This is a genomic window from Lactobacillus agrestimuris (assembly GCF_943193025.1).
In the GTDB taxonomy this organism is placed as follows: Bacteria; Bacillota; Bacilli; order Lactobacillales; family Lactobacillaceae; genus Lactobacillus; species Lactobacillus agrestimuris.
Genome location: NZ_CALPCQ010000012.1, coordinates 1 through 57671, shown reverse-complemented (window position 1 = coordinate 57671; position 57671 = coordinate 1). Strand labels below are relative to the sequence as shown.

The window sequence follows — 57671 nt, the reverse complement described above, 5'->3', positions numbered from 1 at the left end:
CAACGACACCACAAGTTATTGCAATAAAAGTACTGGCCAAGAAAGCATAACGCATAAATTCATATTGAAACATTATTCGTAATCCCCCTTAAAGTCACTCATTTTCCCCTGTTCAATCGTTTGATGATTAAGATATAAATATTCATCCATGTATTTTTTAGCTAGAGGTACATCGTGGGTTACAAATAAAACCGTCATTCCATGTTCTCGATTAAGGTGCTTGATTAACTTCATTAGCTCTTCTTTAGCAACTGGATCAAGACTAGCAGTCGCTTCATCTAAAATAATCATATTTGGTTCATCAAGCAATGCTTGAGCTAAATATGCACGTTGTTTTTGTCCGCCTGATGCTTCACCCATTCTAGTATTTTGAATCTCAAGTAAATTAGTTTCTTCAAGTTCGTGATCGATATGTTGCTTAACTTTGCTAGTTTTAATCAAAGGAGCATTTAAACCGACAAAAGCCTTGATAGACAACGGATATTCAGCATCAATATTTCTAAATTGTGGTACATAACCCAATTTAACATTGTCACTAAATTTGAAGCTACCACTTGTTGGAGGCATTAATTTCATCAAAATATTAATTAAAGTAGTCTTACCTGTTCCGTTAGGTCCAAGTAAAGCTGTCATTGAACCTTTCTTTAGGTCAAAATTCAAATCCTTAAAAACTACTTTATTATCAAATTTCATACTGAGATTTTTTACATTTAAAATCAATTTCCCACCTCTACTCTCATCTCTACATTCAACACATTTTATTTTTTGCTAACGTCAATTAGCTTTTGATAATTTGACTTCATCCAGCCTAAGTAACTTGTATGGTTAGGAATTGTTTCTCTAACACTTATAACTGGAATCTTATTTTCCTTGGCAATTTTAACGAAGTTCTCAACTGTTGAACTACTTGCTTGGATATTATTTACAAAGAAAGCAATCTTTTTAGCTTTGATTGCATTAGTCATTTGATCAATCATTTGAGGACTTGGATCTGTTCCATTTTCAATAGCCTTTTCAAAGCCGCGATCACCAATTCGATAATCTGCTTCCTCTAGAGCATAGTCAAAAACTGGTTCACTAACATAAACTGGCTTTTGATGTTTACCATCGATCTTTTTAACTTCAGCCTTAAGCTTATTAATCTTAGCTAAATATTCTTGACCATTTTTCTTAAAATAAGATGCATGCTTTTTATCCAGCTTTGACAAACGCTCAACCAAGTAGTCAACATACTTAACTGGCATATTTAAATTGTACCAAATATGTGGATTATCGCCTTTTTTTAATTTCATTAAGTCTTCACCAACTAAGACGGCTTTTTTATTAGATGAATCAGCTAAATTATTCATCCATGAATCATAACCAAGGCCATTAGCTACAACAATATTTGCATCAGCAACCTTTTTTGCATCATTAGTTGTTGGTTCAAAATCGTGTGGATCAGTTGTGGAATTAGTAATAATTGCATCTGCGCTACCATATTTCCCAACAATGTTTTGAGCAATATTAGCATAAACATTAGTAGTTGTAACAATCTTAATTTTTCCATTGCTATTTTCAGCTTTATTCGAACATGCAGAAAGTAAAACGAATACTGTTCCAAGCATTCCAAACAAAGCTAATAGTTTTTTTAGTTTCATTAATTTATCCCTTCAAAATTACTTTTTCTTTTAAATGTTTAATTACTTATTATCTTTAATTAATTTAGAAAATTTATTCAATTTTCTAAATTATATCAGAGTATGCTTTTTCTTACTAATTGTCAACGAAAAACCAAAGATAATAAAATTACAGGCAACAAAAAACGTCACCTTTCGGTGACGCAAAACATAACAGAGTGTCTTGATTTAAGTAGAGATTATCAAGATATTTATATAATACCCCCACTAGCACTCGATGTAAAGTGTTTTCAACAATAACAAAAGTTATTAAAATTTAGTTTTAGGATAACATTTGTTATCGTATTTTTTTTGCTTTTATATAACTTTATTTCTTATTTACAGGTTTCTTCCAGAAGCCTAAAACCACACCTGCGATAATTGATCCGATAATAGTTGCTAAGAAGTAAAGCAAAATGTGGTTAGCAAGTGGTGATACCCAAAGACCACCGTGAGGAGCTGGAACTTGAATATGCCAGAATCCTACTAATAAACCACCAATTGCAGAACCAAGAACACATGATGGAATAACGTGACCTGGGTCAGCTGCAGCAAATGGAATGGCACCTTCAGTAATGAAGGAGAATCCTAAAATCCAGTTTGATACACCAGCACGTCTTTCTTGTTCTGGGAACTTGTTCTTGAAGAATGCTGTGGCAATCGCAGTAGCAAATGGTGGAATCATACCTCCAACCATAACAGCAGCCATCATTACAGCAGCAGTAGCTGAATGAGGATCGTTAGCGAACGCACCTGATGCGAAAACATAAGCAGCCTTGTTGAAAGGACCACCCATATCAATAGCCATCATACCTGCTAAAATGGTAGTAAGTACAACCAAGTTACCAGTACCCATACCGTTCAAGAAGTGAGTAATAGCAAAGTTAATACTACTGAAGATTGGGTTGATGATGTAGAACATGATCAAAGCAATCAAGAGTAGACCTAAAATTGGATATAGAAGCATTGGCTTCATACCTTCAACTGATTTAGGAAGCTTGGCAAATAACTTCTTAAGACCAAGCATTAAGTAACCAGCAATGAAACCGGCAGCCATACCACCTAAGAATCCAGCTGGTGAAGTTGCATGTGCTTGAACGTTAACTTGAAGTCCATTAGTTCCGTTAACAATAGCGGCCATATAACCACCAACAAGACCTGGCATAAGAGCTGGTAAATCACCAATTGATTCAGCGATGTAAGCTGACAAGATTGGAACCATGAAGGCAAAGGCCAAGTTACCTGCTGAGTTCAAGAAGATAAAGGCAGGATTCTTAGCACCACCAGCCATGTAGTTTTCCACGATAAAGGAAATGGCCATTAAGATACCACCACCGATAACGAATGGAAGCATGTGGCTAACACCACTCATAAGGTTACGGTAAATACTACTCCATACACCGCCACCTGATTTAGCTGAAGAATCAGCTTCTTTATCAGCACTAGATGCATGGTAAACAGGAGCCTTGTCATCCATGATGATATCGATTAATTCATCAGGCTTGTTGATACCGTCAACAACTGGGTGTTCAGTTAATTCCTTACCATCAAAACGTGGCATATCAACTTTCTTATCAGAAGCGATAATTACACCCTTAGCACGTTTAATTTCATCAGGAGTAAGTTCATGCTTAACACCTTCTGAACCGTTAGTTTCAATTCTAACTTCTATTCCGCGCTTTTTACCTGCATCAATCAAAGCTTGCTCAGCCATGTAAGTATGGGCAATACCATTGATACATGCGGTAACACCGACGATTAAAGGCTTATCATTATCGTTATCTTTTGCTTCTGCCTTTTTAGCAGCTTCGGCCTTACGCTTTTCTTCATCGGCCTTATCTTGAGCATCTTTAGCAGCTTCAGCATCAGTGAAGAGTTTGATAACTTCATCCGGAGTTTGAGCGTTCTTCAACTTTTCAACTAATTCTGGGTTAACTAAAAGGCCAGAAAGCTTAGCCAAAGCTTGAAGGTGAGTATTGTCTGCACCATCTGGAGCAGTAATCATAAAGAATAAGTGAACAGGTTGACCATCTAATGAATTGTAGTCAATTCCATTCTTGCTCTTAGCAAATAATACTCTTGCCTTGTTAATGTATTTATTACGAGCGTGAGGCATAGCGATTCCACCACCGATACCGGTAGTTGATTCGTTCTCACGAGCCCAAATCGACTTAATAAACTCATCTTCGTTATTAACAATCCCTGTAGCAACTTCAAGATCGGCCATTTCTTTGATAGCATCTTCTTTATTAGTTGCCTTAAGGTCCATGATCATGGATTCGGGACTTAATATATCCTTGATTCTCATTAATCTATATCCCTTCTATTAAGAAATTTGTTCTACCTTAATTTGTGGAAGTACTGCATCGATTTGGCTCTTTACAGCAATATCCTTAGTAAACGCAGTTGCTGCACCACAAGCCATACCCATACGGAAGCTTTCTGCAGCATCACCAGTTTTAACATAAGTACCAACAAATCCAGCAATCATTGAGTCGCCAGCACCAACTGAGTTGATAGCAGTACCGACTGCACCCTTTGCGTGGTAAACGTGATCCTTAGTTAAGAGGTAACCACCATCACCGGCCATTGAAACCATTACATTTTGTGCACCCATAGCTAAAAGCTTTTGAGCGTATTCAAGCATGATATCACTTGAGTCAAAAGTAACATTGAATAAATCAGCCAATTCATGGTGATTTGGCTTAATAACAAGTGGCTTGTATTCCAAAGTATCAAGAAGAGCTTGGCCTGTTGTATCTACAACAAAGTCTGCACCAGCATCCTTAATAGTTGGAAGCAACTTTTGGTAAAAATCTTGTCCTAAACTTGGGGTAAGTGAGCCACTCATTACCACAACATCGCCTTCTTTAAGATCACTTAAGCGTGACTTAAAAGCAGTAATCTCTTGTTCAGTAATTTGTGGACCAGCTGCATTAATTTCAGTTTCTTTTTGACCGTGGATCTTAACGTTTACACGAGTATCATCTGAAATAGTCACAAAATCACTAATAATGCGCTTTTGGTTCAATTGACGAATTAATTCCTTACCAGTAAAGCCACCAACAAATCCCCAAGCTGTGTTATCAACATCTAATTGATTCAAGATTTGAGAAACGTTGATTCCTTTACCTCCTGCTAAAAATGAATAATTATCGGTTCTGTTAACTTCACCAGCATTAACTTTTTCTAATTGAAGAACATAGTCAAGTGCTGGATTCACAGTAACTGTATAAATCATTTAGTTGCCTCCTCTATTTTTAAATCGACAGGTAATGCCGCTTTTTGACTTGAATTAAGCTGATTAGTAATCAACAAAACATCCTTGGCCTTAGCAAAAACTGAAAAACTTCTTTCACCGATCTTGGATGAATCAGCTAAGATAAAAGCCCTTCTGGTTTGGGCAATTTCTGCTTGTTTAATTGCAGCTTCTTCGGGATCTGGCGTAGTTAAATTACCATTTTTTTCAATTCCGTTAACTCCAATAAAGCAAGCAGAGAAATTCATTGCCTTAATTTGCTTTAAGGCTGCTAGCCCGACTGCTGCATGAGTATCATCTTTAACCTTTCCACCAATTAGAATTGTTTCAATTCCATGGTTGAGACTGCTTAAGGCTGTTTCAACACCATTGGTAATAATTTTTATATTAGGAATATTAGCTAAAAAATTCACCATTTCGTAAGTAGTTGTTCCAGCATCAATAAAGACGTTGTCACCACTTTTTACAAAATGTTCAGCAGCATAGCGCGCGATTTCAGTCTTATGATCATGGTTTAGACTGAAGCGGACATTTTGCGAAACATCACGGGCAAAATTTTTTACTGATTGGGCTCCGCCGTGGACTCGCTTAAGTCGTCCATCTTCTTCCATTTGAATCAAATCACGTCGAATAGTTGATTCAGATGTTGTTGTTAATTTGCAAAGTTCTGCTACTCGACACAATTCGTGCTCGTTAACATAGTTTTCAATTAAACTTTGGCGTTCCTGTGTCAGCATCCTTTTTTCACCTCAGTAACATTGTATACGCTTTCTAAATCAAAATCAATCACTTTCAGTCAAAAACATTCATTAAAATTCATATTTGTTCAAAATCTATCAAAAAAAGCAGCCCATAAACAGGCTGCTTCATTATTATTCAAAATTATTCGAAAATATCTGATAACTTTGTCGGAATATGATTATTTTTGGCAAAAGCTTCCTTAAAGCCTAAATTTTCATCACTTCGTGCATCTAAATATGCCCAAAAAGCCGTGACGCCCATATCAACACCCAGAATAATTAAAAGTCCAACCAAAATGTGAACTAGATACACCATAATACTCCTCCAAATTTTAATCACTTGATTTTATTCTAAACAATAAACAGTAATCCCAAAGATACCATATTTACCAAGGTACTGTCTAGCATTGGCTTGAACTTCTCCATTTTTCACTTTATTACACTCAATCAAAATAAAAACGCTCTCCACATAGAGGGCGTTTTATGTTACCGAAAATTATTCAGATAAAAAAGCAATTCAGCAATAAATAGACCGTTCAGATTGTTTGTGTTCTGTAGAATTCTTAAAATCATTTTGCTGCTTCACTTTAAATTTCAGTATATTGTTTAAGCAGGGCCTGAAGCTTCTTCACACTTTCGGGAGCCTTGAACTTTGTCTTCACAAGAAAGCCTGAAAGCTCATCATCAAGTTCTCTCGCAATTTCGTCACGAGGTTCATTCTTGGATGCTTTAAATAAAGCAAGTTCAACGAACTTCATAATGTCTGCATCCCCAAGCAAGTTCGGATCGCTGTTGACCATTTCTCTAACTTTAATCATAAAATCATTATTTTCTGGGCTTACATCATCGTGCATCCCTACACCCATCATTGGATCTTTCATAGCTCTATTCCTCCCATCGAATATTTACCTATATTTTACTACAAGAAAAAGGCTACGGAAATTTCCGCGACTTATTGTAAAAAGAATTATTTATCTTCTTTTGTCTTTCAGATCAAAAACTCCAGCAGCAAAATACGCTACTGGAGTTTATTTTTATTCATATAAATACTTGCTGCAAGCTTCTTTCGGATCCATCCCTTTGCGAATTTTCAATGCTAATTCGATTGACACATCTGCAATAATCGACTGTGGATCAATCACATTATAAGGATGATCTGGTGCCTTCTCTTGTGCAAGAGATAGCTCAGTACATCCCAAAAGAATCACATTGCAACCATAATCATCATGCATCTTCTTCAAAATACGATGATATAACTCGCCATCAACTACTCCTTTTTCCTTAATGTTGGAATAGATAAGTTCGTTAACCATTGGCTGAATCTCACTACCACCAAGTTCTACTTCACGACCAACTTCGTGAATTTCATCAGCATACAAGTGGTCATAAATTGAACCTTCAGTGGCAATCAATCCAATTTTCTTCTCATCAGGATAATCTTCTACAAACTTATGCACGGCAATTCGCATCATATGTAAGAACGGAATATCTGTTAAAGCTGCTAAATCATCGTAGAAGTAATGGGCCGTGTTACATGGCATTACGAAGAAGTCTGGATGAAGTTGGGCTTGACCTAATACATCATCTTTCAAATCATAAAAGAAGTTTGGCTTCTCATGATCCATAATGTAAGCTGTCCGGTCGGGAACTTGTGCATCATTTACCAAAATATAGTTTAAATAATCTTGGTCACGTTTAATCTTAACTCGATGGTTAATCAAGCGAACGTAACTTTCTGTTGCGATCGTTCCCATCCCACCAATAATACTAAAAAAATGCTTCATATCAGTCACTCTAACTAAAGTGTTCGCTTTCGCCTTCTAATTCGTTAATTACCTTTTGAGCGACTACGATATCAGATGGATATGGTGTGTCCACTCCGCGGATCTTTTGGAAGGCATCTGCACCCTTACCACAAATTAAAACAACATCATCTTTTCCAGCCATGGCAATTGCATCATGGATAGCCTTTTCACGATCAAGTTCGATCGTCACATCAACTCTTGAGTGGTCGATACCTGAATCGATTTCTTCTGCAATTGACATTGGATCTTCGAATCCTGGATCATCAGTAGTTAAGAAGGCCTTATCTGCGTACGCACTTAAACTTTCACTAAAGCCTGGTCGACGAGAAACCCCCTTATCACCAGGTGCACCAACAACTACAATAATCTTAGGATCATTGAAGTTTTTTCTCATGAAGCCCATAAGTGCCATCATCGAAGCCTTGTTGTGAGCGTAGTCAACAACAACCATTCCGTGATCACGAGTCATTTCAGTTTGCATTCTACCAGGAATAGTTACGTGGCGAATACCTTTAGCAGCGCGATCATGATCTTCACCAGCAAGACCAGCACCAATAATGGCTGCAGTAGCGTTAATTTCATTGAAGCTACCAATCATTTGCAAAGTGTAATCACCGTTGATTGGAAGTTGCTTAGCTTTATCACTAGCGCAATATAACTTGAAGCGAGTTTCACGCATGTCAGTTTCTTGTGATGCATATCTAAAGTCAATTGGCACCTTCAAATCCGGATTTTCAAAGTTATCACTTGCAAATAAGAAAATACTATCTGGATTAGTAGTTGTAGTTGCAGCTGCATAAACATCGTTAAAGCGATCAGTTTCTGCATTAATAATACACTTACGTGAGTTAACAAGTAACTGCAACTTACAGTGAAGGTAATCTTCGAAATTAGGATGTTCATTTGGTCCAATATGGTCAGGACTAATGTTCAAAAAGAAGCCCAAATCGTAAGTTAGACCAAAGACACGGTTCTTCTTGTAAGCTTGACTTGAAACTTCCATTACTAAGTGAGTCATACCATTATCAACTGCACGGCGCATATCACGGAATAAATCAAGTGATTCTGGTGTGGTCAAGCTTGACTTAAAACTATCCTCTGGCTTAGTACCAACGATATCGTTAACTGATGAAATAAGAGCAGTATGACCACCATTCATTTCATCAAGCATCCCCTTAAGGAAGTATGCTGAAGTAGTCTTTCCCTTAGTACCGGTGAACGCTACAACGTAGAGATCATCTTGTGGAAAACGGAAAAAGGCAGCTGAAAGAAGTGCCATTGCCTTTGATACGTCACGAACTATCAAAGCGTGCATTCCCTTACCTTCTGGATAAGGTTGTTCAGCAACATAACAATTAGCACCATTTTGTTTAGCCATTGAAAGATAAGTTGGTCTGAAACCTGCACCTTTACAGAAGAAAAGTGTGTTGGTTTCGATGTCACGTGAATCATATGACACATAATCCATCTTAGTGGCAACTGTATCTTGTACAGCGCTTGACTTAAGTAAATGATGTTCTTTTAAAATTAATATACAGGTATTTAAAGAAATACTCATGTTATACCCCTCAAATAGATATTATTGTATTGTTTTTCATTGAAAATTATAACACAGCTAAGCCGTGCTTTTTTCTTCGTTTGGATCTAAAGGTAACCGAATAATAAAACTTGTCCAGTTATCATCTGAAACAGCTCGAATTGTTCCGTGATGAAGATCAACTACTCCTTTGACAATTGATAGTCCCAATCCTGAACCACCGGTCTTAACATTTCTAGAACCCTCGACACGGTAAAAACGTTCAAAGATTTTCTTGAGTGATGCTTCCGGAATCTTAGCACCATTATTTTCTACTCGAAGTTCAACTTGTTTCTTATTAACCAAGTTAGCAACGAGCTTAATAGTAGTCGCACCAGTTCCGTATTTGAAGGCATTGTTAATCAAATTATTATAAACTCGCACAAGTTTTTCTGGATCAGCTAAAATAGTCAAATCCTTAGGTCTTGCTTCAATTTTGAACTTAATGCCCTTCTTTTCAGCTTCTAATTCAAAGCCGGCTTCCACTTGTTCCAGCATTGAATAGATATGAAGCGGAGCCAAATTAAGTTTAGTAGTATTTGACTTCAAGGTCGTATATTCAAGCAAATCATTAGCCAGGGACTTCATTTGCTCAGCTTTGGTATATGCAATTTCGATATACTTTTTCTGATCATCGGCTGTTACATTACCCGTTTTAAGCAGACCCAGATAACCAATAATTGATGTCAACGGTGTTCGAATATCGTGAGATACATTAGTAATTAACTCATCCTTTGACTTTTCGATTGCCTTTTCTTCATTAATTGAATTCACTGTACTATCAACCAAAGAGTTGATTGAATCAATTACTCGCTGAAGATCGGTTCTAACCGCAAATGAGATGCGATGATCAAAGTGACCATTGGCAATATAATGCAATTCCGAAATAACGTGTCTAAGCTGCATCTGGTGATATCGACGAATCAAACGCCAATAGAGAATAATCAAATCGGCAATTCCCATAATAATGAGAAAAGTCTGTTGCCATGACCAAAGATGCTTACCGGAAAATGCAATATTTTGCTTCAAAAAATAGATTCCATTAACTAAGTTTTGATCTTGCAAAATTGCCAAGTGAATCACGATAATAATCGATAAATTAAGTAAAAGCAGTAATACGATAGTTACTACTGCTTCTGCGATTAATTCACTTTTTTCTGTAGCTGTAAGTTTTACACGCTCTTTTTTCATTAACTAAGCCTCAACCTTGTAGCCTACACCCCAAACAGTTTGAATGACATCTTCACCGCCTGTAGCTTTTTGAATCTTATCACGTAAGTGTGAAACGTGAACCATAACTGTCTTAGCCGAAACAACAGATTCTTGTTGCCATACTCTTTCAAAAATTTCGTCAGCTGAGAACACACGATTAGGATGACTAGCAAGCAGATACAAGATACCGAATTCCAAGGCGGTAAGTGAAATTTCAGTTCCATCAATGGTCTTCACATCATGAGAATCATGATTAATGATAAGAGGACCAACTTCAAGAATATCTGGTTCTTCTTCCTTAACTTGCTTTTGACTTCTTCTAAGAAGTGAACGGACACGAGCCATAACTTCAAGTGGGTTAAATGGTTTGGAAACATAATCATCCGCACCAGTAATAAGACCTTGAATCTTATCCATATCTCCAGTCTTAGCAGAAACGATGATGATTGGAATATCAGAATCTTTTCTAACTTCCTTAATTACATCAATTCCACTCATGTTAGGCATCATCACATCTAAGATCATTAATCCAATGTCTGGAGTAGTAGTTAATTTTGTAATAGCTTCTTTACCGCTGTAAGCAGCAACCGGCTCATAGCCTTCATTTTTAAGATAAATGCTCAATAATTCTACGATTTCTTTATCATCGTCAACAACTAAGATTTTCAAGAAGAAAACTCCTCTCCTTCGTCTAATAACTATATATATCTACATCTAGTTTAGCAGATTATTGTCTATTATTTTACTCAAAATCGACAACTTAGCCACTATGATGCCTATCTTTTAATGAAAAAATAAAAGATTCCAAAGTAGACAAGAGACCTACTTTGGAATCTTAATTTAACACTTTTTTGTTAATTGGCATGTTTATCATCAAATAATTTGATTTCTACAAAAATGCAAACAATCATCAACAATGCAAACACGCAAACTTTTGCAATCGAAGTGTAGTCTAACATGCTAGCGAAGCCAAAAAGAATTCCATCTGGAATTACCCACCAGCCACCGATCCAACGATTGAATCCTTCACTAAAGGTAGCAATAATCGCAATAATAAGTGTTAAAGCAATCAAAATTGAGGTGAACGACATTGCTGGAAGTCCAAAGTCGGTGAAATTATGATCCCAATAAATTAATAATCCAATAATAACTAAAGCAGCAGTGCAAAGCCATAAACTTGTTCTTTTCATAATACTCCCCTTCTCTCTACATTTTATCTTAGCATATTGCACGAAAAATAAGGTGAATAACGGCTTGTAATATAGTGGAAATTTGGAGACGAAAAAGCACTTATCAAAGTAATCCTTTAATAAGCGCTTTTCAAAATTATTCGATTTCTTTTTTACCAGTGTAAAGTTCGTAGTAGTAACCCTTCTGCTTGATAAGTTCATCATGATTACCATGTTCAATGATATGACCATGATCAAGAACTAAAATCAAATCAGAGTTAACAATTGTGGACAATCTGTGGGCAATTACGAAACTTGTTCTACCGGCTAAAAGATTATCCATTCCGGCTTGAACCATCTTTTCAGTTCGAGTATCAATACTTGAAGTTGCCTCATCAAGAATCATAACTGGTTCATCCGCAATCATCGCACGAGCAATACTGAGAAGTTGCATTTGACCTTGTGAAAGATCGCCGCCGTCCCCATCAATAACAGTTTCATAACCATCATCAAGTTCATGAATAAATTCATCTGCATGAGCAAGACGAGCTGCTTGGTATACATCATCGTCACTAGCATCAGGATTACCGAAGCGGATATTTTCCATAATGGTGCCTGAGAAGAGGTGGGTTTCCTGTAAAACAATTGAAAGTGATCTTCTTAAATCATCCTTCTTAATATGCTTAATTGGAATACCGTCATAAGTGATTGTACCTGAATCAATTTCGTAGAAGCGATTAAGCATGTTAGAGATAGTAGTCTTACCCGCACCGGTTTCACCAACTAAAGCTACCTTCATACCAGGCTTAGCATTAATCGAAATATCATGTAAGATTTGCTTCTCTGGAACATATGAGAAGTTTACGTGATCAAAGATAATGTGACCACGAACCGGAACTTTCTTGTTAGCTCCCTTTTCAGGAACGATCCAATCCCATGAACCTTCAACATTGCTATCCTTAGCAATAGTAACTGTACCATTATCTTCTTCAGAAGATTCATCTTGCAATTGGAAAATTCGCTTAGCACCAGCCAAGGCCATAACAATTGAATTCAATTGTTGAGAAATTTGAGAAATTGGCATTGAGAACTGTTTTGAAAGTTGCAAGAATGAAGCAATTGCACCAAGTGAAAGTGGTGCCCAGCCATTAATTGCGGCTGCCCCACCGACGAAGGCAATCAATACATAAAGCAAGTTACCCATGTTACCCATAATTGGGAACAAGATAGTTGCATAAGTATTGGCATTACCGGATGCCTTACGAAGTTCTTCGTTATATTTTTCAAAGCCCTTCTTAACTTCATCCTCGTGAGAGAAGACCTTAATAACTTTTAAACCATTCAACATTTCTTCGTTGTAACCATTAATTTGACCAAGTTTCTTCTGTTGAATTTGGAAGTTTTTACTTGATTGCTTAGTAAGGTAACGAACTATTCCGAATGATAAAGCAAAGATGATGAATGAGAATACTGTCAATTGCCAGCTCAAACTGAACATGGCAACAATAACGAATAGTAACATCAAAGCCGAGTTAACAAACTGCGGAATTGATTGTGAGATCATCTGCATCAAGGTATCAATATCGTTAGTGTAACGAGACATGATATCTCCGAAGTCATTCTGGTCAAAGTAAGCAATTGGTAAAGTTTCCATGTGCTTAAACATATCTTCACGCACACGGAATTGAACTTTTTGAGCCAAAACTGACATCAGCATAGTGAAAAGGTAGTTTGAAATAAATCCAATTGTATAAATACCCAACATTACCGCAATGGCATATTCAAGTGGGCCATAATTTGGTGTTTGTCCATGTTGAACCTGTTTAACAAGAGGAACAATGTAATTATTAATTAGTCGTTCAATAAATAGAGTACCAATAACGTTGGATGCAGCTGCTAAAATAATGGTAATTGTTGAAACAATCAACATCCATGGGCTAGTAGTAAGGACTAATTTCAATAAACGAGCTAAAGTCTGGGAACGATTTCCCTTCATTTTATCTTTTTGATTAATTGCTTGATCCAAAATTAGTCACCTACTTTCCGTTTTCTTCTTGGAACTTAGCAATTGAACTGTAAAGTTCATTACGCTTGACTAATTCATCATGAGTTCCAATATCTTCAATCTTACCGTGATTCATGACGATAATTCTGTCAGCATCCTTAATTGAAACGATTCTTTGAGAAATAATAATCTTAGTAGTTTCTGGCATATCATTTGCAAGAGACTGACGAATTTCACGTTCAGTTGTAGTATCAACAGCTGAAGTTGAGTCATCCAAAATCAAAATCTTTGGATTCTTAAGAAGTGCTCTAGCAATAGTAATACGTTGTTTTTGACCACCAGATACGTTGGTACCACCTTGTTCAACCATAGTGTCATAACCATCTGGCATTTCACGAATAAAACCATCTGCGTGAGCAATCTTTGCGGCAGCGATTACTTCTTCATCAGTCGCATTTTCGTTACCCCACTTGAGGTTTTCCTTAATTGTGCCTGAGAAGAGCAAGTTCTTTTGTAAAACCATGGCTACATTATCACGCAAAGTCTTAAGATCATATGACTTAACATTATGACCTGCAACACGAACCGCACCAACTGTTACATCATATAGACGTGGAATCATTGAAACTAAAGTTGACTTGGATGACCCTGTTTCACCAATAATCCCAATTGTCTCTCCCGGATGAATCCGCAAATTAATATCATCAAGAGCCCAGGCCTTATCATCTGATGAGTACTTGAAGCCAACATGATCAAAGAGAATTTCACCATTAGTCAAAGTCTTAAGTGGCTTTCTTGGATTTTCAATCGCTGGCTTTTCAGTGATTACGTTAGCAATACGGCGACCACTAGCACCTGAAATAATCAATTGAGTAGTAATCATTGCCAAAATGTTCAAACTGAAAAGAATTGAGTTTGAGTATGAGAACATTGAAACAAGTTGACCTGTTTGAAGAGTGCCTCCAACAATTTCCTTAGCACCAAACCAGCAAATTGCCAATGTCGCAATGTTAAGCACAGCAGCGACTACTAAAGCGTTCAAAGAAATAATTTTTTGAGCAGTAGTAAATAGTTTGTAAATGAAGCCTGATGCTTTTTCAAATTTGGCAATTTGAGGCTTTTCTTGAACATAAGTCTTAACTTCACGAATACCACGAACATTTTCACGAACTACTTGATTCATACGGTCATATCCCTTAAAGATCTTAGGGAAGTATGGGTATGCAGCCTTTATAATTAAACCTAAAAGGATCACAAAGATTGGTGCCATAACCAAGAAGATAAGTGACAAACGAGGACTGATAATGATTGACATTACCACACCTGTAATCAACATCATTGGTGCACGAACCGCAATTCTGATGATAATTTGATATGCCGTCTGCACATTAGTTACATCAGTTGTCAAACGTGTAACTAAACTCGCACTTGAAAATTTATCAATATTTTCAAAGGCGTAATCCTGCATGTGATCAAACATATCTTTACGCAAATTAGCCGCAAAACCTGCAGCAGCGTGAGCAGCAACATAACTCGCAGCCGCACCTAAAACCAAGGAAACAATTGTTAGCACAAGCAAAATCAAACCATAGCGTTGAATGTAACCCATGTTTCCTTTCATAATTCCGTTATCAATCAAAATACCAACCAAATAAGGTATCAGCATTTCGATGATAACTTCGCCGATCACAAATAATGGTGATAAAATCGACAGCATTTTATATTGTCTGATCGATTTTCTCAATGTTTTGATCATTAAAAGCCCCCCTCTTTAAATATCTACTTTATCAACTTTAAAAAAGGATAAATGAGTAAAACTCATTTATCCTTCAAGCACATAATACTATCTAGTTTATACTTATTTCAGAAAAAGTCCACTTTATTTTCGTCTTGGGTTCGGATTTGGCGCAAAAGTTGAACCAACAATGTGGTATTGCTTTCTGAATAAGTAACGAACTCCGAAAGAAATTGCAGCGATAATCAAGTAAACAATTCCTGGTAAGACTGGATTAAGAACCTTCAATGCTGGAAGTGCTAATAGGGCAGTTAATGCAACCACTATTATAATAAAACCTGCACTAATCAAGATTCCCTTAAGAAGTTTAGGACGCTTATTAGTCTTTGGATTTGGCATCAACAATTCGTTGAACTTAATCATGAACAAGCCCATTACCACTGAAATAATAATGATACTTGTTACACCGTAACCTGATTGATCTTGAATCTGCTTTTGATTACTGAAAGCAGAAAGCAAACCATACATCCCCATGAAAATTGCCAACATCAACAAGATACTATCAACAGCTCTTTGCCAAAATGGCATATCCATAATAGTCTTTGGTTTTTGAACCGGATGCAAAAGTTGATCCGCTTTAATTGATGGTGAAGCTGCAAATAAGTTATTGGCAGTTACACCGCGACGCTGTGCTGTAACCATTTCTGGTAAAAGTGCATCAACTTTAGCCTTAGCATCCTCAGATGATAAGTTACCTTGCTTTTCTAATTCTTTTTGTAAGCGGAAAACGTAGTCAGAGTTTTTATTGCTAAGAGATTTTCTTAATTCTTCGCTAGATTGACTCTTAACTGCTTCTTCTTTTTCTGCATTTTCAGCTTTAGCTTTTAATTTAGCCTGCTTATTTTCGTTAATCTTAGCAGTGTTTTCTTTTTTCTCTTCAGCCATTCTTATCTCCTAGACATTGAATCTAAATTCAATAATGTCACCGTCTTGAACTACGTAATCCTTACCTTCAAGACGAAGTCGACCAGCTTCTTTAACCTTTTGCATAGTTTCAAGCTTATCCAAGTCATCAAATGAAACAACTTCAGCACGGATAAATCCACGTTCAAAGTCTGAGTGAATAACACCGGCAACTTGAGGAGCCTTCATACCATCGTGGAAGGTCCAAGCACGGGTTTCCTTACCACCAGCAGTGAAGAAAGTTCTAAGACCTAAGATATGGTAAGCGGCCTTGATTAAGCGGTCCAAACCAGATTCTTCAACGCCTTCCATTTCAAGGAATTCTTTTCTTTCATCTTCATCCATTGAAGCAATTTCTTCCTCAGTTGCAGCAGAAATACCAAGAGCTTCCGCATTTTCACGATCAGCATGAGCCTTAACAATTTGGAAATATTTATCACTTTCTGGATCAGCCATTGAGCTTTCAGCAATGTTAGCAACATAAATAATTGGCTTAGAAGTTAAAAGGAACAAGCCCTTAACAATCTTTTGTTCATCTTCGTTGAAGTCAATTGAACGAGCAGCATTTCCTTCTTCAAGAACTGGTTGAAGCTTTTCAAGAACTGCCATTTCGGCTTTAGCTTCCTTATCGCCTTGTTGGGCAACCTTCTTAACTTTGTTGATACGGCGGTTAACTGCATCAAGGTCAGCAATTGCAAGCTCTAGGTTAATAGTGTTGATATCTTCTTCAGGATCAACCTTACCAGTAACTGAAGTAATGTTGTCATCATCAAAGGCGCGAACAACGTGAACAATCGCATCAGTTTGACGGATGTTTTCAAGGAACTTGTTACCAAGCCCTTCACCTTTTGATGCACCCTTAACAAGTCCAGCGATATCAGTAAATTCAAAAGTTGTATGAACAACCTTCTTAGCAGGAATCAATTCTTGAATTCTTGCAAGACGTGAATCAGGAACTTCAACCATACCAACATTTGGTTCAATGGTTGCGAATGGGTAGTTAGCCATTTCAGCTCCAGCTTTTGTAATTGCGTTAAACAAAGTTGACTTACCAACATTTGGCAAACCAACGATACCAGCAGTTAATGCCATAATCTTCCTCTTTTTCTTTAAAACTAAATATATTTTACTTTATCTTACCTTATTATTTTAGCCGAGATTTGGTCGTGCAATCTTATCTTTGGGCAAATAATGCTCTTTTTTCTTATTAACTGGATCATTTGCCTTAGTTAAAACCTTCTTCATCTTACGGTTAAACTCAGATCTTGGAAGCATAATCATTCGTCCGCAGCCCATACACTTTAACTTAATATCGGCACCCAGACGCATGATTTCCCAATCATTAACCTGACAAGCATGTGGTTTTTTCATTTGCACAGTATCAGCTAAATCATATGCATCATTTTTAATCATCGAGATCAACGCCTAAAATATCTAAAATTCGATTTAATTCTTCAGTTGAAGCAAAGTCAATTGACAAGTGCCCCTTACCTTTTTTACCTTCAGAAATATTTACGGCTGAGCCAAACTTATTGGCAAGTTGACTTTCACTTGCACGGATGAAAGCTGACTTCTGAACGGTCTTTTTGCGCGGTTTTTTAGAATTAAGTTGAGCAACCAAAGCTTCAACTTTTCTAACCGGCATTCCTTCTTTAACCACGCGTCTTGCTACATCATCAATCTTATCCTTATCCTTAAGCCCAAGAAGTGTTCTAGCTTGACCCATTGAAAGCTCGCCTCGTTGCAAAAGACGTTTAGTCTTATTAGGTAAGGTAAGAAGTCTAAGATAGTTAGCGATATATGGGCGAGACTTGCCCATTCGCTTAGAAACCTCTTCTTGAGTTAAGCCCAAATTCTTTTGCAACATTTCATAAGCTTGGGCTTCTTCAAGTGGAGTTAAATCCTCACGTTGAAGGTTTTCAAGAACTGCAACTTCCATCATTTGACTTTCATCAAATTGACGAACAATTGCTGGAACTGTTGTCCTTTTAGCAAGTTTAGAAGCTCTAAAACGTCTTTCACCAGCAATGATTTCGTAGCCATTCACTGACTTACGGACAATGATAGGTTGGAAAACGCCATTTTCTTTTATTGAATCAGATAATTCCTTTAAACTTTTATCATCAAAATTCTTTCTTGGTTGATAAGGATTAGGACGAATTTCGTCTAAAGAAATATCTTGAACTTCTTCCTCAACTTCAGTTTCTTCTACTTGAGGTTCATCCCCGAATAAAGCCTCAATTCCGCGGCCCAAACCACCTTTTCTTTTAGCCTCTTTATTTTTTGAGTCTCTTGTCATGAGCTTTAAGCACCTCTTTTGCTAAATCATCGTACACTTTTGCACCGCGAGAATTTGGCGCATATTCGGTAATTGCTTGTCCATAACTTGGCGCTTCTGCCAACTTAGTAATTCTTGGAATAATTGTTTTATAAACCTTATCACTGAAGTATGATTGGACTTCTTTGACAACTTCGGCTCCAAGATTAGTTCTGGCATCAAGCATAGTAAGAAGTACCCCTTCAACACCTAAATCCTTGTTGAAGTGCTTTTGAACCAATCTAATAGTGTTAAGAAGCTGACTTAAACCTTCCATTGCGTAGTATTCACTTTGAACTGGAATCAAAATTGAATCTGATGCTGTGAAGGCATTAATTGAAAGTTGACCAAGTGATGGCGGACAATCAATAAAAATAAAGTCATAATCTTCACTAACTGTATCAAGAGCTGACTTAAGTCGAGTTTCACGAGCCATCATACTAATTAATTCGGTTTCTGCACCAGATAAATTAATAGTCGCTGGTGCAATATCTAATTTCTTAGTTGAAGTATGGTGGATAGTATCAGTTAATGGGATTTCATCAATTAAAACGTTGTAAATGTCCTGGTTGATTTCTGATTTTTCAATTCCTAAACCAGAAGTCGCGTTACCTTGAGGATCAATATCCACAATTAAAACGCGGTAACCACGGTCGGCAATTGAGGCTGCTAAGTTAATGGTGGTAGTGGTTTTACCAACTCCACCTTTTTGGTTAGCAACCGAAATTACATTTACCATAATTTTTCCTATCCTCTACTTTCTCTTTAATTCAATCGTAATCTTATAGTCATCTGGGTCCTTGTTTTCACTAACCTTGACTTTAATTCCAGAATCTTTTGCAAGTTTAACTGCTTGCTTAATGGTATTAATTTGCACCTTAAGATCCTTCGGAATTCGATTAACGACACGTCTTTTTTCCTCGGTCTTTTCCTTTTCTTTCTTAGTAAAATAACCATCAACATCGCGAGCAATAGCTTCTGTATCCTTAACATTCAAATTATTCTTAAGGATTTCATCAACTACACGTCCTTGATCTTTTTCGCTCAAGTTAAGTAAGGCACGGCCATGTCGAGCAGTGATTTCACCGCTAACTAAATAACTTTGCACCTTAGGAGTTAACTTCAATAGACGTAATTTATTAGCTACATATGATTGAGACTTACCCATATTCTTAGCTAATTCTGTTTGACTTAAATTATTAAGCTTCATCAAATTAGTGTAAGCATGAGCTTCATCAATTGGATTTAAATTCTCGCGTTGTAAGTTCTCGATCAAAGCAAGTGATGCAGCTTGGTCGTCATCCATATTATTTACAATAGCTGGAATTTTATCCCAATGTAAGCTCTTAGCCGCGCGAAAACGTCTTTCACCAGCGATAATTTCGTACTTATCACCTTCGTCAACTTCACGAATGACGATTGGTTGAAGCAAGCCTTCCTTATCGAGAGTTTGAGCTAATTCATTAATTGAATCTTCTGAAAATTGGCGACGCGGTTGGAATTGACTTGGGCTAATCTTGCTCAATTCAATATCTTGAATTTGTTTGTTTTTAGGAATTTCATCTTGATGACGATTAAATGAAAAAAGTGCCATTTTACGTCCCTCCCATTATTTTATTGGTTTTCGACGAGGCGTCCCCGCTTGTCGTGGATATTTGTTAGGTGTTTTTTTGATTTTTTGCACCAAAAGTAAAGTTCTTTGATCATCAGTACCAGGTAAAATTAATTCCTTAGTCTCAATTAACTTTCCACCTAAGACTTGCAAAGCCACTTTACTTTCATCAAGTTCTTCAGAACTCTTGGGTCCCTTCAAGGCAAGGAAATATCCGCCTTCTTTAACAAGTGGCAAGCAATATTCACTTAGCACAGTCATATTAGCAACTGCACGAGCTGTCACTAGCTCAAATTTTTCACGATAAAGCTTGTTTTGACCAACATCTTCTGCTCGGCCATGAACTAAATCTACATCGCTCAATTCAAGCTTAGCAATCAAGTCTTTTAAGAAAGAAAGTCGCTTGGCAAGTGAATCAACGATGGTAACCTTTAAGCTTGGCATCAATATCTTAAGAGGAATTGATGGAAAGCCCGCACCAGCTCCAACGTCACAAAGCGTAATTCCTTCTTTAAAAGTATCCTTAAAAGTAAAAAGCGGTGTAACACTATCGAAGAAGTGCTTTAAGTAAACTTCATCTTCTTCAGTAATTCTAGTTAGGTTAACATGCTCATTAGCTGCAACTAATTCTTTAAAATATGTTTTAAATTGCTGCTTTTGTTTATCTGATAATGTAATATTATGTTTTATTAACTCTTGATCGAATTGTTCAGGATTCATATTTCCCCCGTGAAACTCTGTTCCACACTCTATCAATTTAACGACAAAATCACCGTTTAGTAAAGCTAAACTATCCCTACAATTATGAAGTATTTTCCGTCAATCGTCAAAGCCAAACGACATTATATTGGCTTTTTAGCGTATAATATTTTCCAAAGGAGATAAAATATTATGATTGTAACATTAATTGTGCTGGCTTACCTTGCCTGGCAAGCCTATCATGGCTATCAAACCGGCTTCACACGCTACATTATTAACTTAGTATTTGGTGCGATTGTTTTTATCACCGCAATTTTTTTACAAAACCCATTCGGTAACTGGATTTACACACAAGTTACTGGTCATCAAATCCAAACCAACTTAACAGTTGAGACAAATTTGATGTTGTTTAGATTCTTAGCCTTCTTTATCATCCTATTTATTGGAAGACAAGTAGTAAAACTTTTCAAGAGTTGGATACCGGCTAAAAATCCGCACGGAACTAATCTTGGCGGAATCTTGGACAGCGTTTTAGGTGCAGCCGCATCATTTATTGCAGGTTACTTCTTCGTTTATGTAATCTTGTCAATGCTTAACGCTCTTCAAATTCAATGGTTCATGCAGCAAACGATTGACTCAAGTCTTTTACGTTTCATTATCTATAATACTCCCGGACTTTCTAACGGAATGTTTAATAGCATCTTCAGTATTGGTAAGGCTGTGGGATAGAAAAAAGTTCTAACGTTTGTTAGAACTTTTTCTTTTACTCATCAAAATTATCGTAAACAACGCGTTCATCATTGTAAACAAAAACAGCTCCGATTCGATCTGGATTGTCATGCCAGCCTTCAATTGGTTTACCAGCAAAGAATAATCTCTTACATTCAAGTTCTGCTTCAACTGAAGTCTTAGTAAAGGTAGTTACCCCAGCAATATCTGTTTGCACTGGATAACCAGTTCTAGGATCGATAATGTGGTGATATTTTTTACCATCGACCACCAAATATCTTTCATAAGTCCCACTTGTTACTGCAGAACATTGAGATACCATGACTGTTGTAATATTATCACCGCGCGGTTCTTTTGGATCCTGAACACCAATAGCCCATTTTCCACTAATTCTCTTGGGAGAATCACCAACAAGTAAAATATTACCACCCAAATTAATAATTCCAGCCAAAGCACCGTAAGCGAGCCAGAGATCACGAATTCTGTCCGCAATCCAGCCCTTAGCGATTCCACCTAAATCAAGCTCCATTCCAGGCTTGGTTAAATATACTGTTTGGTTGTCATCATCTAAAACAACATCATTTGGATCGATCAACTTCATTTTTTCCTTGATTTGATCATCCGTTGGCACATGAGCGCCTTTAAAGCCTATATGCCATAACTTGACCACTGGTCCAATTAAAGCATTAAAGCCGTAATTTTTGCGACTTTCTTCAACCGCTAGCTTAATCAAACTATACGTCCCACTGGAAACTTGAACTGGATTTTTACCAGCTGCGTGGTTAACATCCATTACTTCAGATTCATCGCGGTTGACTGTCAAAAGATCTTCATAATGATCAATCAACTTAAATGATTTTTGAATAAGTGAATCATCTTGAGTTCCAAATATTTGTAAGGTAATAGATGTACCAAGAGCATGGTGATGTCCAACAGCTTGTTCTAATGCTAAATCTTTTACAATTTCTTTCATAAATTATTTCTTTTCTAAATAAAGTTCTCGCAATGCCTCTTGCATTTCTGAGCTAATTTTAAGTTGCTTCTCAATATAATTATCTAATCCGCCATATTCTTCTTCAATGGTGATTAAGGCGGTATCTAAAAAAGCATCCTGAACCGAGCCTAAAATTCGCATATTGGCTCTAAATTTTAAATTCTCACCATTTTCTTTGAAGTATTTATCACGTCTAGCGCGATAATCATCTAACATTCCATTTGAGAACAAGTAATCTTGACGAATAGTTTCTAAATCTACTCCTAAAATATATAAAATAATCATCGTCACAATACCAGTACGGTCTTTTCCTTCAGAACAATGATATAAAACCGCGCCTTCTTTGGTATTGAGTAAAACTTCTAAGATATCATGAATTGTCTTTTGAGCATGTGGCTTAGTAACGTGAGCATAGTATCTCTTGCACATCATTGAAAAACCAGCATATTGATCTTCACGATAGCGTTCAAAATTCTTCTTATAGTCACCGCCACCCTTAGTATTATCTTCACAAGAAAGTGGCATTTGTAAGTGCTCTACGCCCTCAATTTTTCTATCAGGGCATTTTTCAACTTCATGATGTGAGCGAAGATCAATAATTTTTTTTAAACCATAAGAGTGTAATCTTTCAGCGTCTTCTTCAGAAATTTTACTGATATTGCCAGTTCTAAATAAGCGATTTGGTAAAACCTTGCGACCATCAGCGCCGATATATCCTCCCAAATCACGTGGATTTCTTACTGTTTTTAACGGTAAAATAACTGGTTTACCCATAAAATCTCCTCCCAAGATGAAAAAATAAAGCCTAAGAGTATTAGTCTCAGGCTTTATTTTACAACGCTAAACAATATTCTGCCAAAATTATTTATTTGCTTGATTTACAAAGTTAATAAAGTTTTCCATTGCAGCATCTAATTGCTTAATGTAGTTTTCATTGGTTAAGTCGCCAGTTTCCTTGTCAAAACTGTTTGCGGCACCACCAATTAAAACCTCGTTACCAGGTAACACATTGGCGCCCATATCTGGTGAAAGTAAAATTTCACGGGCTTCTTCTTGAGCACGGCTTGAACCTTGAATACCGTATGAAGCACCAACTACCATAGCTGGCTTCATCTTCATTACGTTAGGTCCAGCATGTGAACCAAGCCATTCAAGCGCACTCTTAAGTGCAGCAGGAATTGCGTGATCATATTCAGGAGTAGCTAAGATAATACCATCTGCATTCTTAACGTCTTCAATCCACTTCTTAGTAACTTCATCAGCTTCTTTAGTTCTGCAAAATGGCTTAATTTCATCAATTTCTTTGACTTCAATATCAGCTTTATCACCGTAGCGCTTAGCAATGTATTGAGCCAAAAAGCGGTTAAATGCAAATGGCGCATTTGTACCAACAACTGCTAATAATTTCATCGTCTAACCTCCTTATTTAGTAACTTGTTCGTACCATTCATCAACTTCGTCGAAGAAGTGACCTAAGAACTTGATAGTTCCTTCATTTACCAAGTCACCATTTTCATCGAATTGACTAGGTGCCAATCCCATCATAAATTCATCACCGTTAAAGAGCTTTACACCGAATCCTGGTGAAATTAAGATAGTCTTCAAACGTAATTGTGAACGTGATGCACCTTGAGGCATTGGAGAAGTTGAAACAACAACTACTGGCTTGCCATGGAAAGGATGAATAGCACTAGAAAGCCATTCAAGTGCACTCTTCAAGCTACTTGGAACTGAGTGTTGTTGTTCTGGTGAAGCAATCAATACCAAGTCAGCGTTTTGAATTTTTTTACCTAAAGCCAAAACTTCAGCAGGAGCATCTTCGCCTTCCTTAAACATAGGTAAGCCCTTAACTGAAGTCACTTCAAAATCATATCTGTCGGCAAAATGCTTAGCGATAAATTTTAATAAAGCCAAATTATAAGAATTATCTGCATTTGAGCCTGATAATGCGAGAATTTTCATAGAAACCACCTTTCAAATACTTCCATATTTTTCATTATATCTTACTTAGTGAATTTTGTTTAAATATATATTACTTTATTATAAAAAAAGACCGGAATATAATTCCGGTCTTTCCAAGCTTTTAAAACACAGCTTCAATTTAGCTGATTAAGCTAAATTGCTCTTTAAAGATGCATCTTGATCTGCAGCAAACATTGGGTTTTCTTGTGTGTCAATGTCGAGACGATCGTTAAGCATAGCGTCATGAAGTTGTGCGTTCAATACATTCACAATTTGATCTTGATTGAATTTAGCAACTTGGTTAACTACTAAAGCAGCCATACCAGTTGTTGAAATCCAGTTAGCGATTACGATATCGTTAATCTTTTCATCACTGTAGTCAACATCTCCAAATTGTTCTTTAAACTTATCAGTTCCTAAGCCCATTAATGTATCAGAAATGATTTGACTACCAAACTTACCGTCAACAAACATTGCGCTGAAAAGTTTAGTGTGGTTTTGAGCAAAGTCAATGTATGCCAAATCTAAATCGATTAAAGCATCACCAGTATATTCCTTTTGCAAAGTACTGGTTTTCAATTCATCAGAAATTCTCTTTAAAACTTCTGCACGAATTTCTTGCATACCACCAAATTCTAAATACAAAGGTTGAGTTGAGAAGTTACCTGCCTTCGCAATACTACGAGCAGTCATTCCATCTAACCCATCAGTAACTGCCATCTTATAAGCAACATCGAGAATTTTCTCTCTGCTTATTTCTTTCTTTCTTGCCATTTTAATACACCTCTACCGTTTAACTGTGCTTTTAAATTACGTAAGTTATTTTTATCTTCGTTAACTATAATATAACTATTAAATAACAAATTCAAGCTTTAAATCAAAAAAATTTTCAAACATTTTATAACCGCTTGAACAGAGATGATTCATCTCCTTTAGTAAATTGATCATAATTTGTATTGACCATTTCAATAACTTCTTGTTTATCAAGGCCTTGGGCCGCACAGTAAGAGAAAAACGATGCTGCCAAAATATAACCTCGTTCACGATTATCTGTTAAATTTTCTGAGAATTTAATGTCAACACTTTGGTTAGCATAGTCAGTATTTATTTGAATTGATTTGTTTTCTGGTTGATCGTTCATCTAATATCCCTCGCTTTAAAATATAAAAAAGAACGCAAAATATCTAATTTAGGATAAAATAATTATAATCCTAATAACAGAAAGAGTGAAATATATATATGCAAACATTTACAGGACGTTCATCATGCACTTCTATTTTGATTGGAAAAAATGCAAGTATTAATGGTAGTGTTGTAATTGGTCGTAATGAAGATGCTAAGACTGCCTGGCCAAAACACTTAGCTTTTAACAAACATGAAACTGTCACAAACAATCACTTCAAATCTAAAGATAATAAATTCGAAATGGATTTACCAGAAGAAAAATTTGCCTACTCATCCACTCCAGAATGGACAGATAAGTATGGCTTATTTGAAGAAGATGGAATTAATGAATATCACGTTGCAATGAGTGCTACAGAAAGTGCCTATTCTAACGATCGCGTTTTAGCGGCTGATCCCTTTGATACTAAAAAAGGGATCTTAGAAGAAGCAATGATTACCGTTGTTCTACCTTATATTAAGACTGCTCGTGAAGGAGTAAAAAGATTAGGTGAAATTGTTGAAAAATACGGTGCAGCTGAAGCCGACGGAATTTTATTTGGTGATCGTGATGAGGCCTGGTATTTAGAAATTGGTTCCGGCCACCACTGGGTTGCCCAAAGAATTCCTGACGACTCATATGCAGTAGTTGCTAATCAATTAGCCATTCAAGAAATTGATTTTAATAGCAGTGATTTCATGTATTCAGAAGGTATCCAAGACTTCGTCTACGAAAATAATCTCTGGCCAAAGGACAAACCATTTATTTTTCGAGAAATCTTTGGCACTCACGATGATAGCGACCTTCATTACAATACTCCACGTGTTTGGATCGGGCAAAAACTTCTTTCTCCATCAATTGAACAAGAAGCTCAAAGTTTTGACCTACCATTTATTCAAAAACCTGATAAACCAATTTCAATTCAAGATGCTCAAGCAGTTCTCAGTAACCATTATCAAAATACTCCCTATGACTTAACCAATAAGAAGAATAAAGATAATGCAACTTTCCGTCCAATTTCTGTTGCTACAACTCAAGAATCACATTTACTCGAATTAAATGGTGAATCAATGACGCAATGGCTTGCAATGGGCGTGGCCGCACAAAGCGTTTATGTTCCATTCTATCCACAAGGCACTAAAGTTCCTACAATGTATAAATATGGTAAGGAAACATATTCATCAAACTCAGCTTACTGGGTATTCAAACTTGCCAGCACCTTAGTCGATCGTGATTGGGCAAAATATAGCAGCGATCTTAGCAATGCGCAAAAGGCTGCTAACGAAAAAGTAACTCGTATCCGTTACAAGGCCGATCAAGAATTGGCTAAAGAAACAAATCACAAGCAACAAATTGAAATTGTTGATAAGGCTAATAATGACATGGCCAAGGCCGCAATTAAGATTTTCCAAGAATTAAATGCGACATTAATTACTAAACAAACAGCAGATTCACCTTTACGCTTTAAGATGGATCCAAATTTATAAAAATAGTCAAAAAATAAAGACAGCCCAAATTGGGCTGTCTTTTTAACATAAATCACTTCTTCTGAGTCATACGACCATCCATCATTTCATAAATATGATCCGCATATTTTTCCAAACGAGGATCGTGAGTAACCAAAATACTTGCCTTATCTCGTTCTTTTGCAAGACGCTTGAATAACTTACCTACCTCTTCAACATTTGCAGTATCAAGTGAAGCAGTTGGTTCATCTGCAAGTAGAATTTCAGGATTAGCATAAAGTGCACGAGCAATCGCTACACGTTGTTGTTGACCACCTGATAATTGATTTGGATACTTCTTAGTAAGCTCGGAAATACCAAGCTCATCAAATAATTTATTTAAATCTTCTTTTGATAAATTATTGTGCTTTTTAATCTTATCAACTAAAACAAATTGTTCTCTAACAGTTAAAAACGGAACAAGATTGTAAGCCTGCAAGATAAAGCCGATTTCGTTTAAGCGAAGCTTACCACTTTGCTTAGATGAAAACTCGCTGGCATCTTTTCCATTAATTAAGACTTCACCTGAAGTTGGCTTTTGAAGAGTTCCAGCAATAGTCAAGAAAGTACTTTTACCAGCACCAGATGGCCCCATGATTAAGACAACTTCACCCTTATTAGCTTCAAAGTTGATCCCTTTCAAAGCCTCAACTTTAGCCAAACCTTTACCATAAACTTTTTTGATATCTTTTAATTCAATTACAGCCATAATTATTCTCCAATCGCCTTTGCAGGATCAACCTTTAATATTTGTCTAATTGGAATCAAACTACCAATAATACCCATTAAGAGCATACCGACAGTACCAACAATCATAATTGCAGGAGTGAGTAAGATTGGAACTGAAGCAGGAAGTGCTATTACAGTAATCCAAATAGCGATTAAAGCAACAATTACACCGGCTGCAACTAAAATAATTGATTGACTAATAGTTGAGTTAACCAAAGTCTTTGAAGGAACACCTTGTGCACGCATAACAGCGAAGTTGTGCATCTTTTGCATAGTTAAAATGTATAAGAAAACTGCAATAATGATCAATGAAATTACGAATAAGAATCCGATCATCATTTCAAAAGTTACGTTTTGTGCGGTGTAACCAGGTAACTTATTGATGAAAGTTGCTACAGTATAAGTTTTAGCAGAATTCTTATCATACTTGTAGTTTGAATCTTGAGAAATAATTGCGGAAGCTTCAATGTTAGGCATCGCATCGTGTAAGGTCCTCCAAGTTGATAATGGACCATAAACAATCGGAGCAATATTAATCTTGGCATTCTTAACAAATCCAACAATCTTATATTTCTTCTTTGAATCATTCAAGCTAATCTTGTCACCTAATTTATAATCCTTTTGCTTGAAACTTTGATCAACGGTAACTTCATTGTTCTTAGTTGCCTTACGGCCGGCTACTAATTGTTGATCTTTATAAATAAATTGTGAATTCTTAATTCCTAAAAATTGTGCAGACAAACTTGCCTTACCCTTGGCTTTAGCAACAATGGGGGCTTCACCAACTAAAGCTTCCTTTTTACCAATCTTGGCGTCTTTCAAGTCTTCTGTAGTTAAGATTGATTGACTCATACTGATATTGGCATTTTTATTCAAAACTACTTTTTCAGTATTCCATGATTTGATTGCTTGAGTATTTTCATCACTTAGACCGATAGCTAATGAGGACAACATAAAAATTAAGTAGCTAATCAAAAAAATCATCAAGATGATCAAACCATATCTTAATTTTTCATGTTTGATTTCTTTAAATGCTAAAAACATTATTCTTTGCTCCCTCTATCAATTGAATACAAACTTTCTTTATATCTAGCTAAATTTTGCTTTTCATGAATAGGATCAGCGAAAACAGAATTAATTACTTCATGACTTAAAACCATTGCTGCCCACATCTCAGGAGTCATGTGAAGAAGTTGTTCCGAGTTGGTCTTCATTCCATCAGGAAGTGCTGCTTCATTGTGGAGCATATGCTGCTTCATAAGAGCTTCATACTTTCCATGTTGAGTCTCATCAATGAATTTAACCACTTGCTCATAGAAAAAGTCTGGATCGAATTTATCACCCGGATTCATATTTGTATGAATTTCTTGAACCGCAATTTCATACAAGTATGTATATGCGTCTGTTAAGTCATCAAAGTACTTATAAAATGCACCTCGAGCAATATTGGCCTCCTTAACAATTCGTGCAACTTGAGCATCTGGCAATGAATGATCACTAAATTCATGCAGTAAGGCCGCCGTAATTCGCTGCTTTTTTTCTTCTGGTAAATTTTTAAAAGTCGACTTAACCATTGAGTAATCCCTTCCTTTATTGACATTCTGTCACATTAGTTATGATATATGATATGCCTATGGTGACAATATGTCAATTTGCCTGCAATAAAAAAACTGAGATTTACTCTCAGTTTATGCAAGAATTCGATTATAATAATACATTCTAGCAGCATTTTTGCTAATACCAAATTTAGCTAGTCCGCAGTTATTCATAGTGTTGAAATTGTCCATTTTTCCATCTGCGATAAGGTGAGCAGCCATCATTCTGATTAAACGGCCATGAGCAACTACTAGGATCTTTTTATCTGGATACTTTTGATACATTTCATTCAAAAAGTCTGCACAACGCTTTTCAAAGTTTTCATAAGTCTCACCACTAGGTGCATACTTTACATAATCTTTATTTACAGTCCCCCAAGGATCGATTACTTCAGGATGTTCTTTAGCAATTTCATCCATTTTCTTGCCATCCCATTCACCGAAGTCGAATTCAAGTAGACGCTTATCACGATTTAATTCTTTTTGGTCCTTAGTAAAAATTTCGGCAGTTTCAACCGCACGCTTTAACGGGCTGACATAAACAGCATCAAATTCATTGGGATCGAAGTTTTCTGCAGACTTTCTTGCAAATTCACGGCCGACCTCATTAAGTTCTGCATCAACTTTAGCTCCTTGCAAGCGATTATCTTTGTTAACATTGGTTTGACCATGTCGAATGAACACGATTTCCATTGCAAAAACACCTCACATCAATAAATAATTCTAATTTGCTTATAAATTATCTTTTCAAATTCTTAATAGATTTTCAATTGAAACTTAGTTTGTTAAGTCGTAAAGAAGTATACAATATAGATATATAGAAATAAAGGAGTAATGATTATGGCACGCATTACAATTCAAAGAGATGGACTTACTCTTGTCGGTGACCGTGAAGAACCATTTGGTGAAATTTATGATATGGCAATCTTGATGCATGGTTTCACTGCCAACCGAAATACTGATTTACTTAAACAAATCGCCGATAGTTTACGTGATGAAAATGTCGCTAGTGTTCGCTTCGACTTTAATGGTCATGGCGAAAGTGATGGCAAGTTCGAAGATATGACTGTTGTCAATGAGATAGAAGATGCTAAAGCAATTCTTGACTACGTTCGCACCGATCCCCATGTTCGTGATATTTTTTTAATTGGACATTCTCAAGGTGGAGTCGTAGCTTCAATGTTAGCGGGACTTTATCCCGATTTAATCAAAAAAGTTATCTTACTTGCTCCTGCAGCCCAATTAAAAGATGATGCTTTGAAAGGTAATACTCAAGGAGCTGTTTATAATCCCGATCATATTCCAACCACTGTACCACTAGTTGGCGAAAAGATGGGCCTTAAACTTGGCGGCTTTTATATTAGAACTGCACAAGTTCTCCCTATTTATGAAGTTTCTAAACGCTACACTGGACCAGTTTCAATTATTGTTGGTTCAAATGATCAAGTTGTCGATCCTAAATATAGTAAGAAATATAATGAAGTATATGCCAATAGCCAACTACACACTATTGAAAATGCGGATCACCGCTTCTCTGGTGAATTCCAAAATGAGGCAGTAAAACTCACTAGCGACTTTGTTATGCCGCTTTTCTAGCGGCGCTTAAAATCAAAGTCTGTCCGAAAGACATAATGATCATCTGTACTTACCTCAGGTGTATATTGAAAATCAAAATCATGAAAATCTTGCAACTCTGCAGGATTTTTTATTTGTCTTTCGGCCATAAAGCGCACCATTTCACCTCTGGCCATCTTGGCATGGGTTGCAATTGTCCGCCACTTTTCATTTTTCCTTTCTTGAAAATCAACAGTAATCATTTTTCTATCCTCTGATAAATATGGTGCAATCGCTCTTGAATATTCTTTAGAAGCCAAATTAATAACCAAATCATCATCTTTGAAGATTTCATTTGCAAGATCTTCGCCCCAGAAATGGTACAAACTATAATCTTTGAAGCCCACCATTTGAGTTTTCATTTCAAGGCGATATGGACTAATTCCATCAAACGGTCTTAAACTTCCATAAAAACCAGAAAGAATGCGCAAATTATCCTGAATATAGTCAAGTGCAGGTTGAGTAAATAAATCCGGTGCCATATATTGATATTGAATTCCTGAAAAGGCGATGATTGCTGGAGTCAGATGATTTTCTAGGTTCATTTCTTTTAGCTGGAGCTTGCTTTTTTGAATAACCTGATCACTTGCTTGCCATAAAAGTTTAAGTTGGTCATCACTTCTTGACTGCAAGAATTCTGCTAAGACTTTAGTTTTCTCTAAAAACATCGGTCTACTTTGAACTGGAAAGCTATCAAGATCTCGTTTAATCTTTTTAGCTGGTGCAATAATTATCTTCATCTTTTCTATTTCCTTCCTAATAAGTTACAATTAATAAGAATTATATAGAGGAGTGTTGTTATGAATCCCGATTTCGCAATTATTTTAAATTTTAAACTAGCTGATCCAAATAACATTGATCCAGATCAATTAGTTAGAACCGCTCGCAATATTGGCATTCGTGCAATTAATGCCAACGACCTTTTTAAGACGGCTAGTGAAAAATATACTATTAAGTTAATTGATACTAGTGACGGTCAAGATTTAACTGCAGATAATGTCATTGATACCATTGTTTCTAACCGTAAAAATAATCAAGCAACTATCATTAATGTAAATGTTAATGAAGATGGTCAAATTGATGAAGCGTCTGCTAAGCTTTTGGATGCAATTAATAATTGGATGCACATGTTTGGTCATGCTTTAAACGAGGGAACTAAATCCGATTTAACGGTTGATGATGAAACAGCTTTTGTTTTAGAAAATCGTCATGCGGCATACCAAAAGTATGTCTTTATTAAGGAACAAATTCCAGCACAAATTATAGTTTCAGGTTTAAGCCAGGAACCTAACCGTGTAGAATGGATTGAACATCGTGAAACTTTAGAATTTAATTTTAAAGATAATGAATTGAAAATTAAATTATCTAAGCCAATTGAAGAATTTGAATGGAATGTCCTTCGAATTCAAGCTCATCGTCCTGAAGATGATATCGCTGAAACTAAGTTTTAAGAAAAAGAGGAGCAAACTGCCCCTCTTTTTTATATCTTTGAGCCATTATCATAAAACTTTCTGAATCTGCTAGCTTCCATTTTTAAGGTTTCATCATCATTAACTTGGGATAATTTATAACCAACAAAATATGGTGGCGCATTGAAACGGGTAATTAATTTAGCACAAATTCCACCATCTTCACGTGGATAGAAGAAAAGATTGTAAGAATCGCAACGACCATCATACATAATATTTAGCATATATTTAACGCCGCTTTGAATCCAATCTGCCCATAAATTCAAATTTTGTCTTTTTAAAGTATTGATATTTAGCTCGGTATAACCCTGCATGGGATGGGTTGCAATGTTAACTTCAACATCCCCATCCTCAAATACCTTAATCCCTTCAAAGTTATTCTTATGGGTATATTTGTAGGCATTTTCTTTTTCAAAGCCAACAATTTGCATATGAGGATGAATTAAAGAACCACCAGAATTCGGACCGAAATTTTTATACCAAACAACTGATTGATACCTGCTATCTTGCCGCATCTCTTCAAAACAATCTAGAGCGAACTTCATCACTTCGCGATTATGCTCCTTACTATAGCTAGCAATATCACCATGATGATCATTCGATTCGATCAAAACAGTCTGAACTGTATCCACTAATGTTGGGAATTTATTATGAAGCCAAATTATATCTCCATCACGTTTATAAATATCAGTTAAATTCTCCACATCACAAAAAGGACAACCTTTCTTCGGCTTGTCCTTTCGATAGGACTGTGGTTTATCTTTAGCAATATTCATCTGAAAGATAATTGGATCATTTAACACAAAAATTCCCCCTTTAATCTCAATATAATGCATTATAATGGAATTATTAGCTTACATGTAAAAAAATATCTGCTTTACTTAAATAAGTAATGATGATAAACTTTTATGCAAACATTTATTCGTAAAATAAAATTGGACTGACAAAATGGAATCGAGAAAAAATTTAAGAAAAAGAACTAATCGAAACAACATCTATTTAATCATCGCTGGAATTATCATTGTCCTAGGTGTCATATTTGGAATTGTGATCCACAATAATCGCGTAGCTAGTGAAGCAAAAGCCAGAAAATTTGCAACTAGCCACTTCAATCCGAATGTAACAATCTACGGAGTGAAAGTTGGTAACCTTACCGTTAATAAGGCAACTGAGAAGATTAATGAAAAAGCCAACAATACCGTTAACTTAGTTAATGATAAGGTTATTTTGAAGCGAAATCCACAAATCCAAACTATTACTACAAATGAAGTTAAGGATTACTTTAATAAGCAACATACTGATACACCAAATAATAAATCCTATAACTATAGTTGGAAAGAATTAGATACCGCACAAAATAGACTTAAGAAAATAAATTCGGCTGTTGTAAATTACAAACTTGACGGCAAAAACTACAAACTTAAAGCTGATGACTTAATTGATGAAGCTAGTTATCAAGACGGTAAGTACAAATTTGAAAATGTTGATAAATTAACTAAAAAGTTAGACCAAATCGACAAAGAAGTTTCTACGCTTCACAAGAGCTATAAGTTCAAAGTTCCAGACGGTAAAACAATTACAGTCAAGAACGAAAGTTACGGTTGGGGCGTTAATGTAAAAAAGGCTCAAGCTGCAATTGAGAAAGCCTTCATGGATGGTACTAAGGAAATTGATGGTAAAGACTACATTTACGGTTTAGGTTACAGTACTTACGCTCATGGCTATGACAAGAGTAACAATGGTATTGGCAAAAACTATGTTGTAGTTTCAATTAAGAAGCAAGCAATGTGGGTGGTAAGAAATGGTAAAACTGTGGTCCACCTAAACGATGTTGTAACTGGCACTTATAACGGTGGTAAGGGCAATAGAACTCCTATTGGTGTTTGGTACATTCAATATAAAGAATCACCAAGTACTTTGCGCGGAACCAATGATGATGGTTCAAGCTATGCATCTAAGGTTCAATACTGGATGCCATTTACCCTTTCAGGCTGTGGTTTCCACGATGCAAGTTGGAGAAGCGATTGGAGTAAAACTGCCTACCTCAAAGGTGGCTCACACGGATGTGTAAACATTCGTCCAAGCGAAGTTCACAGCGTTTGGAGCAATGTAATCAAGGATGAAGCAGTAATCGTTTATAACTAGAGTAAAAAATATAAATACACTTATAACTGGTTTAACAAAAATGTCTAGGAAAATTTTCCTAGGCATTTTTCTTTACAAGATTTTCACATGATTTATTTCTTCCAGATCAATTATCTGATCTGAAATCACAATTAATTGATCATCGTGATAACCATTGACAAAGCCAACGATATCATCAAGATAATCGGTTTCATCACTTAAAGTATTCAGTTGCACGCTGACTTGCTTATGCTGACTAAAGGCTTCAAACAAAATCTGCCCGATTTCGTCTTGAGTCATTTCTGACTTTTTTGGATTATATTTTACCCGCTCACGGTTTCTCTGGTTAATCTTGGCCACATGGTCACTTAAGTAAAAACCCATCCATTTAACCATTCCACGGTCTTGATAATTTTTGAAAAATTCCGTCACTTCTCGATCAAAATCCTTACTCATAGCTATTTCCTCCATTATGTCCGCCAACTAACTTACTTCGTTGAATGGCCGTTGCCCCTTTTGCCAAACTTGATGCTTTAACTAAGCTAGTAAAACCATATTTTTTACGAATATCATCGATAACACTATCTAATTTGTGCCTTTTAAGCTGCAATTCTACTGGTTCTAGCATCGACAACTGCATACTTTTATCTTCACCAAGCCTGCTCAAACTAACTGAAATAGTTCTAACCGCTTCTTTTTCCCAATTATTTCGAAAAAGATTGAGTAAAATCTTAACTATATCATGGCTAATATTAGTTGGTGTGATCTTCTTTTGAGCACTAAAACCTTTGCGCTTTCCTTCATCTAAAGCATATCCAATTGACAAACTAACTTGTCCGGCCTGCAAACCTCGAAATCTAATTCTCGCAGCAACCTGTTCACCAATTTCTCGAATAACGATTTCAATTTCGCGTTGATTATAATAATTTCGTGGTAATACTTGTGCATTCCCATAACTTTTGGATTTCGGATGATAGCGTTGACTAATAATACTACGATCGACACCCCAGCTTTCAGCAAAAAGTTGTTCGCCAATCACACCAAATTCATCTCTTAATATCTTGGGACTAGTATGAGCTAAATCATACATGGTATTAATTTTTAACTTTCTCAACCTTCTAGCAGTTCTCTTATTAATTCCCCACGCATCCTCTAGTTCCTTAATTTTCCAAACTGTATCGGGAACGTCAAGATAATGCCAATAAGCAATCATTGAACTGCGATGTTTAGCTTCAATATCCATTGCAAGTTTAGCAAGCAGTGGATTTTCTCCAATTCCACAAGTTGTATATAAACCTAGCTTATCGTGAATCTCCTTCTGTATCTTTCTTGCAACATAATAAGGATCGCTACCGAATAATTTCCATGACTTAGTCATATCAATCATCCCTTCATCGATCGAATACATATGGACATCTTCATCGGCCGCATACTTTTGAAAGATTCCCATTACTTCAATGCTTCGCTTAATATATAAATTCATATGTGGTGGGGTAAGAATCAGATCTGGCGCTTCTTCTCTTGAAGGAAGATCTCTTACTCGCATAACATTTGATAAGCCATACTTTTTCTTAGCCAAAGGAGAAGCAGCCATAATCAACCCACTATCGTAATTGGCTCCTGGTTGATGAGAAACAACTGCTAAACAGACTTCCATTGGATTTTTTCCAAGGCGAATCGCTTCACAACTTGCAAAGAAAGATTTGTTATCAATCATAAAAATCACATTATGTGGCTCATACCGATAGTCATACATTTTTATCCCACCTAAACGTTTGTTTGTTTTAATTATAGCGAACAAGTGTTTATAATTTCAAGATTTTGGGATAAAAAAATAGTGCTCCTTTTTGAAGCACTATTTTAAAATTTTTATTTTAATTTACACCGGCCATTAAAGCATGAATTTTCTTACTAAAGAAGAACATTACTACACCGAAAATCACACTGACAATACCAACTGCTAAGAAGTATGGTACTTCAGTTGCACTTGAGTAGTATTTAACAATTTGTGAGTTAACAGCTTGACCTACCGCATCGGCCAAGAACCACATACTCATCATTTGTGACTTAAATGCCTTTGGAGCAAGCTTAGTAGTTACTGATAAACCAATTGGTGAAATAAGCATTTCCGCAATTTCAACAATGAACCATGAACCTACAAGCCAGAATGGACTAACTCTACCGCTAGTACCAAATAGCCAACCAGGAATAGCCATCCAAACGTAGGATAAACCTGCAAAGACCAAACCAGCAGCAAACTTACTTGGTGCACTTGGTTGGTTCTTCCAGTTTTCCCAAAGCCATACAAAGAATGGCGTTAAGATCATAATGAACACTGGATTCAAAGTCTGGAAGTTAGCTGCTTGGAAGTGCCATGCACCAATATGTAACACAGTACGTTCTTGTGCAAACAAGGCTAAAACAACTGAACCAGATTCTTCAATTCCCCAAAAAATTGCGGCCGCAATAAAGAGTGGAATATAAGCCCAAACTCGGGAACGTTCAATCTTAGTAACCTTTGGACTTCTAAGCATCATCACGAAGTAGTAAATTGGAATTGCAATAGCAAAGATAGTGATCAAAGTAATGACATTATCAATATTTAATACACCAGTTAATCCCATCACAATTAAAATAACTGCTAAGGCAACAATTCCCCAAACTACCTTAATAATAATCTTTTTTAATTCATCGGCAGGAATTGGATCATTTGGAACAAGACCCTTATCAGATAAGTATTTCTTGCCATCGAAGTAATATTGAACCAAACCAAAGAACATACCAATTGCGGCAAGTGAGAAACCTGCGTGGAAGTTCATATGGCCGCCGTGACCAAAGATGTCACTAACCCAAGGAACAAGAATTGGTGCAATGGCAGAACCTAAATTGATACCGAAAACGAACATACTGAATCCAGCATCACGTCTGCGATCTTCTGGTGAATACAAATCACCAACCATGTCAGATACGTTAGGCTTAAGAAGACCAGTACCAATAACAATTAAAGCAATTGAAACATACAAAGCTCCAACTCCCATTGGTAGTGCAAGCACAATATGTCCAAGCATGATGAACACACCACCGATAAAGACTGTTCTTCTTGGTCCCCATACTCTATCTGATAGCCAACCACCAATAACAACGGAAAGATATACTAGTGATCCATAAATTGACATGATTGACGCTGCGGTCACTTGATTCATGCCTAAACCACCGGCTGTTACAGCATAGTACATGTAAAAGAGCAGAATGGCCCTCATGCCGTAATAACTAAATCTTTCCCACATTTCAGTGAAGAATAAAGTCGATAAGCCTCTTGGTTGACCGAAGAAGGCCGTATCTAAATTCTTTGTACTCATTATTAATAAATCCCCCCTAATAGGTTTATTTTGCGTGAGTCGAACACTTAATTTTAAATTTTCTTAATAAATTAGTCAAGTTTTAATATATGTAGATACTTTTATGCATAAAAAAAGATAGTTTTGAAGCAAACTATCTTTTTTAGTTTATTCTTTCTTATTATCACTTAAGAAATTAAGTTTAATTTAAGGCTGAAGCAACTGCCTTATTAACATCTGCTGCTTCTTCCTTAACAAGTTCTACTCTTGTTTCAATTACCTTAATATCCATCTTAATTTCACGGTTCAAAAGTTGAACATTGAGTTTAGGTTCGAAAAAGGCCTTGAATTCATCAAGTCTTGCTTGAGTTCTGAAGACTCTTGAAATTACCAAGACAAAGGTAGCGAATTCCATATCACCACCAACGGTCTTATCAAGCCAATCCCAATCTTCACGGATCCAGTCCCAGGCTGCTTGTTCACCATTATGGTTTGAAAGAAGACCAGCAAACCAGCCACGAAGATCTTGTGGCTTAATAATATCTGCATTTTCAAAGTATGAAACGAGCTTCTTAATTTCCTTAGCATCCTTAGTGGAAGTAATAGCGCTGCGAAGGTCTACCTTGAATGATGGATTAGCAGTTTGAGTGTATTCCTTGATTAAGTTATCAATCAATTCATCATTACCAAAATTCTTCACTTCGTTTGCTAAAACGATAGAACGAATATCTGCATTTAAGCCCTCTAAGTTATCAACATTTTCTTCAAAGATCTTGTGAGCTGCAGCAATTGAATCAGCGTTATCTGCATAAATACTTGCTGCCAAAACATCTGGACGAATTTGAACATCGTTTTCACTATCAGAAGCCTTTGGCATCCATCCAAGACGAGCTACTTGGTCCTTAGATAATTGATCGAAGAGTTTCTTCAAGTTCTTTTCGGCTTCAGAATCTGGATCAACGAATTGACGAAGCTTACGAGCAGTTACATAAAGAGCTGTGTTTACTAAACCTGACTTGTCATCAGCGAATTCGATTAAAAGTGGCACAATCTTTGCGTATGAAACTTGCTTACCTTCTGCAAGAAGACGAAGATCTTGAAGGAGTTGAGTCTTAGCAATCGCATCTAAATTTTGACTTTCAGCTAAAATATCGTTAAGCAAGGTATCATCATATTTAACGATAAAGTGTGAACTGTTACCAACATTCAAACGAAGAGCCTTACCGGCCTTTTCACGTAAAGCCTTGTAGTCACCCAAATCAAGTTCTTTTTCAGACATAATTTCAGGTGCATCGAAGTTAGCGTTCAAAGGAATTTGCCAAGTTCTACCTACATCTTTACCTTCACCGATGAAGAATTGCTTTTGACTTAAAATCAAGTGACCAGCTTCATTGATCTTGGCATCAACTACTGGGTAACCTGGTTGGTTAAGCCATGAGTGCATGATTTTAGCAATATCAAGATCAGTAGCAGTTGATAAAGCATTCCATAGGTCATCACCAGTTGAATTACCAAATTTGTGATGGTCAAAGTAGTACTTAAGACCCTTACGAAGTGCATCATCACCAAGTAATGCACGAACCATGACAAGCATTCTTGATCCCTTAGCGTAAACGATCGCACCATCAAAGGCTGAATCAATATCTGCTGGGTCATTAATCTTCATTTGAATTGGTTGGACACCATCTGTAGCATCACGAGTCAATGCTTGAGGAACTTCACTGGTTTGGAACATTTCCCAAATATGCCAATCTGGTTCAATTGCATCAATGGCAACATATTCCATCATGTTAGCGAAACTTTCGTTAAGCCATAAGTTGTCCCACCATTTCATAGTTACCAAGTCACCGAACCATTGGTGAGCAAGTTCGTGGGCAATAACTGTTGCAACAAGTTTCTTCATTTCAAGACTTGTGTTATCTGGATCAAGTAAAAGATATGCTTCACGGTAAGTTACAAGACCCCAGTTTTCCATAGCACCAGCTGAGAAATCTGGAAGAGCCAATTGCCATGAGTGTGGAAGTGGATACTTAGTTTGGTAATATTCTTCGTAAAATTCGATTGAGCGCTTAGCAATATCAAGAGCGAAGTCTAATTCTTTAGGCTTATGGGCCTTAGTTGAGAAGACACCGATCTTTACGCCATCCTTAGTTTCAGTGTATTTAGCTTGTAAATCACCGAAAGCAAAGGCAACTAAGTAACTAGACATGCGAACTGTTTCTTCAAAGTGGTGAACACCATCTTTTACTTCTATTTCTGGCATATTACTCAAAGCCATTTCGCCTGGTTGTTCATCCCATTTAAGTGCCAAAGTAAAGGTAGCTTTAGCTTCTGGTTCATCAACACATGGGAATGCTTGACGAGCAAAAGTGGTTTCAAATTGTGTACCAACAAGTTGCTTCTTTTCGCCATTAAGTTCGTAATAAGAAGGATAAATACCCATCATTGTGTCGGTTAACGGTGCAGTGTAGTCAATCGCAATGGTAACTTTTCCAGTTTTTCCTAAATTAATCTTAATTGCTTCATCTTCGTCACTAACTTCAAACGGTACATCTTTACCATCGGCCTTAACTGATGAGACCTTCATAAACTTTTGACTAACTAAAACAACATCTTCTTGGGCTTCACCAGTAATAGTTGAAGTACCACTAATTGTTTTATCTGCCCGATTAACATCAATAAACAAATCATAATGTTCTGGGTGTAAAGTTTCGTAAAAACGTTTTACTGCCATAAAAAATACCTCCTATATAGAACAAATTTTAACTAAATTCTATCAAAAAAGTCTTTATATTACATTAAAAAGCCGTTTTTATTCAGATTGTAAGACTTGCGTGTCCCTTTTGTAACATTCTTGTCACATTTAACTTGTAGTATATAGGCTGTAAGTAATTAAGAAACATTTAAATTTTTTAGGGAATGAAATAAATTAATATGAAAAAAATCAAATCAAATTTAGTTAAATTTTTAGCAGCATTTACAATCGCGTTTATGGCAGTTGCTACTGTTCAAACTTTTGTTTCAAATAATTCAAACAATCAAACTGTTCAAGCTGCAAGAAAGCTTTCAAAGCGTGAAAAAGCAGCTAAGAAATACATTGCTATGAGAGAATCTGGTGGTAGCTACACTGCTAGAAACGGTGTTTGCTACGGTAAGTACCAATTAAACATTGCATACCTTCATGGTGACTTATCACCTAAGAACCAAGAAAGAGTTGCCGATAACTACGTTTACGGTCGTTACGGTTCATGGGTTAATGCAAAGAACTTCTGGTTAACTCACCACTGGTACTAAAATCAAAGAAACAATCTTATTCCCAGAACTAAAAAAATAAAGGTTAGGATCAATTATCCTAGCCTTTATTTTTTTGCTTTTATTCAAAATTATCTTTTTTAATGAAACGATAGAGCGCAATAATATTCACACCAATGGCACAAGCAATCGCAACGTAGGCCATCCCACCTACTGAAATCGCATTAGCTGCTGCTTGTGGTCCAATTTGATTTTCTGCACCATAAGCAATAACCCAACGCTTCATTAATACAGGAGTAAAAATAAAACTTACCATTGTAATAAAGGAAGTTATTAAAGTCACATTACGTGAATATGGTTCCTTGAAAAATTGTGCTAACACACAGATGGCTGGTGCAATTATTAAAAGTAGTGACCACATTACAATCCACCTACCGGATGGTGAACTCATCATTTGTGCACTATTAGTTGCATAGCGATAAGTACTCCAGAGCTGGTTACCTGTAACAGAATTCAGTAAATTTAATAAGTAAGAACCTTGTTGACCATAGCTACCACCGTAGCTTGCTAGCATGTTATTGATAACTTGCAAACTATCAGTTGAACCTGCATTAGCAAAGTTTACCGTTACTACTTGCTTCATATTAGTAGATAAAAACATGACAACTGATCCACCGAGTTCTAAAGCTCTAAGCATACTTAACTTCCTAGAAGCCTTCATCTTAAACTCAAGACTTAAAACCTGATCTGGATGATGACTGCGAGCAATGACAAAAATCCCAATCGCAACTAAGATTGCTAAGATTAGTAGTCCCCACCAGAGTTTGGTCATGATAAGAAAAATCGCCACAACGATAATTGCCACTGAAACATATGGCCGATCAGCAAACATATTCCAAAAGTTTAATTTCGTATGGGTATAGTTGTGACGAGAATTTACTTTAGAGAAATCGACTTGACGTTTAACTTCGGCCTTCTTTCTCGCTTGTTGAAAATTTCTCTGGTCATCTGACCGCTTGCGAGCATAATTTGATTTAGCTACTGCCGCATTATGATCTCCATGTTCTTTCTTCATGCGGTATTCTCTACGTGACATATGTGACATAGCAATGGCACTCCTCTCTGTTTCATTATCCTACCACAGAAGCGCTGCGATAACTTGTCATTTTATTGAATTTTATTAATTTTGTATGTGCTAAAATAGAACTATTGTATTTGATATGAAAGAGATGACTTTTTGAAAGAACAAGAAAACGAAAAATTTCCTGCAGGTTGGCATAAAGCCTTCTATACTTTGTGGTTAGGCTGTTTTATCACCGGAATGGGCTATTCAATGACCATGCCATTTATCGCCCTTTTCATTGCTGACTTAGGGAACTACAGTAAATTACAAATTAATCTCTACTCTGGATTAGCATTTGCAATGACCTTTATTGCTCAGGCAATTGTTTCACCATATTGGGGCAATTTAGCTGACCGCAAGGGTCGAAAGCTCATGTGTATGCGTGCTTCCGGCGTTATGGCACTGACAATTACTTTAACAGGATTTGCGCCAAATGCGATCTATATTATTGTGATGAGATTTATTCAAGGATCTTTTTCTGGATATATCAACAATGCGACAGCTTTGATGGCTGGCGAGACACCGCATAGGCGCAGCGGCTGGGTTATGAGTCAAATGATGACTGCCGGAACTGCTGGTAACTTGGTTGGACCACTTCTTGGCGGGGCACTTTCTAGTTTCTTTGGTAACATATTTGGCGGAGCCTGGGGATATCGAATTCCGTTCTTTATTACAGGATTTTTGATGTTACTAGTTTTCTTCGCAACTACTTTCTTAGTTCATGAAAACTTCACACCAATTTCACGCGAAAAGATGAAGCCAATGAAAGAAATTATGGCTGGTCTTCCAAGTGTTAAGTTAATTATCTTGATGTTTATAACCACAATGCTTGTTCAATCATCTTCAATGTCAATCGATCCAATTGTTTCCTTATATGTAAAGTCGATGATGCCGAATAGTGACAATGTTGCCTTTGTAGCTGGTGTAGTTGCAGCAACACCTGGACTCGGGACATTAATTGCGGCTTCCAAGATCGGACATAAAATGGATGAAGTTGGACCGTTAAGAGTTTTACGAATTGGCTTAGTTGTCGGATTTATTCTATTCATTCCAATGGCACTAACCCACAATCCTTGGGTTCTTGCAGTATTGAGATTTTTCCTTGGAATTGCCAGTGCAGCAATGCTTCCAGCAGCACAGACAGTCCTGACATTGAACACGCCAGCTGAAAGTTTTGGTCGAATCTTTTCTTATAATCAATCCTTCCAAGCAGTTGGTTCAGTTTTAGGAGCTTTGATGGGATCGACGATCTCGGGTCTATCAAGTTATGCTGCAGTATTTTGGATTACTGGTTTTACCTTATTCATCAATTTCATTCTTGTAATTATCTTTGCTTGGGGAATTTCATATAGGCGCAAATAAAAAGGCTTCGGCTTCTATCAATATAATAGGAGCAAAGCTTTTTTTATTTATCTAATTCATCTTGAAAAATCTGATACATGCCCTGCTCAAAGGCGCACATCGTTACATTCATCTCATAAGCTGAATTTTCATCTAACCATGTTCTAACGGTTTCAAAAGCAACCTTAGCCGCATCTTTAGCTGGATAACCATACACTCCAGTTGAAATTGATGAAAAGATAATGCTATGCAAATTATGCGCTTTAGCTAGATTCAAACTATTACGGTAGCAAGCCGCTAGCAACTTGGCATCTTCATCGGGTGTATGAAAACGATAGATTGGACCAACTGTGTGAATGACATACTTGGCTGGTAAATTATAGCCTCTTGTAATCTTGGCCTCACCAGTATCACAACCATGCAAAGTTTTACATTCTTCCAATAATTGTGAACCAGCTGCAGCATGGATTGCACCATCTACTCCTCCACCGCCAAGCAAGCTTTTATTTGCGGCATTGACGATTGCATCAGCCTTCATTGTTGTGATATCACCTTGAATAATTTTTATTTCTGACATCTTATAGCTCCATTGATAGAAAAAATTTTTCAATCCTCTTTCTTATTGAATAACTATATCATTTTATTAACTTCTGTAACAAAAAATGCCTTACTCAAATGAGTAAAGCATTTTTAGCATAAGCAAATTTTTCGTTAACCTTTATCAGCACCAGCAGTAATTCCGTTAACATAAAACTTCTGCATGAAGATGAACAAGATTGTAATAGGAATAGCAATGATAACACACCCTGCAACAAATTGTGCAAAGTAAGCAGTCGCATTACCCTTTGCCGTGTGAACCATATTATAAAGTCCATAAGCAATTGTGTAATCCTTAGCATTTCCTGAGGTTGATAGGATAATACCTGAGAAGATGAAATCTGTCCATGGTGCGATGAATGCTGTTAAAGCGGTATAAACGATCATTGGCTTAGAAAGTGGCAAACCGATGTGTACGAATACTTGCCATTTAGTAGCACCGTCAATTTCTGCGGCTTCGTCAATTGCTCTAGGAATTGTATCGAAGAATCCCTTAGCAACGTAGAATCCAAGTCCTGCACCACCAACATAAACAAGGAACAAACCGAATAAGTTCAACATGTTAAGACCCTTTAAGATGTAGTACAAAGCAATCATTGACATGAACCCTGGGAACATTCCTAAAACCAAGGCAATTTGCAAGAATGGCTTTCTAAAGGCAAAGCGAAGTCTTGATAATACATATGCAACTGAGATTGTTAAAAAAGTAGAAACAACCATTGAAGCGATTGAAATAATCAATGTATTGATGATCCAATTAACAAATGGATATTGTGGATTTGTAAAAATCCCAATGTAATTTTGAAGTGTGAATTTGTCTGGCCAGAAAGTCGAAACAAATCCAGTATCGTTATATGAAAAACTAGCTAAGACGATCCAAACAATTGGTAAAATCCATAAAATAGCTAAGATAGTTAAAAGGATATACCGAAAAATTAGTGAGAGCCGTCTTTGTTGTGAATAAGACTTCATTTTTTAGCCCTCCTTGAAAGCATTCGTACGTCTGTATGTAATAAGTGAAACAGTCGCACTGATGATGAAAATTAAAATACCCAATACAGCTGAAGCGTTGTAACGTTGCTCTTGACCAAATGTTAAGTTATATAGCCAAGTTACCAACAAGTCGGTCGATCCGGCACCGTTATATTTACTATTCATTGGTGCACCACCCGTCAGCAAGAAGATAACATTGAAGTTGTTGATGTTACCAATAAATTGTTGAATTAATGATGGAGCCATTACGAATAAGATCTGAGGGAAAGTAATGAATCTAAAGATTTGGACGGCATTAGCACCATCAATTTTTGCAGCTTCGATTTGGTCAGTTGGTAGGTTTTGAATAATCGCAGTAGATACCAACATTGATACCGGAATACCAATCCACATGTTAACAAGAATAACCGTAATTCTAGCAACTAATGGAGAAGCTTGATTATCAATAAAGTGAATTGGTGAACCGATAATGTGTAAGTTCATCAAAATATTGTTTAAAGCACCTTGATAGTCCAAGAATTGTGCCATCATCAATAATGAGACAAATTGTGGAACAGCCCATACAAGAACAAATACAGTTCTCCAGAAACTCTTGTGCTTAATACCTTTTGATTCGATCAATAAGGCAAGTAAAACACCGAAGAAGAATGTAGTTGCAGTTGCTAAAACTGCCCAAATCAAGGTCCAACCCAATACTGGGAAGAACGTACCGGCTAAATCACCGCTAAGAACATTACCAAATGCTTGGAATCCAGTCCAAGAAAAGGCAATTGGGTGTTGACGATCATAGTTAGTGAACGCCATTGAAATCATAAATACGGTTGGCAAAACGGTAAAGAATAAGATACCGATTAATGGAATAACCATTAAAGTTGAGTGCAAACGCGTATCAAACAAACTCTTAATTTCTTCAAGATTGGTAGGAATATGTTCACCGTCACGCTTCAAGATGTAATTATGTCTTGTTGAACGTAAATTAACAATGTAGAGGTAGATCATTGCAATACATAAAATTATTGCTAAAACTCCAAATAATAGAATCAAAACAGAGTTTGACGGTTGTTTAGTGACATATACTCCTTGTGCAGCATCATAAACAACTTTCTTGGTTTTATCTGGACCTAAGTCGGATAACATGCTTAAAGCTGAAATACCACTTAAGAAAACCCAAACGAAGAAGATAACTTCTGAGAGTAAAAGTGATAGACCTTTAACCCATTGCTTATTAGCCAAAGCGTTACTACCCATTATAAAGAATGATAATTTAGTAGCAATATTACCCTTTGACCAAACTTCTCCATACGTTGCTTTAGGAGCTACATGCTTTTTCTTTTTAAACATAACTTCTCCCCTTCTCAAGCGAAAAGGTTGGAGATATTCTGCCAACCTTTGCTTATGCTTTTAAAAGTTAATTATTTCTTTTCAATACTCTTTTCAAGTTTAGCAAGTTGTGCCTTGTATTGTGATGGCTTAATCTTACCGTCGTAAGTACCACTGATAAGTGGAGCTGAACCGTTCCAGAATGCAGCCATTTGTGGAAGCATTGGTTGAAGTACTGAGTTACCTGGCTTAGCCATTTCAATTACAGCTTCAGCAACTGGATCGTTCTTAACTGCGCTTGAGTTAACAGCAGCCTTCAATACAGGAATTTGACCAGCTTCCTCGTGGGCGATTAATTGCGCCTTCTTGTTAGTGATGTATGCAGCTAAATCTGAAGCAGCCTTAGCGTTACTGGTGTGTGAGTTAACTGCGAAGCCTTCGATACCAAGGAATGCTTCCATTTGTACGCTCTTACCACCAACATTAATCTTTGGATACTTAGCAACTGCGAAGTCCTTACCCAAAATCTTCTTGATATTAGCAGCGTTCCAAGGACCATCTAAGATTGCTTGTGCGTTGCCTTTCTTTAATTGATTCAATGCGTTTGAAGTTTGCATTACGCCCTTATTGTCCTTTTGTTCAGCGTACCACTTCAATCCGTTAACACCATCTTGTGAGTTGAAGGTTGAACCTTTAAGTTCTTGACCATTATCACCAAACAACTTAGTACCTGCTGAGAACATTACTGGCCACATTACGTATGCGTTAGTAAAGTCAGTAGCAACTACACCCTTAGAGGTTAAAGTCTTCCAATCCTTAACATCGTTAGCTGAAAGCTTTGACTTGTTGTAGTAAAGTGTTTGGGCCTGTTGTGCGTAAGGATATGCGTAAATCTTACCCTTCCAAGTTACACCCCTTGAAGCTTCGCTTACGTAGTTTGCCTTGATGTCCTTAGTTGCATCTGGTGAAAGTGGGTTAATGTAGCCTGCTTCAGCCATTTGGCCTAATTGGTCGTTAGGTACTTCAAATACATCTGCAGCCTTTGATGGGTCCTTACCAACATCAGTCTTAGCGTTAGCTGAACCATTTGGACTTTGAACGACACGAACCTTGACATTCTTATTTTCTTTCATGAAGTCGTTTGCGATTTGTTTGTAGTAAGGTACTTGTTCAGTATCTACCCAAAGGGTCAAGTTGGCCTTCTTACTACTTGATGAACTATTATTTGAACCATTTGAACAAGCTGCAAGTGACATAGCAGCTAAAACAGCAGTACTACCTAAAGCCAATTTCTTCCATAATTTCATGACTTTATTCCTCCTAAAAATTTATAAAAACAATATATATTTCCTTACTAAGCAGTTCAGTCTGCAATTTGTAAGCTTAATAATTATTAAGACTAATCAACAATGGTCTTAGTAGTGTCCTTATCAAAGAAGTGTGCCTTGTTAACATCAAAGCCCATTTTTACTTTGTCACCAGGTTCGTGGTAATCACGAGAGTTAACAATGGCAACAAATTCAGTACCATCAACTTTTTGGTAAAGTTGGATAGTTGAACCTAAAAGTTCTGAAACTACAACTTCTGATTCAACTACGGCATTTGGCCAGGTTTCAAGGAAGGCCTCTTCTGAGTGAATATCTTCTGGACGAATACCAAAGACAACATCCTTATCAGCGTAACCTTTTTGTTCAAGCATCTTAGCCTTACCTTCAGGAATTTCAATATCAAGTCCTCTACCATCGGTAATTCTTTGATCCTTGTAGTGAACGTTGAAGAAATTCATTTGAGGTGAACCAATAAATCCAGCAACAAATTGGTTAACTGGGTGGTTGTAAACCTCAAGTGGTGTACCAATTTGTTCAACCTTACCTACTGACATAACTACTACTCGATCGGCTAAAGTCATGGCTTCAGTCTGGTCATGAGTTACGTAAATAGTAGTTGTTCCAAGGTTTTGGTGAAGCTTAGCAATTTCTGCACGCATTGATACACGAAGCTTAGCATCAAGGTTGGAAAGAGGTTCGTCCATGAGGAAGATAGGTGCATCACGAACAATCGCACGTCCTAAAGCAACACGCTGACGTTGACCACCAGAAAGTTCTCCAGGCTTCTTATCTAAGTATTGCTTAAGGCCCAAGATATCCGCTGCGTGCTGAACACGTTTATCAATTTCGGCCTTGTCATATTTACGAAGCTTCAAGCTGAAGGCCATGTTGTCATAAATAGTCATGTGTGGGTACAATGCGTAGTTCTGGAATACCATCGCAATGTGTCTGTCCTTTGGAGCAACATCGTTCATAACTTTGTGATCAATTTCCAAAGTACCTTCACTAATATCTTCAAGTCCAGCAACCATTCTTAAAGTAGTTGACTTACCACAACCTGATGGACCAACGAAGACGATGAATTCCTTATCTTTGATATGTAAATCAAAGTCATTTACAGAATAGTAATCATTGCCTTCATATTTTTTGTAAATATGGTTTAAATCTACTTCAACCATACTCTCCCCCTACTTTCTTTTACTTACTATTAAAAACTTCTTCAATTTTACTCAACTTCAAATCCGCAGTAGTTGGCACAATGTAATCTGCTTCACTAAGAAGATCTTTATTACCAATACCAACTGCAAATTGACCTGCAGCCTTGATTGCTTCCACCCCGGCTTTTGCATCTTCAAAGCTAATTACTTCATCAGCCTTAAGTTCTGCAAGTTCTTGAGCCTTGATGTAGATTTCTGGATCAGGTTTACCCTTTGAAAGAGTTGCCGGATCAACGATTCCATCGAATTCATCCATAATTCCTAATCTAGTCAAAATCTTTGGAGCATTCTTTGATGCAGAAGCAATGACCATCTTCAACTTTTGCGCCTTAGCATCCTTAAGAAGTTCTGGGATACCTGGCAAGATATCCTTTGGTGTCATAGTTTCAACTTGCTCAACGAACTTTTCGTTCTTTTCGGCCGCAAATTTTTCTTTTTCAGCTTCGGTGTACTTGTTTTCTTGACCACCGAATTTCAAAATCATGTTTAATGAATCCATTCTTGAAATACCACGAAGGGCATCAAGTTGATCATCAGTTAAAGTGATTCCTAATTCTTGGGCCAAGTTGTTCCAAGCACTTAAATGATAACGGGCTGAATCAGTTAAGACGCCATCTAAGTCAAAAATTAAACCTTTAAGCATTTGCAGATTCCCCTTCTTCTAAGTGAACTTGCTTATCGTAAAGCTTGATATCAAGTGGTTCACCACTAATTAAAGTGATCTTTGCCTTGTCACTCATTTCTACTAAAAGGAGACGACCACGATAATTGATCTTGAAACTGTAGTGTGACCATTTCTTTGGTAAGAATGGCTTGAAGCTTAATTCGTCATTGTTGTATCGCATGCCTGCGAAACCTTGAACGATTGCAAGCCATGAACCACTCATTGAAGTGATGTGCAAACCATCAACTGTATCGTTGTTGTAGTTATCAAGATCAAGACGAGCAGTTCTTTCATACAATTCAACTGCTTTGTCTTGCTTACCAAGTTCAGCAGCTAAGATTGAGTGGATACATGGAGAAAGTGAGCTTTCGTGAACTGTTAATGGTTCGTAAAAGTCGAAGTTCTTTTCCTTTTGTTCCATAGTGTATTGATCATTTAAGAAATAAATACCTTGAAGAACATCTGCTTGCTTAATGAATGGTGATCTTAAGATCTTGTCCCATGACCAGTGTTGGTTAATTGGGCGTTGATCTTCAATTTCAGATACTGGACGAATATCCTTATCTAAGAAGTCATCTTGTTGTAAGAAAATACCTAAGTCCTTATCTTCACCTAAGTAGATGTTATCAGCAATATCTTGCCACTTAGCCTTTTCTTCATCAGTAACTTTGACACGTTCTTGAGCTTCCTTAGTAGCAAGTGGTAAACGTTCCAAAGTATACTTGAGAAGCCATCTTGCCATGGTGCTTGTGAACCAGTTGTTGTTTACGTTGTTTTCGTATTCGTTAGGACCAGTTACACCATGCATCACATACTTGTTACGCCACTTAGAGAAGTGAACACGTGCTGCCCAGAATCTTGCAGTACCAACTAAGACATCCATACCTTCATTCTTAACGTAACTATCGTCACCGGTGTATTTAGTGTACATTGAGATAGCAAAAGGAATATCTGCGTTTCTGTGGATTTCTTCAAAAGTAATTTCCCATTCGTTGTGACATTCAATACCGTTGAAAGTTACCATTGGGAACAATGCACCTGGAAGTCCTTGTTGCTTAGCATTGTGATAGGCACCTGGAAGTTGGTCATGACGATATTGAAGAAGTGCACGAGTAACTTCAGGCTTAGTAACAGCTAAATACATTGGAACAATATAAGCTTCTGTATCCCAGTAAGTAGCACCACCGTACTTTTCTCCGGTGAATCCTTTAGGACCTACGTTCAAGCGTTTATCTTCACCGTAGTAAGTCATGAAGAGTTGTAAGATATTAAAACGAATACCTTGTTGTGCTGCTTCATCACCAGAAATTTCAACATCTGAAGTTTCCCAGCGCTTAGCCCAGACCGCTTCATGATCAGCTAAGTTTTCATCAAAACTCTTAGCTTGAAGCTTGTTCATTAATTCGTTAGCAACAGCTAACTGGTCCTTTTCATCAACATCACGGCTAGTTACAACGATAACGTCCTTTTCAAGTTCATATGATTGACCTTGATCAAGTTCCATAGAAAGCTTTTCGCTTAACTGAGCTTCCTTAGTAGAAACTTCCCTGTCAATTACTTGACCATCATGGCGAAGGCTTTCCTTCAAAAGAACTGCAAATTGAGGAACTTCATAAGGATTTGGCTTAGTCTTAACTTGGATTGTCTTTTCCTTCGCATCTTCACCAAGTGCATCCCAGAAGTGCTCTTCATAGTTACTGTCTTCGTTAACAACAGTTCCATCTAAAGTTGAATCAAAGTCAATCTTAGCGTGACCTTCCAAAACAGTTGCCTTAACTTCAATCAAAGCCGCTTCTTTTTGAACAATATGAAGGAAACGTCTAAATTCGAACTTAACTTTTACATCTTTGCCTTCATATACAAAGCTTCTTGAAAGAAGTCCTTGGTGCATATCAAGTGAAAGTTCGAAGTCACTGAACTTAACCTTAGCTAAGTCAACTTTTTCACCATTAACAGTAATTCCTAAGCCGATAAAGTTTGGAGCATTAAGACTCTTACCGAAATATTTAGGATAACCATTCTTCCACCAACCAACACGGGTCTTGTCTGGGAACCAGACACCTGCAAGATAAGTACCTTGTAAGCTATCGGCTGAGTAGCCTTCTTCAAAGTTACCTCTCATACCCATATAGTCGTTTCCGATTGCTGTCATACTTTCTTGCAATCTCTTATCTTCCTTATTAAATTTATGAGTCACAACCTTCCAAGGGTTGATTTCAAAAATTCTTTTCATAATACTTTTTCTCTCCATCAGATGCTCTTTTGTTTACGCTTTCATTATCCATTGTTTGAAAGCGCTTTACAATAGCAAATTAGCTGTTACCGGTATCAGGATGTAACAATAAATAAAGCAGACAGATTTTTACATCTGTCTGCTTTTTAATTAAATAACTCTAATCCTTATTCATTGCGATTACAAAGCCATTTTGGGCTAATTTTCCAGCTTGATACTTTTGACTTAGAAGAGGGGGAACATTGATTTCAAGATCCCTATCTGCTGTGTTAAAGTAAGCAACTAGCCTTTCTTGACCGTTTCTTTCGACCTTAATTAAGCCATTTTCTGTTACAGATAACAAAGTATCACCTTTACCTAAAGTTGCTGCGTGATCTAGGCGGAATTTAACTAATTCATGAACTCTTTGCCATACAGGACCTTCCATCTTACTCCAGTCCATCGGCTTACGGCAATCAGGATCATTGCCACCGGCCATTCCCATTTCTGTACCATAGTAAATACATGGACTACCAGTTTGCATAAAGATAAAGGTCATTGCTTGTATAGCTAAGTCTTGGTTGCCGCCCGCAACAGTTAAAATTCTGGCAGTATCATGACTATCAAGCGTGTTAAGCATTGCTTGATTGGTTGCATCCCTATAAAGCATCAATTGATCATTCAAATGTTCAACTAATTCTTTAGCAGTCATCTTATCATTAAAGAAATGATCTTCAACTTGCAAAGTAAATGGATAATTCATGACACCTGAGAATTCATCACCGTTAAGCCAAGGTCTAGCTGAGTGCCAAATTTCACCAACAATATAGAAGTTTGGCTTAAGTGCAACTAGAGCCTTGTGGAATCTCTTCCAGAAATGGTGATCAACTTCGTTAGCAACATCAAGTCGCCAAGCATCAATATCAAAGTACTTTACCCAGTAAGTAGCAATTTCCAATAAGTATTCTTGAACTTCTGGATTAGCGGTGTTTAATTTAGGCATTGCAGGTTCAAAAGCAAAAGTTTCATAAGGTGGTTCACCTTCACCCTTCAATGGATCACGGAATGGCTTAACTGGGAATGAGTTGATGTGGAACCAGTCTGCAAAGCGTGACTTAGGGCCATTTTCCACCACATCTTGCCATTGCATTGAATTTTCACCAATATGGTTAAAGACCGCATCAAGCATAACTTTCATACCGCGCTTGTGAGCCTCATTGACCACTTTTGCGAATAAGTCTTTAGTACCAAAGGCTGGATCGATATCAAAGTAATCAACAGTATCATACTTGTGGTTTGAACTAGCGGTAAAGACCGGACAGAAGTAAAGACCATTTACGCCTAACTTCTTCAAGTCATCTAAGTGATCAAGTACACCTTGAAGGTCTCCACCATAAAAGTCAGTTCTACTTGGATGATCTTCTGGATTCCATGGCTTAGTTCCCTTTGGATCGTTACTCTTGTCTCCATTAGCAAAGCGTTCTGGGAAAATTTGGTACCAAACAGTTTGCTTTACCCAATCGGGAGTTATATCCATGTCAATTTCATGGAAGTATGGTAAGCGGAAGTAGCTTCCATCAGCTTTAAGATTGGTTTTATTAAAGTCATAAATTCCACGATCGCCAACGATCTTGTGGTCGCCATCTTTTCCAATTACTTCAAAAGTATACTTGATTCGGTGATATGGTACTTCCAAAGTAGCAACCCAGTGATCAGATACTTCACCGCTACTAATTTTTGTCATTTCGACTTCTTTTGTTTCTGTAGTTGGAGTGTAGTTATCAACGTAGTGAACAATAATCTTATCTACATCATCCTTGGCAGTATGAAAACGAACTCTAACATGATCGCTATCAATTACGAAACAGTCTTCACTTTCACTTCTATGGCGTAAAGCAGCTAATTGCATATACTTCTCCTTATTTTTTCATCAAAACAACGCCAGAATATGGCATTAATGTCAATTTTCCATCATTTAATTGATAATCTCCTGCAGATAATTTTTCTACTTCGTAACCTTTAGGAATAACAACTGCTGTTTCCTTATCACTTAAAGATGAAGCAACAATCGCACTCTTTTCTCCTAGGTCTCGTTGGTAAACATATGAATTCTTATCTGTAGAAAGTAAGTAGTAGTCTCCATCTTGGAAAAGATCTTCTTGCTTAAGTTCAAGCATTCTCTTATAAAAATTAAAACTAGATCTTTCATCGTCAATTTGATCATCAACTACACAATTATCAACTTTTTGTCCCTTAATCCAGCTATCGGCTTCACTAAAGCCATAGTTCTTATCGTGATTCCATGGCATTGGACCACGTGCTGGCATTTTATGAACAAGGCTTGCCATCTTGATAGCCTCTTCTTTTGACAAACCAGCTTTCTTAGCTGATGCAATAAAGGCTTCCACAGTTTGATCACTAAATTGTGACTCATTATCAAACTGCAAATTTTGCATCCCTAACTCTTCCCCATAATAAATAATCGGAATCCCGCGTTGTAAGTACATTAACATTGCTAAACTGCGAGCTTGAATATCATTTTTGGCCACTCGAGTTCTCAAGCGAGCCATATCATGATTACTCCAGTAAAGAGTTGGATATGAAATACCAGCTAGAGTTTGTTGCCAGACGGTTTGATTTTGCTTAAACGCAGTCATATCAAGAGTCTTAGGTTGGTAAACATCAGAATAGTGTTTATCAACTTGACTGTTATCCTCTGTGAAGTAACGAAAAGTTACCACACTATCCATCAAGTGATTACGCCTTTCGGTATAATCAACAGCTAAGTTAACATTAGCACTGGCCGCCTCTCCCAAGAGTAAGGTTTCAGGATAATCTTGCTTGATTTGTTCACAAAATGGTCTGAGCCAAGTTTGTACTTGCGGCAAATTAGCAAAGAATGGTTCTGCGACAACTGGATCGCCATTGCCATCTTCAGTTGGAAAGTTCTGTCTTAAATCGGCCTTAGCAATGTGAATAAAGGCATCTAGACGTAAACCGTCAATTCCCTTTTCAAGCCAATATTCTGCTATTTCAAGCATTGAGTGTCTAACTTCTGGGTTCTTCCAATTAAGGTCAGGCATTTTCTTATCAAATAAGTGGAAATAAAATTCACCCGTTCCAGCAGGATCTTCTTCCCAGACACTGCCACCGAAGAAACTCCCCCAATTATTAGGACGCTTGCCATCTTTACCAGCGAAGATATAGTAATCACGGTAAATACTATTAGGATCGCTAATAGCATCTTGAAACCAAGGATGCTGATTCGAAGTATGGTTTAAAACAAAATCCATAATTACATGAATACCAGCTTTATGACAGTCTTCAATTAAGCTGTTCATATCTTCCATGGTCCCCATTGCTGGATCGATAGCGAAATAGTTAGAAACATCGTAGCCATTATCCACCTGTGGTGAGACAAAGACTGGATTAAGCCAGATAGCATTGATTCCTAACTTTTGTAAATACGGAATTCTTTGCCTAATTCCATTAAGGTCCCCAATACCATCATTATTGGTATCTTGAAAAGACTTAGGATAAATTTGATATATAATTGCGTGATCGTACCAATGTGCCATAATTAATTTCCTCCATTGACAGTCTAGCTGATTAAAGAAACCGTTTACAAGAGAAATATAATTGTTATCGGTATCAAAAAACAACTTGAGTTTTTTCAAGTTGTTTTTGTCTTTTTATCTAGTTGTTTTTCGTCTAATCAACTCTGGCGTGATTAAGACCTCGCCTTGAGGTGATCCAGACTGGGCAATTTTCTGTAAAAGCATATCAGCTAACAAATCACCCATCTTAAAAATAGATTGCTTAACGGTTGTAAGTTTTGGATTAGAAACTTGATCCAAAAATACACCATCAAAACCAATTACGCCGAAGTCATCTGGAATTCTAGCATCTTCAGTTTGCAACTGTCTAATAACTCCAATCGCTATTCTGTCACTAGCACAGATGAAACAAGTATCCTTCTTAAATTCTTTAAAGTGCTTTTTGATCAATTCCTGTGCTTCATGGCTATGATTGCCAATACGATAGATTTGCGGAATCATTTGATTCTTCTGCAAAGTATTGATATATCCAGCTTCTCGTGAATATTCAAATGGCTCTTTTACATCTAAACCAATGAAAATTATGCGCTTGTATAAACGTGATAAAGCATATTCGGTCGCAATCTTCTCTCCGGCCTGATTATCAGTATCAATAAAGTCATAACCACGGTGATTTTCTCCAAAGAGTACAAAAGGCTTCTCTAACTTATCTAGCCAATCATAGTCGCTATTTCTTGCACCTGTAATCAAATAACCATCAGATTGCCCTTTTTTAATCTCCTCAGGATCAGTAATCAGTTGCAAAGCATACTGCTTCTTCGCTAATCCTTGTGCAAAACCAAAAAGCAAATTTACATAATAAGGTTCTGTTATATCAATATCTTCAAGTATGACAAATTTGACCACATTAGTACGATTATTGACTAATGCCTGAGCAATAGAATTGGGATGGTATTCTAAAGTCTCCATTGCCTGCTCTACAAGTGCTCGCAATTCATCAGTTACTTGTTCAGGGTGGTTAATTACCCTCGAAACTGTCATTTTTGATACATTTGCTTCTTTTGCTACATCTGATAAAGTAACCATCTTTTTACCCCAAATACATCTTACGGAATTTATTTAAATCATTTTGACTAAATCCAAGTTCTTTCGTAAAAAATGAATCAAAGCTCCCCCAGCCTTGGCGAATAGTTTCAGTAATTCCATAAACCGCTGTCCCTTCGCCTTTAGTAATATTCATTTTGGCAATCATTGCAGAAATCTCATCATTACTTGGTAAATTTCTTGAAGCTGCAAAATCATAAAGTTTATTAGTTAATAAGTAGTCTCGAGCAATTGTGTCATCATCTACACCCAAAGCCATTAAGATTAAGGCTGCAGTCATTCCTGTTCGGTCCTTTCCAGCACTACAGTGAAAGACTAAAGCCTCATCTTCAGGCATGTTAAGTAGTTGGTCAAAGATTTCCGCAAATTCTTGCTGGCTATGACTATTAAGCAAAGTCCGTTGGTATATTTGACCAATGAAATTTCCTTTTAAATCAGGAAGATGGTGCATGAAGCGGTAAATCTTGCTTGCGCTCTTATCTTCACTTGAATCATCTGAATAAAGTGGAACATCAACATACTTTACCCCAGACCATAAATCATCTGGAGAAGAATTTTTTTCATATCTTGATCGTAAGTCGCAATCTATTGCTACCCTTCTCTTCACTAAGTCAATCTTATCTTTATATGACAGAGAACTTAATGAATCGGATCGATAAATTTTATTCCATTTAACCTTCTGACCCTGACTATTTTCATATCCGCCTAAATCACGGAAATTTCTTGGTCCATCAAGTGAAACAATTCGATCATGCGTCAATATTTTCGCCTCCTTATGTAATCGCTACCATATTAATTATAGCATTATAAATTATCCGGTTATATTTTTGCAAATTAGAAATAAAAAAGCTATAAAATTAAAAATAAAAGTGTCGAATTTGAACTGAGACCCAAAAGTTAGATGATCCGTACCTAGTCAAGTAGACAGTTAAAATATATAAATTAATTAGCTTAATCAGTTCGCTATTATGCGAGCTGATTTTTCTTTGCTT

At 36.8% G+C, this 57671-nt stretch carries 57 protein-coding genes (1 of these 57 running past the window's edge); 7 read left to right on the top strand and 50 right to left on the bottom strand.

Annotated elements, in window-relative coordinates; genetic code table 11:
* From NFR82_RS05180 to rsmG, 22 genes are all read right to left on the bottom strand, one after another.
* A protein-coding gene (locus tag NFR82_RS05180) for a metal ABC transporter permease (protein WP_251717229.1) crosses the window boundary here: on the bottom strand, positions 1–73 show its 5' portion. Its footprint begins 725 nt before the window's first position; the window shows 73 of its 798 coding nt (coding positions 1–73); its start codon is at positions 71–73; its stop codon lies beyond the left edge, outside the window.
* Positions 73–720 carry a metal ABC transporter ATP-binding protein gene (locus tag NFR82_RS05175; protein WP_251717228.1) on the bottom strand — a complete coding sequence of 216 codons (648 nt, stop codon included), beginning with the start codon at positions 718–720 and terminating at the stop codon, positions 73–75. Before NFR82_RS05175 ends, NFR82_RS05180 begins: the two co-directional genes overlap by 1 nt.
* A 38-nt stretch (positions 721–758) precedes the next feature.
* On the bottom strand, positions 759–1640 hold the full coding sequence (locus tag NFR82_RS05170) for a metal ABC transporter solute-binding protein, Zn/Mn family (protein WP_251717227.1): 882 nt from the start codon (positions 1638–1640) through the stop codon (positions 759–761).
* 346 nt (positions 1641–1986) lie between these two features.
* Entirely contained in the window at positions 1987–3966 is a 1980-nt protein-coding gene (locus NFR82_RS05165; protein ID WP_251717226.1) for a PTS fructose transporter subunit IIABC, read from the bottom strand.
* An 18-nt stretch (positions 3967–3984) separates the two neighbouring features.
* The gene (pfkB, locus tag NFR82_RS05160; RefSeq protein ID WP_251717225.1) at positions 3985–4899 is read right to left on the bottom strand and encodes a 1-phosphofructokinase; all 915 of its coding nucleotides are present in this window, start codon (positions 4897–4899) and stop codon (positions 3985–3987) included.
* Positions 4896–5654: a DeoR/GlpR family DNA-binding transcription regulator gene (locus tag NFR82_RS05155; RefSeq protein ID WP_251717224.1), complete on the bottom strand. Its 759-nt coding sequence runs from the start codon at positions 5652–5654 to the stop codon at positions 4896–4898. Before NFR82_RS05155 ends, pfkB begins: the two co-directional genes overlap by 4 nt.
* Positions 5655–5799: 145 nt before the next feature.
* The gene (locus NFR82_RS05150; RefSeq protein ID WP_251717223.1) at positions 5800–5973 is read right to left on the bottom strand and encodes a hypothetical protein; all 174 of its coding nucleotides are present in this window, start codon (positions 5971–5973) and stop codon (positions 5800–5802) included.
* A gap of 271 nt (positions 5974–6244) precedes the next feature.
* Complete coding sequence (locus NFR82_RS05145) at positions 6245–6538, bottom strand: bacteriocin immunity protein (RefSeq protein ID WP_251717222.1); 294 nt, start codon at positions 6536–6538, stop codon at positions 6245–6247.
* A 153-nt stretch (positions 6539–6691) separates the two neighbouring features.
* Complete coding sequence (locus NFR82_RS05140; protein ID WP_251717221.1) at positions 6692–7441, bottom strand: aspartate/glutamate racemase family protein; 750 nt, start codon at positions 7439–7441, stop codon at positions 6692–6694.
* Between the two features lie 10 nt (positions 7442–7451).
* A complete protein-coding gene (locus tag NFR82_RS05135; protein WP_251717220.1) occupies positions 7452–9020 on the bottom strand; it encodes a UDP-N-acetylmuramoyl-L-alanyl-D-glutamate--2,6-diaminopimelate ligase in 1569 nt (522 codons plus the stop codon).
* Positions 9021–9077: 57 nt separating this feature from the next.
* A complete protein-coding gene (locus NFR82_RS05130; protein ID WP_251717219.1) occupies positions 9078–10229 on the bottom strand; it encodes a sensor histidine kinase in 1152 nt (383 codons plus the stop codon).
* 3 nt (positions 10230–10232) lie between these two features.
* Entirely contained in the window at positions 10233–10919 is a 687-nt protein-coding gene (gene croR, locus NFR82_RS05125) for a response regulator transcription factor CroR (RefSeq protein ID WP_251717218.1), read from the bottom strand.
* A 185-nt stretch (positions 10920–11104) separates the two neighbouring features.
* On the bottom strand, positions 11105–11440 hold the full coding sequence (locus NFR82_RS05120; protein ID WP_251717217.1) for a hypothetical protein: 336 nt from the start codon (positions 11438–11440) through the stop codon (positions 11105–11107).
* 136 nt (positions 11441–11576) lie between these two features.
* Positions 11577–13415: an ABC transporter ATP-binding protein gene (locus NFR82_RS05115; protein WP_420908748.1), complete on the bottom strand. Its 1839-nt coding sequence runs from the start codon at positions 13413–13415 to the stop codon at positions 11577–11579.
* 40 nt (positions 13416–13455) lie between these two features.
* Entirely contained in the window at positions 13456–15180 is a 1725-nt protein-coding gene (locus NFR82_RS05110) for an ABC transporter ATP-binding protein (RefSeq protein ID WP_251717215.1), read from the bottom strand.
* A 123-nt stretch (positions 15181–15303) separates the two neighbouring features.
* Entirely contained in the window at positions 15304–16104 is an 801-nt protein-coding gene (locus NFR82_RS05105; RefSeq protein WP_251717214.1) for a DUF1129 domain-containing protein, read from the bottom strand.
* 9 nt (positions 16105–16113) lie between these two features.
* On the bottom strand, positions 16114–17214 hold the full coding sequence (gene ychF, locus NFR82_RS05100) for a redox-regulated ATPase YchF (protein WP_251717213.1): 1101 nt from the start codon (positions 17212–17214) through the stop codon (positions 16114–16116).
* 57 nt (positions 17215–17271) lie between these two features.
* Positions 17272–17535, bottom strand: a complete 264-nt coding sequence (locus NFR82_RS05095; RefSeq protein WP_251717212.1) for a DUF951 domain-containing protein — start codon at positions 17533–17535, stop codon at positions 17272–17274.
* Positions 17528–18421: a ParB/RepB/Spo0J family partition protein gene (locus tag NFR82_RS05090; RefSeq protein WP_251717211.1), complete on the bottom strand. Its 894-nt coding sequence runs from the start codon at positions 18419–18421 to the stop codon at positions 17528–17530. The genes NFR82_RS05095 and NFR82_RS05090 overlap by 8 nt, the downstream gene beginning before the upstream one ends.
* Positions 18399–19178 (bottom strand): ParA family protein, encoded by a 780-nt coding sequence (locus NFR82_RS05085; RefSeq protein ID WP_251717210.1) that lies wholly within the window; start codon positions 19176–19178, stop codon positions 18399–18401. The genes NFR82_RS05090 and NFR82_RS05085 overlap by 23 nt, the downstream gene beginning before the upstream one ends.
* 15 nt (positions 19179–19193) lie before the next feature.
* On the bottom strand, positions 19194–20033 hold the full coding sequence (gene noc, locus NFR82_RS05080; RefSeq protein WP_251717209.1) for a nucleoid occlusion protein: 840 nt from the start codon (positions 20031–20033) through the stop codon (positions 19194–19196).
* A gap of 15 nt (positions 20034–20048) precedes the next feature.
* Positions 20049–20771: a 16S rRNA (guanine(527)-N(7))-methyltransferase RsmG gene (rsmG, locus tag NFR82_RS05075; protein WP_251717208.1), complete on the bottom strand. Its 723-nt coding sequence runs from the start codon at positions 20769–20771 to the stop codon at positions 20049–20051.
* 171 nt (positions 20772–20942) lie between these two features.
* On the opposite strand from rsmG, the gene NFR82_RS05070 reads away from it, so the two are divergent.
* Complete coding sequence (locus tag NFR82_RS05070) at positions 20943–21479, top strand: CvpA family protein (RefSeq protein WP_251717207.1); 537 nt, start codon at positions 20943–20945, stop codon at positions 21477–21479.
* Positions 21480–21513: 34 nt separating this feature from the next.
* Here NFR82_RS05070 and NFR82_RS05065 read toward each other — a convergent pair whose 3' ends face one another.
* The 6 genes from NFR82_RS05065 to NFR82_RS05040 form a co-directional block, all read right to left on the bottom strand.
* Positions 21514–22443: an FAD:protein FMN transferase gene (locus tag NFR82_RS05065; RefSeq protein ID WP_251717231.1), complete on the bottom strand. Its 930-nt coding sequence runs from the start codon at positions 22441–22443 to the stop codon at positions 21514–21516.
* 12 nt (positions 22444–22455) lie between these two features.
* Positions 22456–23247, bottom strand: coding sequence for a tyrosine-protein phosphatase (locus tag NFR82_RS05060; protein WP_251717206.1), 792 nt, complete (start codon positions 23245–23247; stop codon positions 22456–22458).
* 87 nt (positions 23248–23334) lie between these two features.
* Positions 23335–23883, bottom strand: coding sequence for an NADPH-dependent FMN reductase (locus NFR82_RS05055; RefSeq protein WP_251717205.1), 549 nt, complete (start codon positions 23881–23883; stop codon positions 23335–23337).
* A 12-nt stretch (positions 23884–23895) separates the two neighbouring features.
* Entirely contained in the window at positions 23896–24435 is a 540-nt protein-coding gene (locus tag NFR82_RS05050; RefSeq protein ID WP_251717204.1) for an NADPH-dependent FMN reductase, read from the bottom strand.
* Positions 24436–24582: 147 nt separating this feature from the next.
* Entirely contained in the window at positions 24583–25209 is a 627-nt protein-coding gene (locus NFR82_RS05045; protein ID WP_251717203.1) for a TetR/AcrR family transcriptional regulator, read from the bottom strand.
* A gap of 124 nt (positions 25210–25333) precedes the next feature.
* The gene (locus tag NFR82_RS05040) at positions 25334–25576 is read right to left on the bottom strand and encodes a hypothetical protein (protein WP_251717202.1); all 243 of its coding nucleotides are present in this window, start codon (positions 25574–25576) and stop codon (positions 25334–25336) included.
* 98 nt (positions 25577–25674) lie between these two features.
* On the opposite strand from NFR82_RS05040, the gene NFR82_RS05035 reads away from it, so the two are divergent.
* The gene (locus NFR82_RS05035; RefSeq protein ID WP_251717201.1) at positions 25675–27084 is read left to right on the top strand and encodes a C69 family dipeptidase; all 1410 of its coding nucleotides are present in this window, start codon (positions 25675–25677) and stop codon (positions 27082–27084) included.
* Positions 27085–27136: 52 nt separating this feature from the next.
* Here the strand turns inward: NFR82_RS05035 and NFR82_RS05030 are convergent, their stop codons facing one another.
* The 4 genes from NFR82_RS05030 to NFR82_RS05015 form a co-directional block, all read right to left on the bottom strand.
* Positions 27137–27811 carry an ABC transporter ATP-binding protein gene (locus tag NFR82_RS05030; protein WP_251717200.1) on the bottom strand — a complete coding sequence of 225 codons (675 nt, stop codon included), beginning with the start codon at positions 27809–27811 and terminating at the stop codon, positions 27137–27139.
* Positions 27812–27813: 2 nt separating this feature from the next.
* Positions 27814–28875, bottom strand: coding sequence for an ABC transporter permease (locus tag NFR82_RS05025; protein ID WP_251717199.1), 1062 nt, complete (start codon positions 28873–28875; stop codon positions 27814–27816).
* The gene (locus tag NFR82_RS05020) at positions 28875–29405 is read right to left on the bottom strand and encodes a TetR/AcrR family transcriptional regulator (protein ID WP_251717198.1); all 531 of its coding nucleotides are present in this window, start codon (positions 29403–29405) and stop codon (positions 28875–28877) included. The genes NFR82_RS05025 and NFR82_RS05020 overlap by 1 nt, the downstream gene beginning before the upstream one ends.
* Positions 29406–29519: 114 nt before the next feature.
* Positions 29520–30119, bottom strand: a complete 600-nt coding sequence (locus tag NFR82_RS05015; RefSeq protein WP_251717197.1) for a histidine phosphatase family protein — start codon at positions 30117–30119, stop codon at positions 29520–29522.
* Between the two features lie 147 nt (positions 30120–30266).
* Between NFR82_RS05015 and NFR82_RS05010 the strand changes: the two genes are divergently transcribed.
* Positions 30267–31022 carry an alpha/beta hydrolase gene (locus NFR82_RS05010; protein ID WP_251717196.1) on the top strand — a complete coding sequence of 252 codons (756 nt, stop codon included), beginning with the start codon at positions 30267–30269 and terminating at the stop codon, positions 31020–31022.
* Here the strand turns inward: NFR82_RS05010 and yaaA are convergent.
* The gene (gene yaaA, locus NFR82_RS05005) at positions 31019–31780 is read right to left on the bottom strand and encodes a peroxide stress protein YaaA (RefSeq protein ID WP_251717195.1); all 762 of its coding nucleotides are present in this window, start codon (positions 31778–31780) and stop codon (positions 31019–31021) included. The two genes, NFR82_RS05010 and yaaA, sit on opposite strands and share 4 nt — an antisense overlap.
* Positions 31781–31840: 60 nt before the next feature.
* Here yaaA and NFR82_RS05000 point away from each other — a divergent pair, with 60 nt between their 5' ends.
* A complete protein-coding gene (locus NFR82_RS05000) occupies positions 31841–32491 on the top strand; it encodes a hypothetical protein (RefSeq protein WP_251717194.1) in 651 nt (216 codons plus the stop codon).
* 29 nt (positions 32492–32520) lie between these two features.
* Here the strand turns inward: NFR82_RS05000 and NFR82_RS04995 are convergent, their stop codons facing one another.
* Positions 32521–33312: a DUF4931 domain-containing protein gene (locus NFR82_RS04995; RefSeq protein WP_251717193.1), complete on the bottom strand. Its 792-nt coding sequence runs from the start codon at positions 33310–33312 to the stop codon at positions 32521–32523.
* 145 nt (positions 33313–33457) lie between these two features.
* Here NFR82_RS04995 and NFR82_RS04990 point away from each other — a divergent pair, with 145 nt between their 5' ends.
* Positions 33458–34654 (top strand): L,D-transpeptidase family protein, encoded by a 1197-nt coding sequence (locus NFR82_RS04990; protein ID WP_251717192.1) that lies wholly within the window; start codon positions 33458–33460, stop codon positions 34652–34654.
* Positions 34655–34726: 72 nt separating this feature from the next.
* Here the strand turns inward: NFR82_RS04990 and NFR82_RS04985 are convergent, their stop codons facing one another.
* From NFR82_RS04985 to NFR82_RS04970, 4 genes are all read right to left on the bottom strand, one after another.
* Positions 34727–35089: a hypothetical protein gene (locus tag NFR82_RS04985; protein ID WP_251717191.1), complete on the bottom strand. Its 363-nt coding sequence runs from the start codon at positions 35087–35089 to the stop codon at positions 34727–34729.
* Positions 35082–36389 (bottom strand): Y-family DNA polymerase, encoded by a 1308-nt coding sequence (locus NFR82_RS04980; RefSeq protein ID WP_251717190.1) that lies wholly within the window; start codon positions 36387–36389, stop codon positions 35082–35084. The genes NFR82_RS04985 and NFR82_RS04980 overlap by 8 nt, the downstream gene beginning before the upstream one ends.
* A gap of 118 nt (positions 36390–36507) precedes the next feature.
* The gene (locus tag NFR82_RS04975) at positions 36508–37992 is read right to left on the bottom strand and encodes a peptide MFS transporter (protein ID WP_251717189.1); all 1485 of its coding nucleotides are present in this window, start codon (positions 37990–37992) and stop codon (positions 36508–36510) included.
* A gap of 181 nt (positions 37993–38173) precedes the next feature.
* The gene (locus NFR82_RS04970) at positions 38174–40705 is read right to left on the bottom strand and encodes a M1 family metallopeptidase (protein ID WP_251717188.1); all 2532 of its coding nucleotides are present in this window, start codon (positions 40703–40705) and stop codon (positions 38174–38176) included.
* A 200-nt stretch (positions 40706–40905) separates the two neighbouring features.
* Between NFR82_RS04970 and NFR82_RS04965 the strand changes: the two genes are divergently transcribed.
* The gene (locus NFR82_RS04965; protein WP_251717187.1) at positions 40906–41265 is read left to right on the top strand and encodes an aggregation-promoting factor C-terminal-like domain-containing protein; all 360 of its coding nucleotides are present in this window, start codon (positions 40906–40908) and stop codon (positions 41263–41265) included.
* A 79-nt stretch (positions 41266–41344) separates the two neighbouring features.
* Here NFR82_RS04965 and NFR82_RS04960 read toward each other — a convergent pair whose 3' ends face one another.
* Complete coding sequence (locus NFR82_RS04960) at positions 41345–42328, bottom strand: cytochrome C5 (protein ID WP_251717186.1); 984 nt, start codon at positions 42326–42328, stop codon at positions 41345–41347.
* Between the two features lie 132 nt (positions 42329–42460).
* Here NFR82_RS04960 and NFR82_RS04955 point away from each other — a divergent pair, with 132 nt between their 5' ends.
* Positions 42461–43708: an MFS transporter gene (locus tag NFR82_RS04955; RefSeq protein ID WP_251717185.1), complete on the top strand. Its 1248-nt coding sequence runs from the start codon at positions 42461–42463 to the stop codon at positions 43706–43708.
* Positions 43709–43751: 43 nt separating this feature from the next.
* On the opposite strand, the gene NFR82_RS04950 is transcribed toward NFR82_RS04955, so the two are convergent.
* From NFR82_RS04950 to NFR82_RS04900, 11 genes are all read right to left on the bottom strand, one after another.
* Positions 43752–44264, bottom strand: coding sequence for an O-acetyl-ADP-ribose deacetylase (locus NFR82_RS04950; protein WP_251717184.1), 513 nt, complete (start codon positions 44262–44264; stop codon positions 43752–43754).
* A gap of 134 nt (positions 44265–44398) precedes the next feature.
* Positions 44399–45256 carry a sugar ABC transporter permease gene (locus NFR82_RS04945; protein WP_251717183.1) on the bottom strand — a complete coding sequence of 286 codons (858 nt, stop codon included), beginning with the start codon at positions 45254–45256 and terminating at the stop codon, positions 44399–44401.
* A gap of 3 nt (positions 45257–45259) precedes the next feature.
* On the bottom strand, positions 45260–46618 hold the full coding sequence (locus NFR82_RS04940) for a carbohydrate ABC transporter permease (RefSeq protein ID WP_251717182.1): 1359 nt from the start codon (positions 46616–46618) through the stop codon (positions 45260–45262).
* A gap of 71 nt (positions 46619–46689) precedes the next feature.
* Entirely contained in the window at positions 46690–47904 is a 1215-nt protein-coding gene (locus NFR82_RS04935) for an extracellular solute-binding protein (RefSeq protein ID WP_251717181.1), read from the bottom strand.
* Positions 47905–47996: 92 nt separating this feature from the next.
* The gene (locus tag NFR82_RS04930; RefSeq protein WP_251717180.1) at positions 47997–49103 is read right to left on the bottom strand and encodes an ABC transporter ATP-binding protein; all 1107 of its coding nucleotides are present in this window, start codon (positions 49101–49103) and stop codon (positions 47997–47999) included.
* 19 nt (positions 49104–49122) lie between these two features.
* Positions 49123–49785, bottom strand: coding sequence for a beta-phosphoglucomutase (pgmB, locus tag NFR82_RS04925; RefSeq protein ID WP_251717179.1), 663 nt, complete (start codon positions 49783–49785; stop codon positions 49123–49125).
* Positions 49778–52039: a glycoside hydrolase family 65 protein gene (locus NFR82_RS04920; RefSeq protein WP_251717178.1), complete on the bottom strand. Its 2262-nt coding sequence runs from the start codon at positions 52037–52039 to the stop codon at positions 49778–49780. The genes pgmB and NFR82_RS04920 overlap by 8 nt, the downstream gene beginning before the upstream one ends.
* A gap of 160 nt (positions 52040–52199) precedes the next feature.
* Positions 52200–53927, bottom strand: a complete 1728-nt coding sequence (locus tag NFR82_RS04915; protein WP_251717177.1) for a glycoside hydrolase family 13 protein — start codon at positions 53925–53927, stop codon at positions 52200–52202.
* A 10-nt stretch (positions 53928–53937) separates the two neighbouring features.
* On the bottom strand, positions 53938–55596 hold the full coding sequence (locus NFR82_RS04910; protein ID WP_251717176.1) for an alpha-glucosidase: 1659 nt from the start codon (positions 55594–55596) through the stop codon (positions 53938–53940).
* Between the two features lie 114 nt (positions 55597–55710).
* Positions 55711–56661: a LacI family DNA-binding transcriptional regulator gene (locus NFR82_RS04905; RefSeq protein WP_251717175.1), complete on the bottom strand. Its 951-nt coding sequence runs from the start codon at positions 56659–56661 to the stop codon at positions 55711–55713.
* 4 nt (positions 56662–56665) lie between these two features.
* On the bottom strand, positions 56666–57439 hold the full coding sequence (locus NFR82_RS04900; RefSeq protein ID WP_251717174.1) for a tyrosine-protein phosphatase: 774 nt from the start codon (positions 57437–57439) through the stop codon (positions 56666–56668).
* Between the last annotated feature and the right edge of the window lie 232 nt (positions 57440–57671).

Bases quoted from the DNA above. Each gene is read 5' to 3' on its own strand.
- NFR82_RS04940 (WP_251717182.1), bottom strand. From the start codon at position 46,618: ATGTTTAAAAAGAAAAAGCATGTAGCTCCTAAAGCAACGTATGGAGAA.
- NFR82_RS05135 (WP_251717220.1), bottom strand. From the start codon at position 9,020: ATGAGTATTTCTTTAAATACCTGTATATTAATTTTAAAAGAACATCAT.
- NFR82_RS04910 (WP_251717176.1), bottom strand. From the start codon at position 55,596: ATGGCACATTGGTACGATCACGCAATTATATATCAAATTTATCCTAAG.
- NFR82_RS05170 (WP_251717227.1), bottom strand. From the start codon at position 1,640: ATGAAACTAAAAAAACTATTAGCTTTGTTTGGAATGCTTGGAACAGTA.
- NFR82_RS05060 (WP_251717206.1), bottom strand. From the start codon at position 23,247: ATGGGTAAACCAGTTATTTTACCGTTAAAAACAGTAAGAAATCCACGT.
- NFR82_RS04990 (WP_251717192.1), top strand. From the start codon at position 33,458: ATGGAATCGAGAAAAAATTTAAGAAAAAGAACTAATCGAAACAACATC.
- NFR82_RS05145 (WP_251717222.1), bottom strand. From the start codon at position 6,538: ATGAAAGATCCAATGATGGGTGTAGGGATGCACGATGATGTAAGCCCA.
- NFR82_RS05165 (WP_251717226.1), bottom strand. From the start codon at position 3,966: ATGAGAATCAAGGATATATTAAGTCCCGAATCCATGATCATGGACCTT.
- NFR82_RS05090 (WP_251717211.1), bottom strand. From the start codon at position 18,421: ATGACAAGAGACTCAAAAAATAAAGAGGCTAAAAGAAAAGGTGGTTTG.
- NFR82_RS04915 (WP_251717177.1), bottom strand. From the start codon at position 53,927: ATGCAATTAGCTGCTTTACGCCATAGAAGTGAAAGTGAAGACTGTTTC.
- pfkB (WP_251717225.1), bottom strand. From the start codon at position 4,899: ATGATTTATACAGTTACTGTGAATCCAGCACTTGACTATGTTCTTCAA.
- NFR82_RS04905 (WP_251717175.1), bottom strand. From the start codon at position 56,661: ATGGTTACTTTATCAGATGTAGCAAAAGAAGCAAATGTATCAAAAATG.
- ychF (WP_251717213.1), bottom strand. From the start codon at position 17,214: ATGGCATTAACTGCTGGTATCGTTGGTTTGCCAAATGTTGGTAAGTCA.
- NFR82_RS05010 (WP_251717196.1), top strand. From the start codon at position 30,267: ATGGCACGCATTACAATTCAAAGAGATGGACTTACTCTTGTCGGTGAC.
- NFR82_RS05110 (WP_251717215.1), bottom strand. From the start codon at position 15,180: ATGATCAAAACATTGAGAAAATCGATCAGACAATATAAAATGCTGTCG.
- NFR82_RS04965 (WP_251717187.1), top strand. From the start codon at position 40,906: ATGAAAAAAATCAAATCAAATTTAGTTAAATTTTTAGCAGCATTTACA.
- NFR82_RS05020 (WP_251717198.1), bottom strand. From the start codon at position 29,405: ATGGTTAAGTCGACTTTTAAAAATTTACCAGAAGAAAAAAAGCAGCGA.
- rsmG (WP_251717208.1), bottom strand. From the start codon at position 20,771: ATGAATCCTGAACAATTCGATCAAGAGTTAATAAAACATAATATTACA.
- NFR82_RS05045 (WP_251717203.1), bottom strand. From the start codon at position 25,209: ATGGCAAGAAAGAAAGAAATAAGCAGAGAGAAAATTCTCGATGTTGCT.
- NFR82_RS05095 (WP_251717212.1), bottom strand. From the start codon at position 17,535: ATGATTAAAAATGATGCATATGATTTAGCTGATACTGTGCAAATGAAA.
- NFR82_RS05055 (WP_251717205.1), bottom strand. From the start codon at position 23,883: ATGAAATTATTAGCAGTTGTTGGTACAAATGCGCCATTTGCATTTAAC.
- NFR82_RS05030 (WP_251717200.1), bottom strand. From the start codon at position 27,811: ATGGCTGTAATTGAATTAAAAGATATCAAAAAAGTTTATGGTAAAGGT.
- NFR82_RS05130 (WP_251717219.1), bottom strand. From the start codon at position 10,229: ATGAAAAAAGAGCGTGTAAAACTTACAGCTACAGAAAAAAGTGAATTA.
- NFR82_RS04935 (WP_251717181.1), bottom strand. From the start codon at position 47,904: ATGAAATTATGGAAGAAATTGGCTTTAGGTAGTACTGCTGTTTTAGCT.
- NFR82_RS05115 (WP_420908748.1), bottom strand. From the start codon at position 13,415: ATGAAGGGAAATCGTTCCCAGACTTTAGCTCGTTTATTGAAATTAGTC.
- NFR82_RS05085 (WP_251717210.1), bottom strand. From the start codon at position 19,178: ATGGTAAATGTAATTTCGGTTGCTAACCAAAAAGGTGGAGTTGGTAAA.
- NFR82_RS05155 (WP_251717224.1), bottom strand. From the start codon at position 5,654: ATGCTGACACAGGAACGCCAAAGTTTAATTGAAAACTATGTTAACGAG.
- NFR82_RS04920 (WP_251717178.1), bottom strand. From the start codon at position 52,039: ATGAAAAGAATTTTTGAAATCAACCCTTGGAAGGTTGTGACTCATAAA.
- NFR82_RS04980 (WP_251717190.1), bottom strand. From the start codon at position 36,389: ATGTATGACTATCGGTATGAGCCACATAATGTGATTTTTATGATTGAT.
- NFR82_RS04945 (WP_251717183.1), bottom strand. From the start codon at position 45,256: ATGAAGTCTTATTCACAACAAAGACGGCTCTCACTAATTTTTCGGTAT.
- NFR82_RS05050 (WP_251717204.1), bottom strand. From the start codon at position 24,435: ATGAAAATTCTCGCATTATCAGGCTCAAATGCAGATAATTCTTATAAT.
- NFR82_RS05025 (WP_251717199.1), bottom strand. From the start codon at position 28,875: ATGTTTTTAGCATTTAAAGAAATCAAACATGAAAAATTAAGATATGGT.
- pgmB (WP_251717179.1), bottom strand. From the start codon at position 49,785: ATGCTTAAAGGTTTAATTTTTGACTTAGATGGCGTCTTAACTGATTCA.
- NFR82_RS05040 (WP_251717202.1), bottom strand. From the start codon at position 25,576: ATGAACGATCAACCAGAAAACAAATCAATTCAAATAAATACTGACTAT.
- NFR82_RS04950 (WP_251717184.1), bottom strand. From the start codon at position 44,264: ATGTCAGAAATAAAAATTATTCAAGGTGATATCACAACAATGAAGGCT.
- NFR82_RS04930 (WP_251717180.1), bottom strand. From the start codon at position 49,103: ATGGTTGAAGTAGATTTAAACCATATTTACAAAAAATATGAAGGCAAT.
- NFR82_RS04985 (WP_251717191.1), bottom strand. From the start codon at position 35,089: ATGAGTAAGGATTTTGATCGAGAAGTGACGGAATTTTTCAAAAATTAT.
- NFR82_RS04975 (WP_251717189.1), bottom strand. From the start codon at position 37,992: ATGAGTACAAAGAATTTAGATACGGCCTTCTTCGGTCAACCAAGAGGC.
- NFR82_RS05140 (WP_251717221.1), bottom strand. From the start codon at position 7,441: ATGAAGCATTTTTTTAGTATTATTGGTGGGATGGGAACGATCGCAACA.
- NFR82_RS05000 (WP_251717194.1), top strand. From the start codon at position 31,841: ATGAATCCCGATTTCGCAATTATTTTAAATTTTAAACTAGCTGATCCA.
- NFR82_RS05035 (WP_251717201.1), top strand. From the start codon at position 25,675: ATGCAAACATTTACAGGACGTTCATCATGCACTTCTATTTTGATTGGA.
- NFR82_RS04960 (WP_251717186.1), bottom strand. From the start codon at position 42,328: ATGTCACATATGTCACGTAGAGAATACCGCATGAAGAAAGAACATGGA.
- NFR82_RS05150 (WP_251717223.1), bottom strand. From the start codon at position 5,973: ATGGTGTATCTAGTTCACATTTTGGTTGGACTTTTAATTATTCTGGGT.
- yaaA (WP_251717195.1), bottom strand. From the start codon at position 31,780: ATGAAGATAATTATTGCACCAGCTAAAAAGATTAAACGAGATCTTGAT.
- NFR82_RS05120 (WP_251717217.1), bottom strand. From the start codon at position 11,440: ATGAAAAGAACAAGTTTATGGCTTTGCACTGCTGCTTTAGTTATTATT.
- NFR82_RS05015 (WP_251717197.1), bottom strand. From the start codon at position 30,119: ATGGAAATCGTGTTCATTCGACATGGTCAAACCAATGTTAACAAAGAT.
- noc (WP_251717209.1), bottom strand. From the start codon at position 20,033: ATGGCACTTTTTTCATTTAATCGTCATCAAGATGAAATTCCTAAAAAC.
- NFR82_RS05105 (WP_251717214.1), bottom strand. From the start codon at position 16,104: ATGGCTGAAGAGAAAAAAGAAAACACTGCTAAGATTAACGAAAATAAG.
- NFR82_RS05070 (WP_251717207.1), top strand. From the start codon at position 20,943: ATGATTGTAACATTAATTGTGCTGGCTTACCTTGCCTGGCAAGCCTAT.
- NFR82_RS04970 (WP_251717188.1), bottom strand. From the start codon at position 40,705: ATGGCAGTAAAACGTTTTTACGAAACTTTACACCCAGAACATTATGAT.